The sequence below is a fragment of the Microbacterium sp. p3-SID336 genome (genome assembly GCF_025143365.1).
Taxonomy (GTDB): Bacteria; Actinomycetota; Actinomycetes; order Actinomycetales; family Microbacteriaceae; genus Microbacterium.
The window spans coordinates 1-56888 of the sequence record NZ_JALXPE010000001.1; the positions used below are offsets into that span (position 1 = coordinate 1).

The following is a 56888-nucleotide window of genomic DNA, read 5'->3' on the forward strand; positions in this document are numbered from 1 at the left end:
GTCCGCGGAGAGCGCGTCGGCGGAGCGCGCGTCGGCGAGCGGTGCCGATGCCGTCACGGATGCGGGCCGGTCACCCAGCACCGCCACCGTGCGCCTCGACCCCGAGCGCATGCCCGCCGTGCGAGTCGGCTACGCGCCCCAGCGGGACGGCGCGCCGGACGCGGGTGAGATCGTCTGGACCTGGGTGCCGTACGAGGAGAACGACGGCCGCGGCAAGGATCGCCCTGTGCTCGTGATCGGCCGGCAGTCCTCCGACCGCGTCTATGCCGTGCGGTTGACGAGCAAGGCGCACGATGGAGAGCGCGACTACCTGTCGATCGGCAGCGGCCCCTGGGACGGGCAGGGGCGCGAGTCCTGGGTCGACATCGAGCAGCTCTACAGCGTGCACGAGCGGGGACTGCGGCGGGAGGCCGCCGCGCTCGACCGTGCGCGCTACGACAGGGTCGCCGCTGCGCTGCAGCGCCGCTACGGCTGGGCCCAGGGCTGAGCTACGGCGTCGCGATCCGCGCGGCGCCAATCCGATGGGGCGCGGGCGCCGAACCTCTTGTGAGTCGCCGTCGGCGGCACCCAAGGAGGAATCATGCGTTTCATCCCCACCAAGGTCCACGGAGTGCTCGACTACGTCGTCGGCGTCGCCCTGATCGCGGCACCCTGGCTGTTCGGCTTCGCAGGCATGGGCGGAGCGGCCGTCATCATCCCGATCGTGCTGGGCGTCGGGCTCATCGTCTACAGCCTCTTCACGAAGTACGAGTGGGGCCCGTTCGGCGTCATCCCGATGCCCGTGCACCTCGTCTTCGACATCGTCGCCAGCCTGTTCCTCGCGCTCTCGCCGTGGATCTTCGGTTTCGCGAACCAGGCACCCAACGTATGGCTTCCGCACGTGATCGTCGGGGCGGCGGTCATCGTGGTCGTGCTGTTCTCCCAGCCGCAGCCGCAGGAGAGCCGTTCGAGCGTCCGCGCGGCCTGATCCGGACGCGACCACGGGCGGCCGGCTCTCGAAGCACGGCCGCCCGTCGTCGTCTGTGACGGAGACCTGCTAGTCCGCGTCGTCCGTGTCCGCGTCCTCGGTCGCCTCGGCGGTGTCGCCGACCTGCGCCGGCGGAAGGTCCTGCAGGAACTCGCGGTCCTTGTTCGGGTCGCCGCTCCCGTCGCCCGCGAGCGGGTCCTGGGCGCTGAGGTCGTCCGCGGGGATGTTCTCTCTGGCGTTCATGTGCACTCCTCTCCGACGGACGCGAGGTGGTCCGTCGACGGCCATGCTCCCGCGGTCCTCCGTCGCCGGGACAGGCCCTGGTGCGAGTCCCCCCGCGGTGGTACGCCTCAGTCCCCGCGCAACGCGTCGCTGAGCCACCGGGCGTACAGCGCCCACGGGTCGCCGGCCCGGCGCAGTGCGGCGACGTGGGCACGAACCTCGCCGGTCAGGGTGAACCATTCGCCGCCCTCCCTGACGCTCGCGAACTCCCGGTGCCGTTGCTGCTCCACCGCCCGCCCGCCGCGCTCGAACGCGAGCAGCTCGTGATGGCGGATGCTGGCGAGCCTCTGGCGCGGACGCCTGCTGGTCCCGATCTTCACGCGCTGGTCGTAGCGGATGTAGTAGACGACGTCGATACGGGGAAGCGGCAGCTCGGGATCGGGGGAGTCGCCGAAGCGCCAGCCGCAGACGGCGCAGTGCCACGCACCCGCCGTGCGCACACCGCGGGTCCCTCCGCAGAGAGCGCAGGGACCAGGTAGGAGAGGGGCGGGGGCCACGGCGTGAATCTACCCCCACCCGCGGACAGAGGAGCACGTACTGTGCCCGTGCAGAAGGCGCGCCCCTGACGGCGGACGGCTGACAGCACGGCGCGCTCGTGTCAACCTCTCCCGTTCGCCCGCGCGGATTGCCAGACTCGGTCGTATGGTCTTCATCGGATTCCACGCCTCCCATGAGCAGATCCCGCCGAGCGCCCTTCTCGATGCCGTCATCGCGGCGGAGCGTGCGGGCTTCGACGGGGCCATGTGCTCCGATCACCTGGCACCGTGGCTCCCCGAGCAGGGCGAGTCGGGGTTCGCCTTCAGCTGGATCGCCGCAGCGCTTGCGCGCACGCGCTTCCCGATCGGCATGGTCAACGCTCCAGGACAGCGCTATCATCCGGCGGTGGTCGCGCAGGCGTTCGCGACCCTGGAGGAGATGTTCCCCGGAAGGTTCTGGGCGGCCCTGGGCAGCGGCGAGGCCATGAACGAGCACGTGACCGGTGACCCCTGGCCGCCGAAGGACGTCCGCACCGCCCGGCTGGGGGAGACCGTCCAGGTCATCCGCCGGCTGCTCGCGGGGGAGGAGGTCAGCCACGACGGGCTCGTGCGCGTGCATCGGGCACGGGTGTGGAGCCGTCCATCGCAGCCGCCGCCGCTGTTCGCCACCGCCGTGAGCCCGGAGACCGCCGCGTGGGCGGCGTCCTGGGCCGAGGGCCTCGCCACGGTCGCGCAGGAGCCTGCAGCGCTGCGTCGTGTCATCGACGCGTACCGGTCGGCGGGCGGGCGGGGGCCGTGCATCCTCCAGGTGCACCTGAGCTGGGCGGTCTCGGACGCTGAGGCGCTCCGTATCGCTCGCGAACAGTGGCGCCAGGGGGTCCTCACGCCGCCCGTCACCTGGGATCTCGAGCAGCCAGAGGAGTTCATCGCGGCGGTGGGCGACGTCGATGACGATGCGCTGCGCGCAGCCGTGCTCGTCGACCACGACGTGCGCTCTCTCGCCGCGCGGATCGCCGACCTCGTGCGGCTTGGCTTCGACCGCGTCTACCTGCACCACGTCGGAAGCGAGCAGTCCGGGTTCCTGGCAGTCGCGTCCGAACTCATCCCGGCCGTGAAGGAGCTCGCATGAAGATCACCGACACCAGCGACCTGTGGTGGAAGACGGCCGTCGTCTACTGCCTCGACGTCGAGACGTTCCTCGACACCGACGGCGACGGGGTGGGCGACCTTCGCGGCCTCGCCCAGCGGATCGACTACCTCTCGCAGCTCGGGGTGACGTGCCTGTGGCTGATGCCGTTCTACCCGACGCCCGACCTCGACGACGGGTACGACGTCAGTGACTTCTATGGGATCGATCCGCGGCTCGGCAACCACGGCGACCTGGTCGAGGTGATCCGCACCGCGCGGGACCGTGGGATCCGCGTGATCGTGGACCTCGTGGTCAATCACACCTCCGACCGGCATCCGTGGTTCCGCGCGGCGCTCCGGAGCGTGGACTCCCCGTATCGCGACTACTACGTCTGGCGGGATGATGCGCCGCCCAAGGGGCAGAAGAACGCGGTGTTCCCCGGTCAGGCCGACGGCATCTGGACCAAGGACGAGAAGTCGGGGCAGTGGTACCAGCACAGCTTCTACGAGCACCAGCCCGACCTGAACGTCGCTAATCCTGCCGTGCGCGACGAGATCGCCAAGGTGATCGGGTTCTGGCTTCAGCTCGGCATCTCCGGGTTCCGCGTCGACGCGGTGCCGTTCTTCCTGGAGATCCCGAAGACCGCGGACGTGCCCGAGCCGCACGAGCTGCTCAGAGACATCCGCCGATTCCTGCAGCGGCGCTCCAGCGAGGCCGTGCTGCTCGGCGAGGTGAACCTGCCGTACGCCGACCAGGTCGCGTACTTCGGCGGCACGGACGGCGACGAGCTGACGATGCAGTTCGACTTCATCGCGATGCAGGCGTTCTACCTCTCGCTCGCCCGGCGTGACCCGGCTCCGCTCGTGACCGCGTTGCGGGCGCGGCCGTCCCTCGGCCCTGAGGTGCAGTGGGCGAACTTCCTCCGCAACCATGACGAGCTCACGCTGGACAAGCTCACCGACGCGGAGCGCCAGGAGGTGTTCGACGCGTTCGCGCCCGACGAGCGGCAGCGCGTGTTCGGACGAGGGATCACCCGACGGCTGCCGCCGATGCTGGAGGGCGACCCCCGCCGCATCCGCATGGCCTACAGCCTGCTCTTCACGCTGCCGGGGACGCCCGTGCTGTTCTACGGCGAGGAGATCGGAATGGGGGAGAACATCGACATCGAGGGCAGGGAGTCGGTGCGCACGCCCATGCAGTGGTCCGCCGACCGCAACGGCGGCTTCTCCGACGCCGCGCCGTCACGGCTCGTGTCGAAGCCGCCGTCGGACGGGTATGCGCCTGCGCACGTCAATGCGGCGGATCAGCTGGAGGACCGCGGCTCGCTGCTGCACTTCGTCCGCGAGCTGACGGCGCGCTACCGCGTGTCGCCCGAGCTCGGCTGGGGCGAGTTCCGCGTGATCGACCAGCCGGTCGCCGCGCTGCTCGTGCATTCGCTGCAATCCGACCTCGGCAGGACGATCGCCGTGCACAACTTCGCGGAGTCCCCGGCGACCACCGCGTTCCGGCTGGAGGACGAGCCGGCGGGGACGGCGCTGGTCGACCTCCTCGCCGCGCAGCGACTGCCGCTCGGCGACGACGGGCGGGTGGAGCTGGAGGTTCCGGGCTACGGATACCGCTGGCTGCGGGTGTCTCGCCCGGGCGACGGCCGCATCCTCTGACCTCAGGCCGCGGTCAGCGAGTTCATCGGCAGACCCGTCTGCTCGCAAGGCGCATGTGCCGATTGTGCGGCCACCTCGCGAGCCCCTAGCGTGGGCAACGCCGCTTGATCCTTCGTGCTGAAGTGATGAACAGGAGTTCTCCCGTTGACCATTGCCCTCACTCACGTCGCCGGTCGCGTCGGCGATCACAACGACCTCGCCATGCATGCCACGCCACTTCTCGCCGAAGTGCTGTCGCAGCGACTCGGGGTGGCCCCGGAAGTTCTCGGTGAATCCGAGCCCGCGCTCGCGGTGAACTGGGATGAAGAACTCGCGGCGGCGACGCCGCTCCTCCAGCGACTCGCTGCGCGATACGAAGAGCTCTTCGTGAAGCAGGAGACGCCGGTGACCGTTCTGAGTCGGTGTGCGCCGGCACTGGCCACGCTGCCTGTCGTCGCTCGCCATCGACCGGACGCCGTGGTGATCTGGTTCGATGCGCACGCCGACCTCAACACGCCGGAGAACACGGCCACCGGATACCTGGGAGGCCTCGCGCTGTCCGGGCCACTGGGGCTCTGGGAATCCGGATTCGGTGCAGGGCTTGCGATGCAGAACGCGATCCTCGTCGGAACCCGAGATCTCGACGAGCCCGAACAGCGACTGGTGGACGACGGCCTCATTCGCCTTGTGCCCGTCGCCGGGGGGATGGCAGAGGAACTCCGGCTCGCGGTGGCGGGCCTGCCGGTCTACGTCCATCTCGACTGCGACGTCCTCGAACCACGGACAGTGCCTACCGACTATCTGGTCCCGGGCGGCATGACCCTCGACCAGCTGCGAGCGTGCGCTGAGGTCCTCGCGGAAAGCGAAGTGGTCGGCATCGAGATCGGGGAGCTGGAGATCGGGGAGGACGCAGCCGATACGGCTCCGTCGCGAATGCTCGCCTCCGCGTTGGAGCCGCTGCTGCGCGCAGCATGACCGCCGGGAGAAAGGAAGAACCCCCTGGCCGTGCCAGGGGGTGGTGGTGGGCGATACCGGACTCGAACCGATGACCTCTTCCGTGTGAAGGAAGCGCGCTACCAACTGCGCCAATCGCCCATACCCGCGGGGTACGTCAACCGATACTACCCGACGCCTGAGGGCTCTGATGACCACTCGGTGAGACACGCGCGAGATTCCGTGCGGGTTTGGCGGAGCGCCGATCATCGGCTAATGTTTCATGAGTGCCCGGGACAACCGGGAACGAAATGCGGATGTAGCGCAGTTGGTAGCGCACAACCTTGCCAAGGTTGGGGTCGCGAGTTCGAGTCTCGTCATCCGCTCGAGTGCAGTAGATCTTCTCGAAGATCGGCAGCACGTGGGGTCAATCCACACGGTGGCGTGGCCGAGCGGCTAGGCACCGGCCTGCAAAGCCGTTTACACGGGTTCGAATCCCGTCGCCACCTCACGGGAAAACTGAATAGCCCCAACGGGCGCGATTGGCGCAGCGGTAGCGCGCTTCCCTGACACGGAAGAGGTCACTGGTTCGATCCCAGTATCGCGCACCACCTGAAACCCCCGGGATACCCGGGGGTTTTCTGCTGTCTGGGTGGCTTGGCACGTGCGTCGCGGAGCGGTTCGCGCCGGCTCGCGCCGCTCCTGCCACAATGACCGGAGTCGCGCTGCACCGTCAGCGCTTTCCTGAACCACAGAGAGCGCCATGAACAACGTCTATGAATCCCTGGCGGAGTTGGTGACGGCGGGGGCGGCGATCATCGCCGTCGTTCTCAGCATCGCCGCGTTCACCATCGCACGCCGCTCGGAGCGACGGCACCTGTTCGTCCAGATCCACGAGCTGCTGACGAGCCCCGAGTCGCAGGCGGGACGACGCCTTCTTCACGACGCGAAGGACGCGAGGGAGCTCGATCGCCTGCGCAGGAAGAGGGATCCGAGGGAGTACGACCTGATCAACCGCGCGGTGAGCCAGTTCAACACCCTCGCGCTCTATGCGCGGCACGGCTACCTCCCGCTGGAGATGGCGAAGCTGCAGTGGGCGGACACCATTGTCCGGTCCTGGCCGCGGATCGAGGTGTATCTCCTCTGGCGCCGCAAGGCGCACGCGGCGCCGGCACTCTGGGAAGACCTCGTGTGGTTCGCCCAGGAGTGCGGTGCACCCGTGAGGGCCGATCTGCGCGAGCGGCGAGCCTGACCGGGACTCGTTGCCGAGCGTGACCTGTCCGGGCGCGCATTCCTTCTCCGAGCAGCGGATCCGCCATCCCGCGCGCCACGAGACCCCGGAAGACCCGGGGTCTCGTGGCTCGGACGGTCAGGCGCGTGCGCGGTGAGCGCCGTTCTCCGGCACGCGCGGCTCACGGCTCACGAAGATGCCGAGCAGCACCATGCCCACCGCGAGGCCGAGGTGCAGCCAGTTGTCGGCGTTGTTCACCGGCAGGAAGTTCAGCTGGTCGTTGCCGACCGCGATCAGTCCGTAGAGCCACACGACGAGGTAGGCGAGGCCACCGATGATCAGGTACAGGCGCGAGGCGCGGGCGGACGCGGCGAGCGCGATGCCCCCGACGGCGAACAGCAGATGCACGATGTTGTGCAGCACCGACACCTGGAAGACGCCGAGCAGCAGCGCCTCGGAGCCGGCTCCGGCGCCGTGGAGGTGCTCGGCGGAATGGGTGACGCCGGGGATGAACCCGGCGATGCCCACGATCAGGAAGACGATGCCGACGATCAGGGCGGTCTTCTGGATCGGAGTCTGGGCGTAACGGGTCGTGCGGGCGGTGTCGGTCATGGTCCCTCCAGGTGTGAGCGTTTGCCCGACGGTAGAGGTCGCTGTGGAGCGCCTGAGAGCCCATTGACGCCGCGCGCGCCGACGAGTAGCTTCGCGTGCCCGCGTACATCTCGTGTCTCGCGACGGGGCGCTTCTCGCGCCGATTGTCAATCCCATCCCGGCGTCGATACCGGGTTCGTACCCTCGTGCCATGTCCGACACGGCGACCGAGGGTGCCACGCTGCCCGCCTGTGACGCCGGGCGTGACGGCGACACGGGTCTGCGACGCGTGGAGCACCTCGCCCAGCTCGCGGCCGTGGTGCGCGCCTGGCCCGGACTGCACGTCCGCTACTCGGAGGGCCCCGGGGAGGACGGCCGCCGGTCCAGCATCGACACCGAGAGCGGACTCGAGCTGCCGGGCCTGTCCGTCAATCCGCTGGATGCGGAGCGCTGGTGGACGAGGCCGCTCGAAGACTGGCTGGCGCGGCAGCTGTGCCAGTACCAGCACCTCGCCGAGAAGGACCCGCGGCGCATCGCCTGGATCCTGCGCGGCGAGGTGTGCGGTCGGGGACCGGATTGCGAGCCGTTGCTGCGCGATGTCGAGCCGATCGCCGTGCTGAGTGAGCAGGTGCTCGTCGAAGCCAGGGATCGGTACCAGAGGAACTTCGATGCGGGCCGCGGCCCCGCGGACGCTGAGGGGGAACACGATGAGGACGCGTGACGCCTGGACGGAGGTGGTGCCCGGTTTCTTCCAGCTCCGGGTCGCCGACGTGAACTGCTACCTCGTGCGCACCGCCGAGGGCCTGACCCTGTTCGACGCCGGACTGCCGCGCACCGGACCGCTGCTGCGCGACGTGCTGAGGCATCTCGAGGCACGGCTCTCCGACATCGACGCGCTGGTGCTGACGCACGGCCACTTCGACCACGTGGGCACCGCCCGGAAGCTGCACGACGCGGGCGTGGCGGTGTTCGTGCACCCTCGGGACGCCGAGCTGGCGCGCCACCCGTACAGCTACCGCCCCGCGGCACCCCGCGTCACGTACGTGCTCGGGCATCCGCGCGGGATCCCGGTCATCACGCGCATGGCGTTCGCCGGCGCGCTGACCGTGCGCGGCGTCGAGGCGCAGCCACGGGTCGCACACGGTCACGTGATCGATGTGCCCGGCGCTCCGACGGCATTGTGGACCCCGGGGCACACGGACGGGCATTGCGCGTACGTGTTCGAACGCGAAGGCGTGGTGATCACGGGTGACGCTCTCGTCACCCTCGATCCGTACACGGGCGAGTCGGGTCCGCAGATCGTGGCGAACGCCGCGACGAGCGACCCCGCGTCGGCCATGGCGGCACTGGACACGCTCGCGAGCACGGACGCCGGGGTCGCACTGCCCGGACACGGAGAACCGGTGCTCGACGGCGTGCGGTCGGCGGTCTCAGCGGCCAGGCGACGCGGTCCCCACTGAGGCTCCGGGAACATACTGCCCCCGGAGCGCGGCGACGCACCCGTCACGACACCCCGACGGTCCGCTGCCGCAGGGCGCGTGGGACCGAGATCTCAGCGTCGTGCCGTTGTTGCCGCCTGCTTGACCTCGTCGTAGGCGGACAGTGCTGCCTTCCGCGACTCCGCCAGGTCCACGATGGGCGTGGTCGGCGCATCGGCGGCCCACCGTCGCACGTAGGCGCCGTCGCGGTCGAACTTCTTCGCCTGCAGTTCCGGGTTGAAGACGCGGAAGTACGGAGCGGCATCCGCCCCCGAGCCGGCGACCCACTGCCAGTTGAACGGGTTGTTCGCCTCGTCCGCATCGACCAGGGTGTCCCAGAACCACTGCTCGCCGAGCCGCCAGTCGATCAGGAGGTTCTTGACGAGGAACGATGCCACGACCATCCGCACACGGTTGTGCATGTAGCCGGTGTGCCAGAGCTCCCGCATCCCCGCGTCCACCAGCGGCACCCCGGTCTCGCCGTGCTGCCACGCGTCGAGACGCTCCGGGTCCAGTCCTGGCCACGGGAACGCGTCGAACTCGGGCCGCAGGTTCTTCGTGGCGAGGTCGGGGAAGTGGTAGAGCGTGTGCCAGGCGAACTCGCGCCAGCCGAGCTCGGAGAGGAAGCGCCCCGCCCCGGGAGCGTCCGCCGCCTCGTGCCACACCGTGAAGGGGCTGAGCTCGCCCCACCGCAGCCGCGGTGAGAGCAGGGAGGTGGCACCGGCGGCCGGTTCGTCCCTGGCGCGGTCGTACGCGGCGAGGTCGTCGTCCAGGAACTCGCGCAGGCGACGTCGGGCTGCCGGCTCGCCGGGCTCCCACGCGTCGCGCAGGCCCCCCGCCCAGTCCGGGGCGGTCGGCAGCAGCCCCCAGGCGCTCAGGTCGTCCGTGGCCACGGGGTGTCGCAGACCGCGCAGACTCCGCGGGGAGGGGAGAGGTGCACGGGGGGCGGGGAGCGCGAGACAGGCGCGCCAGAACGGCGTGAACACGGAGTAGTGCGTGCCGCTGCCCGTGGTCACGGTCCAGGGCTCGTGCAACAGGGACGCCGCGAACGAGGCGACTTCGACCCCGCTCTCCCGCAGCGCTGACTTGAGCCCGGCGTCGACCTCGCGTTCGGCGCCACCGTACCGGCGGTTCCAGTACACGGCTCCGGCGGACAGCTCCTCCACCAGCTCCCGGATCACGCGGCCGGCGGGACCCCGCCGCAGCACGAGGGTGCTGCCGTGTTCGCGCAGCCGCTCGGCCAGCGAGGCGAGCGAGTGGTGCAGCCACCAGCGAGCGGCTCCGCCGTGCGGGCGGAGGCCCGGCGACTCCTCATCCAGGACGAACACCGCCACGACCGGCTCGTCCCTCTCCACCGCGGCACGCAGAGCCGGGTTGTCGGCCAGGCGCAGATCGTCACGGAACCAGACGAGCGAGGGGGAGGTCATCGCGTGGCCCACAGTGCCCAGCCGATGAGCACGGGCTGAAGGAACAGGCGGCCGAAGCGGCGTGTGTCCGTATCGAGTCCCGGCGTCGAGCGCCCCGTGCGCCACTGGTGCCAGTTGCCGGGGAAGACGGCGGCGAAGAACGCCGCGGTGGCCCAGCCGAGACGTCGCCGCTCGCGGGGGAGCGCGACGAGACCGAGGGCGAGCGCCACCTCCGCGGCACCGGAGGCCAGCACGATCGCATCCTTCTCCATGCCCGTCGCACGCGGCGCCCAGTCGGGCACCACCACGCGGAAGCCGCGCGTGGCGGTGAAGTGCAGCACGCCGATGGCGCCGAGGGCGAGAGCGAGGATCCAGCGGGCGACCGTCCGAGTCATGGGGCAACGCTACCGTCCGCCCGGCGGCTGGCGTCGCGCCGCGGCGCGGGCCGCGCGACGGTCGGGAGGGGGCGCCCGTGCGAGTAACCTGGGTACCGACCCAGATGGAGAGAGTTTCTGTGCCTGAAAACGCCCGGCCGAATGACGGCTTCGCCCTGTTCACTGACCGAAACGTCGTCGCCATGCGCGTCAACGGCGATCTCAAGGATCTCGCCACGACCGTGACCGAGGCCGACGAGGTCGAGCCGGTCACGATCGACAGCGCCGATGGGCTCAACATCCTCCGGCACTCCGCCGCGCACGTGCTGGCTCAGGCCGTCCAGCGCATCAACCCGCAGGCGAACCTCGGGATCGGTCCGCCCATCACCGACGGCTTCTACTACGACTTCGGCGTCGATACCCCGTTCACTCCGGAGGACATCAAGGCCATCACGAAGGAGATGCAGCGCATCGTCCGCGAGGGGCAGCGCTTCGTACGCCGTGTCGTCACGGATGACGAGGCACGTGCCGAGCTCGCCGACGAGCCGTTCAAGCTCGAGCTGATCGGTCTCAAGGGCGGCAAGGAGGCGGCCGAGGGCGCCTCGGTCGAGGTCGGCGAGGGCGAGCTCACGATCTACGACAACACCACGCGCGACGGCGAGGTCGTCTGGAAGGACCTTTGCCGCGGTCCGCACCTGCCCAACACGCGCATGATCGGCAACGGCTGGGACCTCACGCGCATCGCCGCGGCGTACTGGCGGGGGAGCGAGAAGAACCCGCAGCTGCAGCGCATCTACGGCACCGCCTGGCCGACGAAGGACGAGCTGCGCGCCTACCAGCATCGCCTGGAGGAGGCCGCCAAGCGCGACCACCGCCGGCTCGGCAAGGAGCTGGATCTCTTCTCCTTCCCGGAGGAGATCGGCTCCGGCCTGAGCGTATGGCACCCGCGCGGGGGCGTGGTGCGCGGCGAGATGGAGCAGCACGCGCGCAAGCGCCACATCGAGGGCGGCTACACGTACGTGTACACGCCGCACATCTCCAAGGAGGACCTGTTCCTCACCTCGAACCACCTCGTCACCTACAAGGACGGCATGTTCCCGCCGATCGTCATGGACGAGGAGCGCGACGAGAACGGCGAGATCACCAAGCAGGGCCAGGACTACTACCTGAAGCCCATGAACTGCCCGATGCACATCCTCATCTACAAGGAGCGCGCGCGCAGCTACCGTGACCTGCCGCTGCGCTTCGCCGAGAACGGGACGGTGTACCGCAACGAGCTCTCCGGTGCGCTGCACGGCCTCACGCGCGTGCGCGGCTTCACCCAGGACGACTCGCACCTGTTCGTCACGCCCGACCAGCTGGAGGAGGAGGTCGGCAAGGTCCTCGAGTTCATCCTCTCGATGCTGCGCGACTTCGGCCTCACCGACTTCGAGCTCGAGCTGTCCATGAAGGACGACGAGAAGTCGAAGTGGATCGGCTCCGACGAGTTCTGGGAGTCGTCCACCGATGCGCTGCGCCGCGTGGCCGTCGCCTCCGGGCTGAAGCTGACCGAGGTGCCGGGCGAGGCGGCGTTCTACGGGCCGAAGATCGACCTGAAGACGCGCGACGCGATCGGCCGCACCTGGCAGCTCTCCACGGTGCAGGTCGACCCGAACCTGCCGGAGCGCTTCGACCTGGAGTTCATGGACAGGGACGGTCAGAAGAAGCGCCCGATCATGATCCACCGCGCGCTGTTCGGCTCCATCGAGCGGTTCTTCGCGATCCTCCTCGAGCACTACGCCGGCGACTTCCCGGTGTGGCTCTCGCCCGTGCAGGTCGTGGGCATCCCGGTCGCGGACGACTTCGCGGACTACCTCGGCGAGGTGATCGCCACCCTGCGCTCCCAGGGCGTACGGGCCGAGCTCGACACCTCGGACGACCGGATGCAGAAGAAGATCCGCACGCACACGACCGGCAAGGTACCGCTGCTGCTGATCGCGGGCGAGCAGGATCGCGCGGCCGGCACCGTCTCGTTCCGCTACCGCGACGGGTCGCAGGAGAACGGCGTGCCGCTCGCTGCGGCGGTCGCGCGGATCCGCGCCGCGATCGACAGCCACGCGCTCGTGCAGACCGCGGAGGACCTCGCGTGACCGACACGCCGGAGGGGCGGCTGGAAGACGCCGGCCGCCTCGCCGGTGTGCCGGACGAGTTCCAGCGGCTGTGGACCCCGCACCGGATGGCGTACATCCAGGCGGGGCCGGAACCGCTGCGAGAGGAGTGCCCGTTCTGCGAGGCCCCTCAGCATCCCGACGCGGAGCGGCTGATCGTCGCCCGCGGTGCGACGGCGTATGTGCTGCTGAACCTCTTCCCGTACAACTCGGGCCACCTGCTCGTGTGCCCGTATCGTCATATCGCGACCTACGATCAGGCGAACGCGGAAGAGGTCGCCGAGATCGGCGCGCTGACGCAGACGGCCATGCGGGTACTTCGCGAGGTCTCCGGCTGCGACGGTTTCAATCTGGGCATGAACCAGGGCGCCGTCGCAGGGGCGGGCGTGGATGCGCACCTGCACCAGCACGTCGTGCCGCGGTGGCGCTCCGACGCGAACTTCTTCCCGATCATCGCGAAGACGAAGGCACTCCCGCAGCTCCTCGGCGAGGTGCGGGAGGCCGTCGCGAACGCCTGGCCGGTGTGACGGTCAGCGCACCTGACGCGCGGTGAACTGCATGCGCGGGTGGGCGTAGAACTCCTGCGCCTCGATGAGCTGCAGCTCGCGCTCACCGGAGTCGAGCGTGGCCTGCAGCAGGTCGTACACGCTGGACGCGGTGCGCTCGAGAGCGGTCTGCGCGCTCCCCGTCTGCACGTAGTGAGCGGTGAACAGGGCAGCGGTCACATCGCCGGAGCCGTTCGCCTTCATGGGAAGGTGGGGAGTCTGCACGAGCCACGCACCGGCGTCGTCCACGGCGAGCATCTCGATCGTCCCCTCCTCGCGGTCCGGGCGCTCGACGCTCGTGACGAGCACGGTGCGCGGGCCCATGGCGCGGGCGAGGTCGACCGAGGCGAGCGTGGACTCGAGCGTGTCCGGCTCCGTCTCGGTGAGGAAGCCCAGCTCGAACTGGTTCGGCGTGATGATGTCGGCGACCGGCACCACGCGCTCACGGAGCAGGATGGGGATGGCCGGGGCGACGAAGCAGCCGGACTTCGCGTTGCCCATCACCGGGTCGCAGGCGTACACGGCATGGGGGTTCGCCGCCTTGACGCGCGCGACGGCGTCGATGATCACGTCGCCGATGCCCTCGCCGCCCTGATAGCCGCTGAGCACGGCGTCGATGTCGCCGAACACGCCGCGCTCCTCGATGCCGGTGATGACCTCGCGCACGTCGGAGGGATCGATGAGCGGTCCGCGCCACGCGCCGTAGCCGGTGTGGTTGGAGAAGTTCACCGTGTAGACGGGCAGCACCTCGACGCCGAGGCGCTGCAGCGGGAACACCGCGGCGGAGTTGCCGACGTGCCCATAGGCCACGGCGGACTGGATGGAGAGGATCTTCATGCGCGATCCCTTTCGTTGAGGGCGGGGCGACGCCCGCACGGGATGGTCATCGGGAGGCGGCGACGAGATCGGCGACGAGCATGTCCGCGTCGTCGTCGGACAGGTCGTGGACGGTCAGGCGCAGGTGATGCGAGGGATCGGCGCGATCGTCGAGCGCGAACTCGTCGCCGGTGCGCGCCAGCCACCCTCGGCGCATGAGACGCTCGGCGACGCTCCGCGCGGGCCGCGGCAGCTCGACCCACAGGCTCAGTCCGTCCGGATCCGACGTCTCGATGCCCTCCGTCCGCAGGCGCTCCGCGAAGGACGCGTTGCGGGCGGCGTAGTGCCGCCCGGCCTCGGACACGGTGGCGACCGCGGCGGGGTCGGTCAGCTGCGCGAGCGTGAGGCGCTGCAGCAGGTGGCTCACCCAGGTGGTGCCGGGACTGAGTCTCATCGAGAGACGCTCCGCGGTCTCCGGATCGGTCGCGGCGATCGCCAGGCACATGTCGGGCCCGAGGAACTTCGAGACGGAGCGCACCAGGGCGAACCGTCGATGCCCCGGCGCGATGAGCGACTCGTACGGCCGCTGCGACAGCATCGAGAAGTGGTCGTCCTCGATCAGCAGCACATACGGATGGTCGGCGAGCACCGCCCGCAGTGCGGCGGCGCGCTCCGGTGACAGGCTGACGCCGGTGGGGTTCTGCGCCCGCGGCGTGCAGATCACTGCGCGCACTCCGGCGTCGAGCGCGGCGCGCAGTCCCTCCACGGTCATGCCGTGCTGGTCCACGGGTACGGGCACCGCGCGATAGCCGCCGAGCCGGACGGTGTGGATGCTCGCGAGGAAGCACGGGTCCTCCAGCGCCACGGCGTCGTCGCGCATCAGCGCCTGGGCGAGCAGGCGCTCGACCGCGTCGACGGCGCCGCTGGTGACGGTGATGCGGAAGTCGATATCGGGGAGGTCTGCTCCGACCCAGGCGCGAGCCCACCCCTCGAGTCCTCGGTCGATCACGGGTTCCCCGTAGAGCACGGGCCGCCCGGCGATCGTCATCAGCGCCGACGAGGGGTCGGGGATCAACCTGGGGTCGGGGTTGCCCGTCCCGATGTCGCGCAGCACGGTGTCGGCGGCGTAGCCCTCCTGCGGCACCGCCTCGACGCCGGCGACGACGGTGCCGGCACGGCCGCGGGACAGCACGAGGCCCGCCTGCGCGAGCTGACGGTAGGCGGCGACCGCGGTGTTGCGGTTGACGCCGAGGGTCGCCGCGAGCTCGCGGACCGGGGGAAGGAGTGTGCCAGGGGGGAGGGCGCCGCGGTCGCGCAGGGCGCGCACGCTGTCGGCGATCTCCGCCGCGGTGGTTCCAGTGATCCGGTCGCTCATGATCCTCCCCGCCGATTCTAGGTCGAATCGGACAGTGCTACGTTTGATCTAGATCAAACCCGTTTACGGATCATCCGACAGGAGCTCCCCATGACCGAGCAGGCCACCACCGGATCGTCGCGCGTCAAGCGCGGTCTCGCCGAGATGCTCAAGGGCGGCGTCATCATGGACGTCGTCACCGCAGAGCAGGCGAAGATCGCCGAGGACGCGGGCGCCGTCGCCGTGATGGCGCTCGAGCGCGTCCCCGCGGACATCCGCGCCCAGGGCGGCGTCTCGCGCATGAGCGACCCCGACATGATCGACAGCATCATCGACGCGGTCTCCATCCCGGTCATGGCGAAGGCCCGCATCGGGCACTTCGTCGAGGCGCAGGTGCTGCAGGAGCTCGGCGTCGACTACATCGACGAGTCCGAGGTCCTCTCGCCCGCCGACTACGTGAACCACATCGACAAGTTCGGCTTCACGGTGCCGTTCGTGTGCGGTGCGACGAACCTCGGGGAGGCCCTGCGACGCATCAATGAGGGTGCCGCCATGATCCGCTCCAAGGGCGAGGCCGGCACGGGCGACGTCTCCGAGGCGATGAAGCACATCAGAAGGATCCGCGGCGAGATCGCGGCGCTCACGGCGCTGCCCAAGGACGAGCTCTTCGTGGCCGCGAAGGAGCTGCAGGCGCCGTACGAGCTGGTCGCCGAGATCGCCGAGACCGGAAAGCTCCCCGTCGTGCTGTTCGTGGCGGGCGGCGTCGCGACCCCCGCCGACGCGGCCATGATGATGCAGCTCGGCGCGGACGGGGTCTTCGTCGGCTCCGGCATCTTCAAGTCGGGCAACCCGGCGGAGCGCGCCAAGGCGATCGTCAAGGCCACGACCTTCTTCGATGACCCGAAGGTGATCGCCGAGGTCTCTCGCGGGCTGGGCGAGGCGATGGTCGGCATCAACGTCAGCGACCTCCCCGCCCCGCACCGCCTGGCTGAACGTGGCTGGTAGCCCCCGCATCGGCGTGCTCGCGCTGCAGGGCGATGTGCGCGAGCACGCCGCCCTGCTCACCGGGCTCGGGGCGGAGATGATCGCCGTCCGTCGTCCCGAGGAGCTCGATGCCGTCGAGGGCCTGGTGATCCCGGGCGGCGAGTCGACCGTCATCGACAAGCTCTCCCGCGCGTTCGGCGTACAGCTACCGTTGCGCGCGGCCATCGCCGACGGACTCCCGGTGCTCGGAACCTGCGCCGGCCTCATCATGCTCGCGGACACGGTGGTCGACGCGATCGACGGACAGGAGTCGTTCGGGGGGCTCGATGTCGTCGTGCGGCGCAACGCGTTCGGGCGTCAGGTGGAGTCGTTCGAGGCGCGGCTGGAGGTCGAGGGCTTCTCCGGCGAACCCGTGACAGCGGCGTTCATCCGCGGCCCGGTCGTGGAGTCGGTCGGCCCGCGCGCCCGCGCCCTCGCCGCGCTTCCCGACGGTCGCGTGGTCGCGGTGGAGCAGGGCGGCCTCATCGGCCTCAGCTTCCATCCGGAGATCACGGGCGAGACGCGGTTCCACGAGAGACTGCTGGCTCGCGCGGCGGAGCGCACGGCCGCCGCGGCCTGACACGTACCCGCCGCCGTCCGGCGCGCAGCGGCGGAGGCCCGAGCGGACCGCGCTCGACCGTGGGGATCGAGCGACGTGCGTTTAGAATGGACGACGCCCCGGGGCACGCTTCGGGGCGCAGACGACGAGCGGAGACTTATGTCCGGGCATTCCAAGTGGGCCACGACCAAGCACAAGAAGGCCGTCATCGATGCGCGCCGTGCGAAGTCCTGGGCCAAGCTCATCAAGAACATCGAGGTCGCGGCCAAGCTCGGCGGCGCCGACCTCCAGGGCAACCCGACGCTGTTCGACGCGGTGCTGAAGGCGAAGAAGACCTCGGTCCCGAAGGACAACATCGATCGCGCCATCAAGCGCGGCGCCGGCATCGGCGGCGAGGCCGTCGAGTACACCTCGATCATGTATGAGGGCTACGGTCCCAACGGCGTCGCCCTCATGATCGAGTGTCTGACCGACAACAAGAACCGCGCCGCCGCCGAGGTGCGCACGGCGCTGAGCCGCAACGGCGGCACGCTCGCCGACCCGGGGAGCGTCGCGTACAACTTCAGCCGCAAGGGCGTCATCGTGGTCAGCTCCGAGGGCACCACCGAGGATGACGTGATGATGGCGGCGCTCGAGGCGGGTGCCGAGGAGATCGAGCCGCACGCCGAGGGCTTCGAGGTCATCACCGAGGCGAGCGATCTGGTGGCCGTGCGCAGCGCGCTGCAGGAGGCGGGGATCGAGTACGAGTCCGCCGACGTGGAGTTCGTGCCGAACCTCAAGGTCGAGATCGACGCCGACACCGCGCGCAAGGTGTTCCGGCTGATCGACGCGCTGGAGGACAGCGAGGACGTGCAGAACGTCTTCAGCAACTTCGACCTGCCCGCCGACGTCCAGGCCGAGCTCGAGAACGACGACGCCTAGGCGCGGCTCACGGGCCTCGGCCGTCGATCCGCCTAGCGTGGTGGGGTGACCTCCTCGCTTCGCGTGCTCGGCATCGACCCCGGCCTGACTCGCTGCGGCGTCGGCATCGTCGACGTCGATCGCGCCCGTCGCGGCACGCTCGTGCACGTCGGTGTCATCCGCTCGGCGCCGGACGCCGAGATCGGCGAGCGCCTCGCCGTGGTGGCCGCCGGCATCCGGGAGGCCATCGCCGTGCACCGGCCGGATGCGGTGGCGGTGGAGCGCGTGTTCGCGCAGCAGAACAGCCACACCGTGATGGGCACGGCCCAGGCCAGCGGTGTCGCGCTGCTGATCGCCGCCGAATCCGGGCTCCCGGCCGCGACCCACACCCCCAGCGAGGTGAAGGCGGCCGTGACCGGCTACGGCTCGGCGGACAAGCGGCAGGTGCAGGCCATGATCGCCCGGATCCTGCGCCTGGACGCGCCCCCGCAGCCGGCGGACGCCGCCGACGCCCTTGCGATTGCGCTGTGCCACGCGTGGCGCCGCGGCACACCGGGCGTCCAGGCCGGTGCCGGAGGACTCACGCCCGCGCAGCGCGCATGGGCGGACGCCGAGCGTGTCGCTCGAACATATCTACGATCCGGCTCCTAGACTGACGGGATGATCTCCTCTCTGCACGGCACCGTGCTCCACACGACGCCGGACCAGGTCATCATCGACGTGGGCGGCGTCGGTTTCTCCGTCGCCGTGCCGAGCGATGTCGCGCACACCGCGGCGGTGGGGGAGAAGCTGCTCCTGCACACCAGCTTGATCGTGCGCGAAGACGCCCTGTCGCTGTTCGGCTTCGCGGACAGGGGCGAGCTGGAGATCTTCACGCTGCTGCTCAGCGTCACGGGCGTCGGGCCCAAGTCAGCGCTCGGCGTGCTGTCGCACCTCACCGTCGATCAGATCGCCGAGGCGGTCACGGCGGAGGATGACGCCCCGTTCCGCCGCGTCTCCGGGATCGGCCCGAAGACGGCCAAGCTCATCGTGGTGCAGCTCGCTGGGAAGGTGCATGCGGTGGCGCCGGCTCCGACGGCTGTCGCGGCAGGATCGGCCGACATCGTGTCGCAGGTCGCCGCCGCGCTCGTCGGCCTCGGCTGGTCCGAGAAGGTCGCTGCCGAGGCGGCCGCGCAGACCGCCGCCGACGCCACGGAGGCGGAGCGTACCTCGGTGGCCTCGCTGCTCCGGCGCACGCTGGCGCTGCTGGGCCCCGCCCAGGGGGGAGCGGCCCGTGGCTGAGGCCCTCGACCCCACGGAGCCGACGGACGAGTCCGAGCTGGCGATCGAGGGGGCGCTCCGTCCCTCCAGTCTCGGCGAGTTCGTGGGGCAGCAGAAGGTCCGCGGCCAGCTGCAGCTGCTGCTGGAGGCCGCGCGCATCCAGTCCCGCCCTGCCGATCACATCCTGCTCGCGGGGCCTCCCGGTCTCGGCAAGACCACGCTCGCGATGATCGTCGCGCACGAGAGCGAGCGCCCCCTGCGCATGTCGAGCGGTCCGGCCATCCAGCACGCCGGAGACCTCGCAGCGCTGCTGTCGAGCCTGGTGCCGGGCGAGGTGCTGTTCATCGACGAGATCCACCGCATGGCGCGCTCCGCGGAGGAGATGCTCTACCTCGCGATGGAGGACTACCGCATCGACATCATGGTCGGGAAGGGCGCAGGCGCGACGAGCATCCCGCTGGAGCTGTCCCCGTTCACCCTGGTGGGTGCGACAACGCGGTCCGGCCTGCTGCCGAACCCGCTCCGCGACCGCTTCGGCTTCACCGGGCACCTGGAGTTCTACGACGAGTCCGAGCTGGAGCAGGTGATCGGTCGCTCAGCCGCCGTCCTCGGCGTCGAGCTGCCGACTGACTCCCTGGCCGAGATCGCCCGACGCTCCCGTGGCACACCGCGTATCGCCAACCGCCTGCTCCGTCGCGTGCGGGACTACGCCCTGGTGCACGGCGGCGCGGGGGCCGCGACCCTCGACGACGTCCGCGCGGCGCTCGAGCTGTACGACGTGGATGCGATCGGGCTCGACCGCCTCGACCGTGCCGTCCTCGACGCCCTGGTGCGCCGCTTCCGCGGGGGACCGGTGGGGCTCAGTACGCTCGCCGTCGCGGTCGGCGAGGAGGCGGAGACCGTGGAGAGCGTGGTCGAGCCGTACCTCGTGCGCATCGGCTTCCTGGGGCGCACGCCGCGCGGCCGCGTCGCGATGCCGGAGGCCTATGCGCACCTGGGGGTGCCGCATCCCGACGGGATGCTGACCCTGGATGACCTATAATCGCTGGAGACTTCCCCCCGATACCTCTGTGCGCCCAATGGCTGGTGCGTGCACCTGAGAAAGGCGCTTCCCCATGCCCATGGAATTCGTGCTCTTCGGCCTCCTGGCCGTGCTCCTGGTCTTCATGATCTTCAACACGCGCAAGCGGACCAAGCAGATGAAGGCGGAGCAGGAGGAGAAGGCGACCAAGACCGTCCCCGGCGCCAAGGTGCTGCTGCAGGGCGGCATCTACGGCACGATCGTGGCCTTCGACCCCGAGGACCTCGACGCTCCCGCGCTCGTGGAGATCGCCCCCGGCACCGTCATCGAGGTGCACAGCCAGGCGATCCTCCGTGTCGTCGAGCCGAAGGACGCTATCGTGGAGACGCCCGTCGACGGCATGGACGACCAGATCGTCGACGAGTCCACCGCCCCCACGGTGGAGACGCCGGAGGAGACCCGCGCCCGCCTCGAGCGGGACGCCGACGACAAGTAAGACAGCGGCCGTCTCGGCCCCTCGGATCACCGTCCTCCCAGAAAGCTGAACACACGTGGCTTCATCCTCACCTGTCCGTCACGCCTGGCGGGTCCTCCTCGGCCTGCTCCTCGTGACGGGCGTGCTCTTCGGCATCAACGCGCTGGGTGTGTACGTCTTCAAGCAGAGCTCGTGGGCACCCGAGCTCGCCCTCGACCTGCAGGGCGGCACGCAGATCGTGCTGAGTGCGGAGACCGAGGACGGAGCCGCACCCTCGCAGGAGCAGCTCGACCAGGCCGCAGCGATCATCCGCCAGCGCGTGGATGCCTCCGGTGTGGCCGAAGCCGACATCACCACCGAGGGCGGCCGCAACATCGTCGTCCAGATCCCCGGCGAGGCGGATGAGGAGACCAGGGAGCGGATCCAGTCCAGCGCGCAGCTGGAGTTCCGCCCGGTGCTCTACACGACGGCGGCGAGCACGGAGTTCGTCGGCGACGACGGCAACTCGACGCCGTTCCCCAGCCCGGACCCCGGACTGAACGCCGAGCCCACGGCCGAGCCGACCGACGCGAGCGACCTCTCCTGGGTGACCGACAAGCTCGCCGCGGAGTTCCAGGCGTACGACTGCGCCAACCCGGACAACGATCCGTCCAAGGCCCCGAAGGACGAGCCCGTCATCGCGTGCTCGCCGGACGACACTCAGAAGTTCCTGCTCGGCCCGGCCGAGCTCGACGGCAGGGCGATCACCGACGCCTCGGCCGGCCGCGACCCGAAGTCCGGCGCCTGGATCGTGCAGCTCACCATGAACGGCGAGGGCGCTGACGCGTTCGGCCAGGTCAGCACGCGCCTCAACCAGAACCGCATCGACGGGCTGTCGCCGCGCGACCAGTTCGCCTTCGTGCTCGACGGCGACGTGATCAGCGCCCCGCGCATGAACGGAGTGATCCTCGACGGACGCCCGAGCATCTCGGGCAGCTTCACCCAGGAGAGCGCCACCACGCTCGCCGACCAGCTCAAGTTCGGCGCGCTGCCGCTCAGCTTCGAGGTGCAGAGCTCGGACACGATCTCGGCGACCCTCGGCACGCAGCAGCTCCAGATCGGTCTGATCGCCGGTCTCATCGGTCTCGCTCTTGTCGCGATCTACTCGCTGCTGTCGTATCGCGCGCTGGGAATGGTGATCATCGCGTCCATCGCGGTGATGGCGGTGCTCACCTACATCGTGATCTGCATCCTGGCCTGGCGGATCGGCTTCCGGCTCTCGCTCGCCGGCGTCGCCGGTCTGATCGTCTCGATCGGCTTCACGGCCGACTCGTTCATCGTGTACTTCGAGCGCATCAGGGACGAGCTGCGCGACGGCAAGTCGATCACCGCAGCGGTGGAGGACGGCTGGGGTCGAGCCAAGCGCACGATCTACATCTCGAAGTCGATCAACATCCTCGCCGCCGTCGTGCTGTACATCCTGGCCGACTCGACCGTGAAGGGGTTCGCCTTCACCCTCGGCCTGACCACGGTGATCGACGTGCTGATCTTCGTCATCTTCACTCACCCGGTCATGCAGCTGCTGGCGCGCACGCGGTTCTTCGGCGGCGGACACAAGCTGTCGGGCCTCGACCCCGCGGCGCTGGGAGCCGTGTACCGCAGTCGCTCCGCGTTCCGTGAGGTGGCGACCGCCTCCTCCGGCCGCGGCGCGAAGAACGCCCGCGCACGCGGGGAGGCAGATCGCCGCCAGACCATCGCCGAGCGCAAACGCGCGGAGGCCCTCGCCGCAGACCGACAGACCACCGCTGGAAGCGAGGGAGACGCCTAATGTTCTCCATGAATGAGTTCGGCAACAACCTCTACACGGGCAAGACGTCCTTCCCGTTCGTCGGCCGTCGCCGTCTGTGGTTCATCATCGCGATCGTGCTCGTCGTCGGCTCGGCGCTCGTGCCGCTGTTCCGTCCCATCCAGTTCTCGATCGAGTTCACCGGCGGTTCGCAGTTCACGGTCGCCGCTCCCGAGACCCTCGACCAGGACACCGCGAAGGAAGCCCTGCAATCGGTCGTGCCGGATGCCACCACCAAGGTCGTCACCGTCAACGACCAGGACATCCGGGTGCAGACCGACCAGATGACCGCAGCCGAGACGCAGCAGGTCGCCGGGGCCCTGGCCGACGCGTACGAAGTGGAGCCCGACGCGGTGACCTCCTCGTTCATCGGCCCCGCGTGGGGCGAGAGCGTCACGCGGCAGTCGCTGTGGGGCCTGGCGATCTTCCTCGCCCTCACCTTCCTGATCCTCGCGATCTACTTCCGCACGTGGAAGATGTCGGCGGCGGCGATCATCGGCCTGCTGGACGTGCTCATCATCACGGTCGGCGTATACGCCCTGGCCGGCTTCGAGATCTCCCCGGCGGCGGTGATCGGCTTCCTGACGATCCTCGCCTACTCGCTCTACGACACGACCGTGGTCTTCGACAAGATCAGAGAGAACACCACGGAGGACGGGGAGAAGACCGCCCGGCTGTTCGGGGAGTCGGTCAACCTGGCCGTGAACCAGACGCTGATCCGCTCGATCAACACGTCGGTCGTCGCCGCCCTCCCGGTCGGTGCGATCCTCTTCATCGGTGCGTTCTGGCTGGGAGCGGAGACCCTCACGGACATCTCGCTGTCGATCTTCGTCGGCATCCTCGTGGCCACGTACTCGACGCTCTTCGTCGCTGCGCCCCTGTACTCGCTGTTCCGCGAGAACGAGCCGCAGATCAAGGAGCGCGACGCGCGTATCCGTGCCGCACGCAGCAAGGCTGCCGTCGAGGCCTGAGGCACCGCCGAGCGGGCCTGACCCCGTCTCCGCGCGCGTAGGATTGTCTGATTCGGAGGTGAGTGGATGGCGGAGCCGCAGACGGCATCGCAGGGCTCGAGTCTGCGACGGCTGGTGCCCCGCATCTTCTCTCGCGCGTCCCGGATCAACGATCTCGACAACCTGATCCGCACGGTCAGGGCGAATCACCCCAAGGGCGACTTCTCGGTCATCTCGCGCGCGTACGCGGTGGCCAAGGAGAAGCACGAAGGCCAGAAGCGGCAGAGCGGCGAGCCGTACATCACCCACCCCCTGGCGGTCGCCCAGATCCTCGCCGAACTGGGGCTGGGGCCGCGGGCCATCGCGGCGGCGCTGCTGCACGACACGGTGGAGGACACGGGCTACGCCCTCACCGATCTGACCGCCGAGTTCGGCGATGAGGTCGCGATGCTGGTCGACGGCGTCACGAAGCTCGACAAGGTCAAGTACGGCGAGAGTGCGCAGGCCGAGACCGTCCGCAAGATGATCGTCGCGATGTCGAAGGACATCCGGGTGCTGCTGATCAAGCTCGCCGACCGACTGCACAATGCGCGCACGTGGGGCTTCGTCCCGCCGGAGAAGGCGGCGAAGAAGGCGAAGGAGACGCTGGAGATCTATGCGCCTCTCGCGAACCGCCTCGGTATCCAGGCGATCAAATCCGAGCTGGAGGATCTGTCCTTCGCGGTGCTGCACCCGAAGATCTACAACGAGATCCACAGCCTGATCGCGCAGCGCACCCCGCAGCGCGAGAAGTACCTGGGCCAGGTCGTCGAGGAGATCAACGAGGACCTGCGCGATCTGCGAATCCGCGGCAAGGTCGTCGGCCGTCCGAAGCAGCTGTACTCCGTCTATCAGAAGATGGTGATCCGCGGACGCGAGTTCGACGACATCTACGACCTGATCGGGATCCGCGTGCTCGTCTCGTCCGTGCGCGACTGCTACGCGGTGCTCGGTGCGATCCACGCGCGCTGGACGCCGCTTCCCGGCCGGTTCAAGGACTACATCGCGACACCCAAGTTCAACCTGTACCAGTCGCTGCACACCACGGTGATCGGCCCCGCCGGCCGCACCGTCGAGATCCAGATCCGCACGCACGAGATGCACCAGCAGGCGGAGTACGGCGTCGCCGCGCACTGGATGTACAAGGAGCGGATGAACGGCGGGGGCAAGACCGAGGTCCGCGCGTCCGACACCGATATGGCGTGGCTCGCTCACATCTCGGACTGGCAGGCCGAGACCGCCGATCCCGGCGAGTTCCTGGATTCGCTCCGCTTCGAGATCGGCGCGAAGGAGGTCTACGTCTTCACACCGAAGGGGCGTGTGATCGGCCTGCCCGCCGGTGCGACCCCGGTCGACTTCGCCTACGCCGTGCACACCGAGATCGGTCACCGCACGATGGGGGCGAAGGTCAACGGCAGGCTCGTCCCGCTCGAGTCCGAGCTGAAGAGCGGCGACGTGGTCGAGGTGTTCACCTCGAAGAACCCGGATGCCGGTCCCAGCCAGGACTGGCTCGGCTTCGTCAAGAGCACCAGGGCGCGGAACAAGATCCGCGGGTGGTTCACGAAGGAGCGCCGCGAGGAGGCGATCGAGCAGGGCAAGGAGGCCATCGCCAGGGCGATGCGTCGGCAGAACCTGCCCCTCCAGCGTCTGATGAGCCAGGACTCGTTCACCGAGGTCGCCCATCAGCTGCATTACGAGGACGTCTCCGGACTCTACGCGGCGGTCGGCGAGGGCCACGTGTCCACGCAGTCGGTGCTCGAGAAGGTCACTGCACTCGTCGCGGCCAACGACACCACCACGGGCGCGATCGACCTTCCGGGAAGCGTCCAGACGCGGGAACCGCGCGGGGGCGACTCGGGTGTGCTGGTGCGTGGTGCCAACGACATCCTCGTCAAGCTGGCGAAGTGCTGCACGCCGGTTCCCGGCGATCCCATCGTGGGCTTCGTGACGCGGGGAAGTGGCGTGTCGGTGCATCGGGCGGACTGCGTGAACGTGAAGGCGCTGAGCGGCGAGCAGGACCGGTTCGTCGAGGTGTCGTGGGCGCCGACCACGAAGAGCGTGTTCCGGGTGCAGATCCAGGTCGAGGCGCTCGACCGTTCCGGGCTCCTGTCCGACGTGACCCGCGTGTTGAGCGAGCACCACGTCAACATCCTGTCGGCGACGGTCTCGACCACGGACGACCGCCTGGCGCTGAGCCGGTTCGTGTTCGAGATGGGCGATGCGGTGCACCTCGACCGCGTGCTCAACGCCGTACGTCGCATCGATGCGGTCTACGACGTGTACCGCGTCACCTCATCCTGAGCGCCAGCCGCGCGAGAGCGGCCTGCCCGGCCCGGCTCCCGGGGACGCGGTTCAGGCTGCGCAGAGTCACGAGCGCGCCGTCGGTGACAGCCGGCTGGGCGACTGCCAGTGCCTCCATCCACGGCAGCATCCGGGGATCGCGATGCAGAGTGGTCGCGAGGTCCACCATGGTGCGGACCGGGGTCGACACCGGCACACCGCCGATCTGCACCACGTCGTACTCCGGGAGCACCGTGTCGTGGAACACGAGCCGGGCGCTGGCGTGACCGCGGATCCGTCGCTGGACGCAGCGTTTCACATGGTGGACGGGGGGAGGCGCGTCGCCGGCGCCGTGGATCCAGGCGGCGGTCGGTCCGCACGCGGCTGCTCCGTCCTGCACGAGCGCCGACACGGATGCCGCACGGACGTCGGCGGCCTCCAGCAGATCCGCGGGGATGTAGGCGTCGCCGATGTCGACGACGTGACCGTCGAGGCGCGCAGCACTGAGCTCGGGAAGGCTCAGGCGCGCACCGGGCAGATACAGCAGAGCGGGGTGCATCACGCCAGTGTGGCGCAGCGCACCCCGCTCACGCGGTGGTCGTCGTGACCTGTGGAGAACCGCTCAGCCGCCGAGGGCGTTGAGCCAGGCACGGCGAGCCTCGAGGGCGTCCGCCGCCTCCTTCGCCGCCTTCGTGTCGCCCGACTTCTCGGCTGCCGCCAGCTCGGCTTCGAGCTTCTCGATCGCCTCGTGCAGCTGGGAGCTCATGTCGTTGGCGCGGGCCTTCGTCTCCGGGTTGTTCTTCTTCCAGTCGACGTCCTCCCGAGCCTTGAGGGCCTGTTCGATGACACGGAGCTTGTCGTCGAGAGCGCGCTCCTTGTCGCGCGGGAAGATGCGTCCGACCTCGTCCCACTCGCGCTGGATGCGGGTGAGCAGAGCCCGGGCGCGCTTGATGTTCGACTCGTCCGCGACGGCCTTCGCCTGCTCGAGCAGCGCCTGGCGTGCCTCGATCCGGGGCGCCGAATCGGCTTCCTCGGCTGCGGCCTGCTCGGCCCTCGCCGCGTACAGCGCATCGCCGGCGGCCTTGAAGCGCGCCCACAGTGCGTCATCGGCCTTGCGACCGGCTCGCCCCGCGGTCTTCCATTCGTCGAGCAGCGTGCGGTAGGCGGGGATGCCGTCCACACCGCGAGGCGCCAGAGCCTCGGCGCGCTCCACCAGTCGGGACTTCGCGTCGCGAGCCGCCTTGTGGGACTCGTCCAGCTCCGAGTAGAACGCCCGGCGGTGCTTGTCGACCACGGCGCGGGCATCCCGGAACCGCTTCCAGAGCTGCTGGGAGACGCCCTTCGAGAGACGGGGGCCGTTCTGCTGCTGCGCCTGCCACGCCTCGAAGAGCTCGTTGAGCTCGGCGGTGACCTGCTTCCACTGCACCTTGCTGAGGTCGCGCGCGGCGATGGCCTCGGCTCGCTCCACCAGCGCCGTCCGCTCGGCGATCGCCTGATCGACCAGCTCCTTCGCCTGCTGTGCCTCCTGCTCGGTGGCCTCGGAGAGCGAGGCGGTCAGGGCGGTCAGACGGTCGCGGAGTCCGGCGAGGTCGCCGACGGCGGCAGCATCGGTCGCCTCGTCGATCAGGTGCGCCGCCTGCTTGGCGAGGTCGCTCGCGGACGCACCGCCCGCCTGATGGCGCTGCTCGAGCGCGTGCACCTTGAAGGCGATGTCGTCGAACTTGCGGGTGAAGTAGGCCAGCGCCTCGTCCGGCGTGCCGTCGGGGTACTGACCGACGACGCGCCAGTCGTCGCCCTCGCGGACCTCGACGGTACCGTCCTCGGACACGCGGCCCCATTCGGCGGCCGACGAGATGGGAGGCGGCGTCACCGGCGCGGCGGGGGCCACCGCGGCGGGCGTCGGGGCCTTCCTGGGCATCGGCACGGCAGGCGGCGTGGGAACGGGCGGGGTCGGCTTCGAGGGCTCGTTGGCAGACACGGTGATTCTCCTTGCGCGGTCACGCCGCGGGAGGCGGAAAGGACAGGCTCAGCCTAGTACGCCCTGCCGCCTGCGGTGAGGTGACGAGACGTTACCCATTCGTGAGCAGAACGTTCGACGCAGGAAACACGAGCCGTCATCTCCGAGTAACACGCGGCTCGTATCGTCCCCAGCACGACGGTCCGCAGGGCGACAGGAGGTTCATGGACGGCAGCGCATCCCCACGCACGGAGGTCCTGGTCGTCGGCGCCGGGCCGGCCGCATACGCCTTCGCGGCTGAGTTGCTGCGGCACCCCGACCGCGCCCTCCGCCTGACCGTCATCGGCGAGGAGGAGCAGGCTGTCCCCGATCGCGCGGTCGTCGCTGAGCTTCTGCGCGATTCACCCCCGACCGCGCGGTCGACGGTGCGCGGAGTCCTCGCGGACGAGCGCGTGCGACTGGTCACCGGCGAGCGCGTGCAGAAGATCGACCGAGCGCTGCGGCGGGTGCGGACGCGGTCGGGGCGCCACTACGGCTACGACGTGCTCGTCCTGGCCACCGGCGCCGCGCCCGTCGTCCGCGCGGATGGGGCGTGGTCTGCGCGAGGCTGCCTCGCGCTGTGGACCCGGGACGACGCGGCGGATCTGCAGGCTCTCCTCCGGGCGCGCGTGCACGAACGAGGAGGAGCCCTGCACGCCACGGTCGTCGGCGGGGGCACGGCGGGGTTGTCCGCATCGCTGGCGCTGCGAGCGTCCGGTGTCGCGGTGACCCTCGCGCTGACGGAGGACCGCCTCCTCGCCGAGACCATGTCGCGGGACGCCGAGCAGGCGCTGCGGCAGCACGTCGAGGCGCTCGGGGTGCGGGTACGGGCAGGGGGGCCGCTGTCCATGATCGATGTGGACGAATCGGGTTCCGTGGCAGCCGTCGAGTTCCGGGACGGCGGGTTCCTCCGCACGGACGCGGTCGTGTTCGCGGGGGAGGCGCGGCCTCGGGACGAGCTCGCCCGCAACGCCGGGCTCGCCGTGCATCCGTCCGGGGGTGTGATCGTCGACACCAGCGGCGTGACCTCCGACCCGAACATCGTCGCCGTCGGCGAGGTCGCGGTGTGCGGCCCCCGTCGTTCGCGGGGGCTCGCGGCCGTGCGGTCGTCAGCGCGGCGTGCCGCGGCCGCCCTGTGCGGAGTCCCCGCTCCGATGGACGATGCGCCCTCCGTGCACGCGGTGCTGGGAGAGGCGGAGGTGCTGCATCTGCCCGGACCGGTGCTGACCGACCCCGAGCTCGTCGTGGTTCCTCTGGCCCGCTCGACCCGACTCGTCCACGGTGAACTGCTGCTCTCGACCGACGGTCGCCGGCTCCACGGCGCGACCGTGCTCGGTGAGCGCGCACTGGTCGCGGCGCTGCAGAGCGCGGCGGGCCCCCACGCCAGAGCGGGTGCGCTGATCGCCCTGCTCGCCGACGGGGCATCAGAGCCCTGTTCCTGCGGGCGGGAACAGGCCGCGCGCACCTCCGTGCGCGCGTTCGGTGGCCGCGGGGCGAGCGGGTCCGCCGACCTCGCCGTCGCAGCGGGGGTTCGCGCGTGCCCGCCCTGCGTGCGCGCTCTCGCGGTCGAGGCGATCACGACGGTCGCCGCCGTCACCGTCGCCGACCACGACGCGGACGACGGGTCCCCGGTGATGGTCCCTGTGCCGGGCGAGCTCACTCCCCAGCAGCTGGGCGCCCTCGCCGGCATCGCCGAGGAGTTCGACCTCCGCGTCCGGATCGGGGGCGAGGCGCACGGGATCGTGCTCCGTGGCGCCACCCCGGCGCAGGTTCCGCTGCTGTTGCAGCGCCTGGGTTCGTCCGGTCTCCTGCCGCGGCAGCTCGACGACGTGAGCGCGTCGGAGCATGAGGAGCGCCGGGGCAGCGTCCACGCTCGCCGCCCATCCGCCTCTCGGGCCGTGAGCCCGGCATGACGCTGTCCATCCGCGCCGTCCCTGCGCTGACGGGCTGCCGCATCGCCGTCGCTCAGCACCCGCGCACGGCCGCCGAGGCTCCCGCGGGCGATGCGGAGGCGGACCGCCTCGATCGGCTGCTGCGGTCTGTCGGCGCCGAGCTCGTGGTGAGCGCTGCCGTCCGCGAGGACCACCCGATACCGGCGGCGGTGCGACGCACGACCCACCGCGTGGCATCGGGCCGGATCGATGCGGTGTATCTCGAGACGGCGCCCGCCGCGCGCTCCTGGATGCGCGTGGTCGAACGGCTCGGGGCGCGCGAGGCCGTCCGCGAGCGTGCGAGGGCGGGCCGGCTGGCCGTGGTGGCTGCAGGAGCCCCGACCGTCGCGCCCCTGGCGGCGGAGGGCCTCCGCACGACCCTCGCAGCGGGACCGGCTCCCGAGGCGGTCGCCGAGGCACTGCTCACGTTCTACGCCGTCGACGCTCCCTCGCTGGACACGGAGGCGGGCCGGGTCGGCCTGCGCAGCGGGGGAGTCCTGGTCGATGGGCGATTCCTCCCGCTCCCACCGGGGGCGGTGGGGCTGCTGGAGGTGCTGATGCGTGCGGAGGGCCGGGTGCTCAGTCGCACCGAGATCGGCCGCACCCTTCCCGGCGGTCGCCGCAGCGCGAGGGCCGTCGAGGTGTCGGTGGCGCGGCTGCGGGAGGCGCTGGGCGAGGCCGACCTCGTGCAGACCGTGGTCAAGCGCGGCTATCGGCTTGCCGTGACGGAACGCTGAGCGGTCGGGGCGCGGGCCGGGGCCCGGCGGGCGGGGGAACTCGGGCCGCGGTCCGGCGGGCGGGTTCAGCGGGCAGGGAGCTCGAGTCGGCCAGTTCGGGGCCGCGGGTGTCGCGGCAGGGCTGGTGTCAGCCCGCGGTCGAGGCGGTGGGAGAGGGTGCGGGACTCTCGGAGGGCGTCTCGGTCGGGCCCCCGGTCGGCGTGTCGGTCGGCGCGTCGGTGGGGGTGTCCGTCGGGGCGTCGGTGGGCTGGACGGTGGGAGACGGCGAGGGTTCCGGCGCGGTCACCTGCGCGTGCACGACCTGGCTGCCGATGGCGGCGACCACGATGAGGCCGCCGACGATCACCGCGATGGTGTTGTCGCGGGTGCGTCGGCGGATCTGGTCCTCGTGCCACCGGGTGCGTGCGGTGTGCAGTCGTGCGCGCTCCGCCTCGGTACGCGCCTGCGCCTTCTTGGAACCGCGTGCGGCCATGCCCTGCTTCTCCGTCCCGACGCCTCTGCACGACGTCGCCTGAGAGCCTACCGTCGCCCGTGCGTCCGTCCGCCTCGCCGAGTGTCGTCGGCCGCCGTTAGCCTGGAGGGATGACCTCCCCTGCCGCGCTGCTCTCCGGGCAGACGCCTCTCGCCGTGCGCATGCGTCCGGTGTCGCTCGACGAGGTCGCGGGACAGCGGCATCTGCTGCGCGCGGGATCGCCCATCGTCGCTCTCGCCGATCCGCAGGCGAGCTCTCCCGGGGCCGTGTCGATCATCCTGTGGGGCCCGCCGGGAACGGGGAAGACCACGCTGGCACAGGCGATCGCCCGCTCCTCGGGGCGCCGGTTCGTCGAGCTCTCGGCCATCACCGCCGGGGTCAAGGACGTACGCGAGGTGATGCAGGAGGCGATCACGCAGCGCGACCTGTACGGCCAGACGACGATCCTCTTCCTCGACGAGATCCACCGCTTCACCAAGGCCCAGCAGGACGCCCTCCTGCCCGGCGTCGAGAACGGCTGGGTCATCCTGATCGCGGCGACCACCGAGAACCCCTCGTTCTCCGTCATCTCGCCGCTGCTCTCGCGCTCCCTGCTGCTCACGCTGCAGCCGCTCACCGATGAGGACATCGGGCTGCTCGTCGACAGGGCCGTGTCCGATGCCCGAGGCCTCGCCGGTGCGGTGGCGCTCGGCGACGAGGCGCGGTCCGCGCTGATCCGCCTGGCCTCCGGCGACGCTCGGCGAGCCCTCACCGGACTGGAGGCCGCTGCCGCGGTGGCGCTCTCGCACGCTGCCGCGGATCACGGGGAAGACGCCGACGGGGCCGACGAGGCCGGTAGCGCCGAGGGCGAGGACGCGGCGCAGGGTGTTCCCGCGGTCACCGCCGACGACGTGGCGCAGGCCGTCGACAAGGCGCTCCTCCGCTACGACCGTCAGGGCGACGAGCACTACGACGTGATCAGCGCCTTCATCAAGTCCATCAGAGGGTCCGACCCCGACGCCGCGCTCCACTATCTCGCCCGCATGATCGAGGCAGGGGAGGACCCGCGCTTCATCGCCCGTCGACTCGTGATCTCGGCGTCGGAGGATGTGGGTCTCGCCGACCCGCAGGCGCTCGGCATCGCCGTCGCCGCGGCGGACGCGGTCGCGTTCATCGGCATGCCCGAAGGGCGGATTCCGCTCGCCGAGGCCACGATCTACCTCGCCACGACGGCCAAGTCGAACGCCGCGTACGTCGGCATCGACGCCGCGATCGCCGACATCAGGGCGGGCGGGTTCGGCCGCGTTCCCCTGCACCTGCGCGATGCGCACTACCCGGGCGCGAAGCGGCTGGGCCATGGCCGCGGCTATCGCTACTCGCACGACAGCGAGTTCGGGATCGTGCCACAGCAGTACCTGCCGGATGAGCTCGACGGTCGCCGCTACTACGAGCCGAAGAACCTCGGCGCGGAGCGCGACATCGGCGCCCGTCTGGAGCGCATCCGCCGGATTCTCGGCGACCGCTGACCGTCGCGATCGGGGGCGGGGCGCGGTCTGTTAGACTTGAGCGGCTCGAAACCGAGTTTTCGGGCATCTCCTCGTTCACACCACACCTCGACGGCGCCCCGGCGTGCGCTCCGAGGAAGAACGCGGGTGATACGTCCGTCGGACGTGAAATCCACGTCCACGTCATCGGAAGGATAACTTCGTGGTCACGAAGTCCCAGGACCGCCGCAAGGTGCGTCTCAGCCGCGCCCTCGGCGTGGCACTCACCCCCAAGGCCGCCCGCTACCTCGAGAAGCGTCCCTACGCTCCGGGCGAGCACGGCCGCACGAAGCGCAAGGCCGACAGCGACTACGCCGTCCGTCTGCGTGAGAAGCAGCGTCTGCGCGAGCAGTACGGCATCCGTGAGAAGCAGCTGCGCATCGCGTTCAACGAGGCGCGTCGTCAGGACGGCCTGACCGGTGAGAACCTGGTCGAGCTCCTCGAGATGCGTCTCGACGCGCTCGTGCTGCGTTCGGGCTTCGCCCGCACCACGGCCCAGGCCCGCCAGCTCGTCGTGCACCGTCACATCCTCGTCGACGGCCAGCTCGTCGACCGCCCGTCGTTCCGCGTGAAGCCGGGCCAGCTCATCCACGTCAAGCCCAAGAGCGAGGGCCTCGAGCCCTTCCAGGTCGCGGCCGCCGGCGGTCACGCCGAGGTCCTGCCCGCGGTTCCGGGCTACCTCGAGGTCGAGCTCGACAAGCTCCAGGCCCGCCTGGTCCGTCGTCCGAAGCGCGCTGAGGTCCCCGTGACCTGTGAAGTGCAGCTCGTCGTCGAGTACTACGCGGCTCGCTGATCCAGCGATCGAGCAATACGCAGGAGGCGTCGGGGGTTCCCGACGCCTCCTGTCGTTTCCGCATACGATGGAGACACCGCGCCTTCGCGGCTCTAGGGCAAGGATGACGACATGAAGAACGTGCTGTGGTTCCTGATCGGCGTGATCGGCGGCTTCGTCGCGGCTCACTTCATGAACAAGGACCCCCGCGGCCACGACATCCTCGCCGACGTCGATGCGCGCATCAACGGCTTCACGGCGGCCCTCGGCGACGCGTATCGCGCGCAGGAGGCGCGGCTGACCGAGCCGGGCGACAACTGAACCACCGCCGTCGCGCCCTCGGCGCGCCACCACACGCAAGGACGATCGGTACCCCATGAAATCTGCGGACATCGCGCAGCGCTATCTCTCCTACTTCGAGAAGAACGACCACCTCATCGTTCCCTCCGCATCTCTGGTCAGCGACGACCCGTCCCTGCTGTTCACGGTGGCCGGCATGGTGCCGATGATCCCGTACCTCACCGGAGTGGTCCCGGCCCCGCACCCGCGCATCGCCGACCTGCAGAAGTGCATCCGGACGAACGACATCGAGGAGGTCGGGCGGACCGCGCGTCACGGCACCTTCTTCCAGATGCTCGGCAACTGGTCGTTCGGCGACTACTTCAAGGAAGGCGCGATCCGCTACGCGTGGGAGCTGCTCACCACGTCGGAGTCCGACGGCGGGCTCGGGTTCGACGAGAAGGACCTCTGGGTCACCGTCTACGAGACCGACGACGAGGCCGAGGCCATCTGGCGCGACATCATCGGACTGAAGCCCGAGCGCATCCAGCGCCTGGGGCGTGCCGACAATTATTGGAACACCGGCCAGCCCGGCCCCGGCGGCCCCGACTCAGAGATCTTCTTCGATCGCGGACCCGCGTACGGCAAGGACGGCGGCCCCGCGGTCGACGACTCGCGATTCCTGGAGCTGTGGAACCTCGTGTTCATGCAGGACTTCCTCGAGAACATCCGCAGCAAGACCGAGTTCGACATCGTCGGCGAGCTGCCGATGAAGAACATCGACACCGGCATGGGCCTGGAGCGCGTGGCGTTCCTCAAGCAGGGTGTCGAGAACATGTACGAGACCGACCAGGTGCGCCCGGTCCTGGATCGTGCGATCGAGCTGTCGGGCCGCCGCTACGGGGCCGTGCACGAAGACGACGTGCGCTTCCGCGTCGTCGCCGACCACGTGCGCTCGTCCCTCATGCTGCTCTCCGACGGCGTGCGCCCGTCCAACGAGGGGCGCGGCTACATCCTGCGCCGCCTGATGCGACGGACCGTCCGCGCGATGCGTCTGCTCGGCGTGGACGAGCCCGCCTTCCCCGAGCTGTTCGCCGCTTCCCGCGACGCCATGAAGGCCTCGTACCCGGAGCTGGAGCGCGATTGGTCGGTGCTGTCCTCCGCGGCCTTCGCCGAGGAGGAGACCTTCCGCCGCACCCTTACGCAGGGGTCGACGATCCTGGATCTCGCCCTCGAGGACACGAAGAAGAGCGGCGGCTCGACGCTCAGCGGCCCTGAGGCCTTCCTGCTGCACGACACCTACGGATTCCCGATCGACCTGACCCTGGAGGTCGCCGAGGAGGCGGGTCTCGCGGTCGACCGCGCGGCCTTCGACGCGCTCATGCAGGAGCAGCGGCAGCGCGCCAAGGAGGATGCCCGCAACCGCAAGCGGCAGCTCGCGGATGTGTCGGTGTACCGCGACCTCCGCGCACTGGGCGAGACCGGGTTCGACGGCTACACGACGCTCGAGGTCGAATCGCGCGTGCTCGGGCTGCTCGTCGACGGTGCGCCGGTGCGCAGCGCCGCCGAGGGCCAGATCGCCGAGGTCGTGCTCGCGGAGACCACGCTCTACGCCGAGTCGGGCGGTCAGGTCGCCGACAAGGGCACCATCGTCGGCCCCGGCTACGAGCTGGAGGTGCTGGACGTCCAGCGCCCCGTCCCCGGTCTGATCAGTCACACCGTCGAGGTCACGCGCGGCAGCGTCGCGGTCGACGACGTCGCCACCACCATCGTGGATGCCGCGAATCGCCGGGCGGCTCGCCAGGCGCACTCGGCGACCCACCTCGTGCACGCAGCACTCCGCGACACGCTCGGGCCGTCCGCCACCCAGGCCGGATCGCTGAACCGCGCCGGCTACATGCGGTTCGACTTCTCCTGGTCGCAGGCGCTCTCCGGCGAGACCCGCTCGGAGATCGAGGAGATCACGAACCGCGCGGTGCAGGACGCTCTCGAGGTCACCACCCGCATCGTCTCCCTGGATGAGGCCAAGGAAGCGGGAGCCATGGCGCTCTTCGGCGAGAAGTACGGCGATGTCGTGCGCATGGTCGACATCGGCGGACCGTGGTCGCGCGAGCTCTGCGCCGGCACCCACGTGTCCTCCAGCGCGGAGATCGGGCTCGTGAGCGTGGTCGGCGAGTCGTCGGTGGGCTCATCCAACCGACGGATCGAGGCACTCGTGGGCGCGGACGCCTTCCGCGAGCTGGCGGCCGAGCGCGCCATCGTGTCGCAGCTGACTGCGGCGCTCAAGACCCCTCGCGACCAGCTCACCGAGCGCATCGCCGATCTCAGTGCCAATCTGAAGGCGGCCGAGAAGCGCATCGCCCAGTTCGAGGCGCAGCAGCGCGCCGGCCAGGTCCCCGCGATCGCGGACGCGGCCGTGCGGATCGGCGGCTACCGGGTGGCAGCGCAGTCCCTCGGCGACGTCGCGTCGGCGGATGACGTGCGTGACCTCGTGAACGGCGTCCGCGAGCGCCTGGGCTCCGAGGCGGCCGTGGTCGCACTCGGCGCCGTCGTCAACGGTCGGCCGGTCGTGGTCGTCGGCACGAACGACGCGGCGCGTGCGGCGGGTGCGAAGGCGGGGGCGCTCGCGAAGCGTGCCGCCGGGGTGCTCGGCGGTGGAGGCGGCGGTCGGGACGACCTGGCGCAGGGCGGCGGCACGGATGCGACGGCACTGTCCGCCGCGCTCGACACCGTGTCCGAGGAGCTCGGCCGCGCGTGACCGGCTTCCGGCGCGGGATCCGGCTCGGCATCGACGTCGGGCGGGCCAGGGTCGGCGTCGCCCGGTGCGACCCCGACGGCATGCTGGCCGTCCCCGTCGAGACGGTGCCACGCGATGAGGCGGCGATCGGGCGCATCGTCGCGATCGCGGCGGAGTACGAGCCGATGGAACTGGTGGTCGGGTTGCCAGTGAACCTGCAGGGTGCTGACACGCCGTCGACCGTGGACGCCCGCGAGTTCGCGGCGGCCCTGCACGCGCAGAGCGGGCTGCCGGTACGGCTCGTCGACGAGCGCCTGAGCACGGTTTCCGCACATGCGGTATTGCGGAGTTCCGGGCGTTCACAGAAGAACTCTCGTAGCATTGTTGATCAGGTCGCCGCCGTGGTGCTGCTGCAGCAGGCGATCGACACGGAGAAGAGCACCGGGAACCCGGCCGGTGCCCCGGTCCCCGTCGACGAGGAGCCCGCCTGATCATGTCCGAACGCGAGAGCGCTTCGCCAGAGCACGACACCGACGCCCGCCTGGGGGATCTGTTCGGCAACCTCCCCGCACCCGCGCCGCAGGTGCCGACCGCGGACAACAGCACCCCCACGCCCGGCTCCCGCCGCGCGGCCCGCGAGGCCGCCGAGCGCGCTGCCAGGCAGTCCGCGTCACGCGAAGAGCCGGCTTCCAGGGCGCCGGCGCCCGTGAGCGCGGCCGATGCGTCCGGGTCGCGTGCCGGCGACACCGACCCTGCAGGATCCTCGGCCGGCACCCCGGTCCCGCGGGAGCCGGGGACGGACGCCCCGCGGGAGCACCTCGACGACGCGACGCGACAGCTTCCCCGGGTCGAGGCCGCCGCGGCTGCTGCATCCCCGAGTCGGGCGGACTCGCCCGCGGTCTCGACCGCGGAGCCGGATCCCCAGCCCCGCGCCGGCGGAGGACTCGACGACCTGTTCGTGCACGGCGAGGACGAACACGACGGTCCTCGCGCGCCCAAGAAGAAGCGCCGCAAGGGGTGTCTCGTCGCGCTCATCGTCGTGCTCGTGATCGTCGGCGGCCTCGCGGCCGGCGGTGTCTGGGCGTGGAACACCTACGGAGACCGCATCAGCGAGGCGATGGGCTGGGGTGACCCGAAGGACTGGGAGCCGGGCCAGGCGACCGGCGAGGTGTTCGTCACCATCAAGAGCGGCGACACCGGTCAGCCGGTGTCCTCCGCGCTGTACGACGCCGGCGTCACCAGGACCGAAGACGTCTTCTACGACTACCTCATCGACGAGGGCATCGCCGTGACGTTCTATCCGGGGGTGTACCGCCTCCAGGAGAAGATGACCGCGGAGGCGGCGCTCGCGGCGCTGCAGGACGACGCGAACAAGCTCGAGAACACCGTCTCGATGTCGGAGGGTGCCACGATCGCGTCGTCGCTGCCGGCTATGGCCGAGACGCTGGGCCTGCCGATCGAGGACTTCCAGGCGGCGGTGGCCGACCCATCGGTCTACGGCGTGCAGGCGCAGAGCCTGGAGGGGTGGCTGTTCCCTGCGGTGTACACCTTCGATCCCGGCGTCACGGCGACGCAGGTCATCCAGCGGATGGTCGATCGCACGAGGGAGTCGCTGGAAGCGGCGGGCGTCCCCGCGGAGGACGCGCAGCGCGTGCTCACGATCGCGTCGATCATCCAGCGCGAGGGCCGCACGGACGACTTCCCGAAAGTCTCCCGCGTCATCGAGAACCGCCTGGCGATCGACATGATGCTGCAGATGGACTCGACGGCGCAGTACGGCTACGGCTCGCTGCACGAGGGCGTGGTCTCCAGCTCTGCCGAGGCGCTCGAGGATCCGAACGAGTGGAACACCTACGTGCACACCGGGCTGCCGATCACTCCGATCGCGAGCCCGAGCGACGCCGCGATCGACGCCGCGATGCATCCGGCGGACGGCCCCTGGCTGTACTTCGTCACGGTGAACCTCTCGACCGGCGAGACGCAGTTCTCGGAGACCCTCGCCGAGCACGAGCAGGGCGTGGAGAAGTGGCGGGAGTGGTGCAAGGCCAACCCCGACGCCGGTTGCTGAACCCGTGAGTTCGACGCGCCTCGCCGTGTGGGGTGACCCGATCGCGCACTCGCTCTCGCCCGCCCTGCACGCAGCCGCGTACCGAGAGCTCGGGCTCGACTGGCAGTACGAGCGCCGGCAGGTGACGGCGGCGGACTTCGCCGCGACCGTGCAGTCGCTCGACTCGACCTGGCGGGGCCTGTCCCTCACGATGCCGCTGAAGGAGGAGGGTTTCCGTCTCGCCGTGCACCACGACTCACCCGCGCAGCTCACCGGCGCAGTGAACACCCTCGTGCTCGGCGACGAGCCGGCCGGCTTCAACACCGACGTCGGCGGCATCGTGGACGCGCTGGCCGAGGCGGGCATTACCGCGGCGAGCTCCGCGCGGATCCTCGGCGCCGGTGCCACCGCGGCCTCCGCACTCGTCGCCCTCGCAGACCTGGGAGCGACGAGGGTCGAGGTCCGGGCACGGCGCCCTGATCCCGCGCGGGCCCTCACGGAGCTGGCGCAGCGACTGGGTGTCGACGTCATCGCGCTGCCGTTCGATGCGCCGACCACGCCGGTGGATCTGACGATCGCGACGCTGCCCTCCGGCACTGTGCTGCCCCGCGAGGTCGCCGAACCGCTGGCGGCCGCCGGCGGAGCGCTGTTCGACGCCGCCTACGCGCCGTGGCCGTCCGCGCTGGCGAGGGCGTGGGGCGAGGCCACGGTCGTGTCCGGGCTCGGGATGCTGCTGCACCAGGCCGTGCGTCAGATCAGGATCTTCACGCAGGGGGACCCGGCGGCGCCCCTGCCGCAGGAGCGCGCCGTGATCTCCGCCATGCGCGCCGCCCTCTGACCGCGCATGAAACGCGGCGCGCCGCCGCGGAAACGCATGGGAGACTGGAGCAATGCTCCGCGTGCTCACGGCCGGCGAATCGCACGGCCCAGAACTCATCGCCGTCATGGAGGGTCTGCCCTCCGGCGTCCCTGTCTCCTCTGAGGCCATCCAGGCCGATCTCGCCCGCCGCAAGCTGGGCTACGGTCGCGGGTCCCGTATGAAGTTCGAGCAGGATGAACTCACGATCTCGGGCGGCGTGCGCCACGGGAAGACGCTCGGCAGTCCCATCGCGCTGCGCATCGGCAACACCGAATGGCCGAAGTGGATCGAGGTCATGAACCCGGAGCCGGTGGAGCTCACCGACCGCTCACGAGGGCGCGGCGCACCGCTGACGCGTCCCCGGCCGGGTCACGCGGACTTGGTGGGCATGCAGAAGTACGACTTCGACGAGGCCCGGCCCATCCTCGAGCGCGCGAGCGCCAGGGAGACGGCGGCGCGCGTCGCCCTCGGCGCCATCGCGCGTTCGTTCCTCGCGGAGCTCGACATGCGTCTGGTCAGTCACACGCTCTCGATCGGTCCGGTTCGGGTTCCGGACGGCGCTGCCGTGCCCACCCCGGACGACGTGGAGACGCTCGACGCCGATCCACTGCGCTGCTTCGATCCGGCGACGTCCGCGCTGATGGTCGCGGAGGTGGACGACGCGAAGAAGGACGGCGACACGCTCGGGGGCATCGTCGAGGTGCTCGCGTACGGGCTCCCGCCGGGGCTCGGTTCGCACGTGCACTGGGACCGTCGGCTCGACGCCCGCCTCGCGCAGGCGCTGATGAGCATCCAGGCCATCAAGGGCGTGGAGGTCGGCGACGGCTTCGAGACAACCCGCCGTCGCGGTTCCGCGGCGCATGACGAGCTGTTCGCGAGCACCCAGGGCATCACGCGCGGCTCCGACCGTGCCGGCGGGACCGAGGGCGGCATGTCCACGGGCACGGTGCTGCGCGTCCGTGCGGGGATGAAGCCCATCGCGACGGTGCCGCACGCGCTGCGCACCATCGACATCGCCACCGGTACCGATGCGACCGCGCACCACCAGCGCTCCGACGTGTGCGCCGTGCCCGCCGCCGGCGTCGTCGCCGAGGCGATGGTCGCCATCGAGCTCGCCCGGGCCGTGCTGGAGAAGTTCGGCGGCGACAGCATCCGCGAGACCCGGCGCAACCTCGCAGGGTACCTGGAGGGCATCCCCTCCGAGCTGCGGTCCGCGCCCGCGTCCGAAGCCGCGCTCATCGCGCATGACGAGCGAGGCTGAGCACCTGACGCTGGTGCTGGTGGGCCCGATGGCCGCCGGCAAGACCAGCGTCGGTCGGCGCGCGGCCCGGCGGCTGGGTGTCCCGTTCATCGACACGGACAAGCGGATCGTCGCCGAGCACGGCCCGATCCCGGAGATCTTCGCGACGCGCGGCGAGGACTCGTTCCGCGAGCTCGAGCGCGACGCCGTGGTGAAGGCGCTGGAGGACGGCGGTGTCATCTCCCTGGGCGGTGGCGCCGTCACGGACGAGAAGACGCGCCGGCTGCTGCACACGCAGCCCGTGGTGTTCCTCACCGTCAGCGAGGACGCGGTGGGCGACCGGCTCCGCGGAGGGAACCGGCCGCTGCTGGCCGGGGACGATCCGGTGGAGAAGTGGAAGAGGATCTACGCGGAGAGGCGCGGCTGGTACGAGGAGGTCGCGTCGATCACGTTCGACACCTCGCGCCGACCGATGCAGCGCATCGCCGACGAGATCGTGGCATGGAGGAGAGAGCAGGCATGAGCACGACGACCATCAGCGTCACGGGGACCGACGCGTACGACATCACGATCGGACGCGGGATCCTGGACCGGGTCTCGGCGGCTCTCGCGCCGGGCGTGCGGAAGGTGCTCGTCGTGCACCCGCCGACCCTGGCGAGCCGCGCGGCTGAGCTCCGCGACCGTCTGCTCGCCGACACCGCGGACGGCCCGCGCGAGGTGCTGCTGGCCGAGATCCCGGACGCCGAGCAGGGCAAGCGCATCGAGGTCGCCGCCTTCTGCTGGCAGGTCATGGGACAGGCGGACTTCACACGCAGCGATGCCGTCGTCGGCTACGGCGGGGGAGCGGTGACGGACCTGGCCGGCTTCGTCGCGGCCACGTGGCTCCGCGGGGTGCAGGTGGTGCAGGTGCCGACGACCGTGCTCGGCCTCGTCGATGCCGCGGTCGGCGGCAAGACGGGCGTGAACACCGCCGAGGGCAAGAATCTCGTCGGCGCGTTCTGGGCCCCCCGCGCGGTGATCGGCGACCTCGACGAGCTGAGCAGCCTCAGCGCGAACGAGGCGACCGCCGGGTATGCCGAGGTCGTGAAGGCCGGCTTCATCTGGGCGCCCGAGATCCTCGACATCGTGGAGGCCGATCCGGCGAGGGCCGTCGACACGTCGACCGACGAGTTCCGCCGCGCCGTCGAGCTCGCGATCGACATGAAGGCGCGGGTGGTCTCGGACGACTTCCGTGAGTCCGGGCTCCGCGAGATCCTCAACTACGGCCATACGCTGGGCCACGCGATCGAGCATGCCGAGCGGTACCGCTGGCGGCACGGCGCGGCGATCTCGGTCGGCATGCTCTACGCCGCGGAGCTCTCGCGGTTGGCGGGCCGGCTGTCCGACGCGGCAGCCGAAAGGCACCGCACGATCCTGGAATCCCTCGGGCTGCCGACGACGTACCGCGCCGGCGCCTGGCCGCAGCTGCTGGCCACGATGCAGCGCGACAAGAAGAGCCGCGGCGGCATGCTCCGGTTCATCCTGCTCGACGACATCGCGAAGCCGACGGTCCTCCAGGCGCCGGACGAGTCGCTGCTGTTCGCCGCCTACCAGGAGGTCGGCGCGTGACGGTCGCCGTCCGCCGGATCGAGCCGCAGGACTGGGCCGAGGTGAAGGCGCTGCGGCTGCGGGCCCTCGCCGACCCCGTTGCTCCCATCGCGTTCCTGGACACCGTGGAGCACGCCCGCACGCAGCCGGACCGCTTCTGGCAGGACCGCGCGGCCAATGCGGCCGGAGATGCCGCCGCTGCGCAGTTCGTCGCGATCACGGACGAGGGCGCATGGGTCGGCACGGCCACCGTGCTCCCGCACCGCGAGGAGGCGGCGGCGGGACTCGTCGTCGGCGTGTACGTGGTGCCGGAGCAGCGCGGGGGCGGGGTGATCGACGCCCTGCTCGAGGCGGCGGCGCAGTGGTCGCGCACCCGCGGCTTCTCCGCCTTGTTCCTCGAGGTGCACGTCGACAATGCCAGGGCGCAGGCCGTGTACGCGCGCTGCGGCTTCGAGCGCACCGGCGAGATCGAGACGTCGGGCTTCGGTCGCGAATGGGTGATGCGTCGCCGCCTGGACGCAGCCGGTAGCGTGCCGTCATGACCCCTACGCGTCGGCTGCTGCTCCTCAACGGCCCCAACCTGAACCTCCTCGGCACGCGGGAGCCCGCTGTGTACGGCACCGCCACGCTCGCCGACGTCGAGCAGTCGACGCGCGAGGCGGCGGCGCAGGCCGGCTTCGAGCTCCGGGCGCTGCAGAGCAATCACGAGGGGGTGCTGATCGACGCGATCCACGCGGCACGGGAGGACTGCGCGGGCATCGTGATCAACCCGGGAGGGCTCACGCACACCTCGGTGTCGCTGCGGGACGCCCTGACCGGGGTGGCTCTGCCCTTCGCCGAGGTGCACATCTCGGACATCTCTGCGCGCGAGGCCTTCCGTCAGCACTCGTTCCTGGAGGACGTGGCGGCGGTCAGGATCGCCGGTCACGGCGTGGCCGGCTATGCGGAGGCCCTGCGCGCCCTCACCGCCCTGCTCTGACGCCGCCGCCTGCGGCTCAGCCGGTGCGCGGTGCGTCCGGCCGCGCATCCCGTAGAATCGACTGTCGGCCGACTCCGGCCCCCACGGACTCACGAACGGAACTCCCAGCGCATGGCATCCACCGCAGACATCAAGAACGGCGTCGTCCTCAGTATCGACGGGCAGCTCTGGAGCGTCATCGAGTTCCAGCACGTGAAGCCGGGCAAGGGCGGCGCATTCGTGCGCACCAAGCTGAAGAACGTCGTGTCGGGCAAGACCGTCGACCGCACGTACAACGCCGGCGCGAAGATCGAGATCGAGAACGTCGACCGTCGCGACTACACCTACCTGTACACCGACGGTGACGGCTTCGTGTTCATGGACCAGACGGACTTCGACCAGATCACGCTGGGAGCGGCCACGGTCGGCGACGCGAAGAACTTCCTGCTCGAGAACCAGCAGGTCACGATCGCGCTCAACAACGGCAACCCCCTCTACATCGATCTGCCCGCGTCCGTGATCCTGGAGGTCACGTACACCGAGCCGGGTCTGCAGGGCGACCGCTCGTCGGCCGGCACGAAGCCCGCGACGGTCGAGACGGGCTACGAACTGCAGGTCCCGCTCTTCCTCGAGGCCGGCACGAAGATCAAGGTCGACACCCGCACGGGTGAGTACCTCGGTCGCGAGAAGTAAGGCGTGAGCGCCCGCACGAAGGCGCGCAAGCGCGCTCTCGACATCCTGTTCTCCGCCGACGTCCGCGGCGATGACGTGGCGGTCGCCCTGGCCGCCGAGGCCAAGCGCGCCGCCAGCGAGCCCGCGCGCGAGGCTTCCTGGCTGTACGCCAGGGAGATCGTGGACGGCATCATCGACCAGCACGACGAGATCGACGAGCAGATCACCACGCACAGCAGGGACTGGAAGCTCGAGCGCATGCCCGCGGTCGACCGTGCGCTGCTGCGCATCGGCGTGTGGGAGATCCTCTACAACGACGAGGTGCCGACGGCCGTGGCCATCGACGAAGCCGTCGAGCTCGCGAAGGAGTTCTCGACCGACGACTCCGGTGCCTTCGTGCACGGCGTGCTCGCCAGGGTGGCGCGCGCCGCCTGAGGCAGCCGGAACCCGCCGTGTCGGCGGTAGCGGAGAGGATCGCTCCATGGCCCTTCCGTCCGAGCCCGCCGACTCCGCTGCGCGACCACCGTCCGGGTGGCGTTCGCTCCTCGGCGTGCCCGCGCCCGAGGGTGCGCGCACACCGCTGGCGCTGGGGGTCGAGCTGCGCATCCGCGACTCGCGGAGCGCGAACCCGTGGGCATCGCGACCTCAGCGCACTGCGACACCGCGCGACATCGCGAGAGGCACGGGCGAGGTCCAGCTCGGGATCCGTCCGCTGGAGCGCAGCGCGGCGACGGGCGCCTGGGTGCTGGGGGCCGCCACCTGGGACGCTGTGCGCCGTTCGCCCGAACAGTACGGCCGCGACCGCTCGCGGTGGTTCGCCGACCTGCTGAGCATCGCACGGGACACGCTGCTCTCGGGGACCGCGGGGGACTGGCTCGTCGCCGACCTCATCGAGTCCGGCCTGCTCTGGGGGCACCTGCGCGCGGCGACCGACCTCGGCATTCCCGTCGTGGCGGCGCAGAAGTCGACCACGGTGACCCTCGCCGACCGCGCGGCGGTCGAGGCCACGATCATGCGCCGGGAAGACGGGTCGCTCCTCGTCCGGCCCGCCGTCACGATCGACGGCAGGGCATCGACGGAGGCGTCCGTGCGCGCCATCGGACGCAGCGGCGTGTACGAGATCGTGCAGACCGGCGCCCGACTGCACGTGACGCTCGCAGAGGTGCCGCTCGCCGACCCTGTCCGCGCGCTGCTCAGGGCCGCAGACGGCGTGCCCGTCGCTGCCGCGGAGGAGAGGGCGTTCCTGCAGGACGCGTATCCGCTGCTCGCTCGACAGATCCCGATGCACGCGCAAGGGCGCGTGACCCTGCCGCCGCTTCCCGCCCCGCGCCCGGTGCTGAATCTCTCCTTCCGGCGCGGGGACACGGTCGAGTACGCGTTCGAGTGGGAGTACCGCGGCTTCGGCCGCGTCCCGTTCGCGCCCGGTGCACAGGCGGTGCGCGATCACGACGCCGAGGCCACGCTCCGCGCGCAGCTCGATGCGGTGTGGCTCCCGCTCGCGGGGCGTCCGCTGGATACGGCGGGCGCGTTCCACGACGTGGACGCAGCCGAGTTCATGACGAGGGTCGTCCCTGCACTCGAACGCGAGGGCGTCACGGTCGCGGTGGCCGGACGGCGGAAGTCGTACCGCGAGCTCACCGGAGACCCGGAGATCACGGTGAGCACGGTCGAGAGCACGGACCCGGACTGGTTCGACCTCGGAGTGCTCGTGCGCATCGACGGTCGGATCATCCCGTTCGAGCCGCTGTTCACGGCGCTGAGCACCGGGCGACGCAAGCTGCTGCTCGTGGACGGGAGCTACCTCTCCCTGAGCCATCCGGCGTTGGACCGGCTGCGCGAGCTGCTCGACGAGGTGGCCGACCTCGACGAGTGGGAGACGGGCCCGCGGATCAGCCGCCATCAGACGGACCTGTGGGAGGAGTTCGAGGATCTCGCGGATGAGGCGCTGCCCGCGGTCAGCTGGCGCGCCACCGCGGAGGGTCTGCGGCGCGCCTCCCGGGTGCCGGAGGTCGCGGTGCCCCGCGGAGTGCACGCGGAGCTCCGGCCCTACCAGAAGGACGGCTTGGACTGGCTGGCGTTCCTGTGGGATCACCGGCTGGGCGGCATCCTAGCCGACGACATGGGTCTCGGGAAGACGCTGCAGCTGCTGGCGCTCGTCGTGCATGCGCGCGAGGCGGGGGAGCGGAGACCGTTCCTGGTGGTCGTCCCCACTTCGGTGCTGCCGACGTGGCGCGCGGAGGCGGCCCGTTTCACGCCGGGGCTGCGCGTCGTCGCCAGACCCGCGACGTCCGGGTTCCCGCTCGCGGCTGTCGCCGCGGATGCGGACATCGTCGTGACGACCTACGCCGTCGCGCGCCTGGACGCGGAGGCGTTCGCCGCGATCGAGTGGTCGGGGCTGATCCTCGACGAGGCGCAGTTCGTGAAGAACCCGGCGACCAAGCTGCACCGGGCGGTCGCGACGTTCCGCGCCGATGCCGTGTTCGCGGTGACGGGCACACCGCTGGAGAACAGCCTGTCGGAGCTGTGGGCGCTGCTGAAGCTCACGGCCCCGGGGCTCTTCGCATCGGCCCGCGCATTCCGGGAGCGCTACATCCAGCCGATCGAGCAGGGCAAGGTGCCGGAGAACGAGGAGGGCGCCCCGTACCGGCAGCGTCGCCTCGCCGAGCTCCGTCGCCGCATCAGGCCGCTGCTGCTCCGGCGCACCAAGGAGCTCGTGGCCGCCGATCTGCCGCCCACCCAGGAGCAGGTGCTGGAGGTGGAGCTCAGCGCGTCGCACCGCGCCCTGTACGAGACCGTGCTGCAGCGCGAGCGGCAGAAGGTGCTCGGACTGATCGAGGACCTCGACCGCAACCGGTTCATCGTGTTCCGCTCGCTCACGCTGCTGCGGATGCTGAGTCTGGCCCCGGGACTGATCGACCCCGCCGATGCGCGGATCGGCTCCCGCAAGCTCGACGTGCTGCTGGAGCGCGTGGTGGAGCTGCAGGCGGAGGGACATCGGGCGCTGGTGTTCAGCCAGTTCACGTCCTTCCTCGATCTCGCGGCGGAGCGTCTGGATGCGGCAGGCATCCCGTACGCGCATCTGGACGGCTCGACACGACGGCGCCAGGAGATGATCGACGGCTTCAGGGAGGGGGAGCAGCCGGTCTTCCTGATCAGTCTGAAGGCGGGCGGGTTCGGACTCACGCTCACGCAGGCCGACTACGTGTTCCTGCTCGATCCCTGGTGGAACCCTGCCGCGGAGGCGCAGGCTGTGGACCGCACGCATCGCATCGGGCAGGAGCGCCAGGTGTTCGTGTACCGGATGATCGCCGCGGGCACCATCGAGGAGAAGGTGCTGGAGCTGCAGCAGCGCAAGGCGAGGCTCTTCACGGCGGTGCTCGACGACGACGCGCTGTTCGCACAGTCCCTCACGGCCGACGACATCCGCGGGCTGTTCGAGCGGTGACCGTTTCTCCCGGCGCCGCCGACCGGTCGTCCAGGGAGCGCTCGGTACAATCGAACGGTTCATCTTCGAGAGGAATGCAATGCGGATCACGGGACTCGGCCACGCCGGGATGTTCATCGAGACCGTCGGCGGCAACATCATCTGCGACCCCGTCCTCGGCCCGTCCTTCTTCGGCTCCTGGTTCCCGTTCCCGGACAACAGAGGCCTCGACTGGGAGCGCTACGGCCGCGAGGCCGACTTCCTCTACATCTCGCACCGGCACCGCGACCACTTCGATCCGGCTCTGCTGGAGCGGTACATCCGCAAGGACATCGAGGTGCTGCTCCCGGAGTACCCGATCGACGACCTCGAGCAGGACATCCGGGCGCTCGGCTACACGAACATCACCTACGCCCCCGCCGGGGAGATCATCCAGCGCGGCGACCTCAAGCTCATGATCACGCCGCTGCGCGCGCCGAGCGACGGCCCCATCGGCGACTCGTCGCTGAGCGTCGACGACGGCACCGGCTCGATGCTGAACCAGAACGATTCGCACCCGCTCGACCTCGAGAAGCTGCTGCACTTCGGCAAGCCAGACGCGTACTTCACCCAGGTCTCCGGCGCGATCTGGTGGCCGATGGTCTACGACCTGCCGCTCGACGCCAAGCAGAACTTCGCGCGCCTCAAGCGCGAGGCGCAGAACAAGCGGGCGATGTACTACATCGACAAGGTCGACGCGCCGCACGTGTTCCCGATGGCGGGTCCGCCCATGTTCCTGCGCGACGACCTGTTCGACTTCAACGGCATGGGTCGCAACGGCGAGTCGATCTTCACCGACCAGAAGCAGTTCCTCGCCCACATGAAGGAGCTGTCGCCGCAGTACGACGGCCAGCTCTTCATCCCCGGCACCCTGGTGACGATCGACGGCGGGACGGTGACGACCGAGCAGACGCTGTACACCGACGCGGAGATCGCGCACATCTTCGACGAGAAGTGGGACTACCTGGAGGAGCAGCGCGCGAGCCGTCAGCAGGAGATCCGCGACGAGGAGGCCACCCGCGCCGAGATCATCCCGCCGGCCGAGATGCTGGCGGCGATCAAGGAGTGGTGGGAGCCGCTGCTGAAGAAGTCGCGCACCATCCGCCTCGGCGTCGGGGGCCACGTCCGCTTCCGCATCGGGGAGCTGGACATGGTGGTCGACTTCCCGCGAGCGAAGGTGCGCGAGTATGCGGGGGAGGAGTGCGTGTACTGGTACACGATCCCCGCCGACCTCGTCTCGACGAACATCCGCGACCACGAGATCGACTGGTCCAACTCGATCTTCCTGTCGATGCAGTTCTCGGTGGGACGCAGCGGCAAGTTCAACGAGTTCCTGACCACGTTCCTCAAGTGCCTGTCGGTGGACCGCATCGAGTACGTCGAGAACTGGTACCAGGAGCAGACCGACCAGACCGAGGACGCCGAGATCGGCGAATGGGTCGTGCAGCGCCGATGCCCGCACCTGCGCGCCGACCTGACCCGCACGGGCTCGGTGGACGAAGACGGCATCCTCACGTGCAGCATGCACGACTGGAAGTGGGACCTGAACACCGGGCGCTGCCTCTCGACGAGCGGGCACCCGATCCGCTCCTCGAAGGTCGACGACGTCACCGACCCGGTGCTGCGCGAGGCGAGCTGACCCGGAGCGCCCCGCGCGCTCCGATACACTGGCATCACAAGCAACCTTTAACACCGTCCTGTGAGGCGGAGAAGGGAGCGGCTGATGGGCATGCGCACCGTGCTGCACCAGGCCGACATCTCACGAGCGCTGACACGCATCGCGCACGAGATCCTCGAGTCGAATCGGGGGGCGGAGAACCTCGTCCTCCTCGGCATCCCGACCCGCGGCGTCACGCTGGGTCACCGGCTGGCCGCCCTGATCAGCGACATCGCGCAGGTCTCGGTGCCCGTGGGCTCGCTCGACGTCACGCTGTTCCGGGACGACCTCGCGAAGCACCCCACACGCTCGCCGCAGCCGACCGAGATCCCGCCCGGCGGCATCGACGGCAAGACCGTCGTCCTGGTCGACGACGTGCTCTTCTCGGGACGCAGCATCCGCGCGGCGCTCGACGCGATCCAGTCGATCGGTCGGCCCGCCGTCGTCCGCCTGGCGATCCTCGTCGATCGCGGCCACCGCGAGCTCCCGATCCGCCCTGACTTCGTCGGCAAGAACATCCCCTCCGCCCGCAGCGAGCGGGTCAACGTGCGCCTCTTCGAGAACGACGGCGCCGAGGAGGTGACGATCGGCGAATGAGGCACCTCCTCGACACCCGCACGCTCGACAGGGCCACCGCCCTCCGCATCCTCGACGTGGCGGAGGACATGGCCGACACGCAGTCGCGCGAGGTCAAGAAGCTCCCCACCCTCCGCGGCAAGACGGTCGTGAACCTCTTCTTCGAGGACTCGACCCGCACCCGCATCTCCTTCGAGGCCGCCGCCAAACGGCTCTCCGCCGACGTGATCAACTTCGCCGCCAAGGGCTCCAGCGTCTCCAAGGGCGAGAGCCTCAAGGACACCGCGCAGACGCTGGAGGCGATCGGCGCCGACGCCGTGGTGGTGCGGCACCCGGGCTCCGGTGCTCCGCAGACCCTCGCCACGAGCGGCTGGATCTCGGCCGGCGTGGTGAACGCCGGGGACGGCACGCACGAGCACCCCACGCAGGCGCTGCTCGACGCGTTCACGATCCGCAAGCGCCGTTTCGGGGCCGACAGCCGGGGGCGCGACCTGTCCGGGCTGCGGGTGACGATCGTGGGCGACGTGCTGCACTCCCGGGTCGCCCGCTCCAACGTCTGGCTGCTGGCGACTCTCGGGGCGGAGGTCACCCTGGTGGCCCCGCCGACCCTAGTCCCGCAGAACGTGTCGCTCTGGCCGGCACGCGTCCTGTTCGATCTCGACGAGGCGCTGGCGGACGGCCCGGACGCCGTGATGATGCTGCGCATCCAGCTGGAGCGCATGAACGCGGCGTATTTCCCGACTGAGCGGGAGTATTCGCGGCGCTGGGGCCTGGACGCCCTGCGAGTGGCCGCCCTTCCGAGCGGTAGCATTGTGATGCACCCCGGACCCATGAACCGGGGACTGGAGATTTCCTCCGAAGCAGCCGATTCCCCCCGTTCGACGGTGCTGGAACAGGTGTCGAACGGGGTCTCCGTGCGCATGGCCGTGCTCTACCTGCTGCTGGCAGGGGAGCGAGACGACGAACGAGGGGGAGACCTGTGAGCGAGACCCTCGTCATCACCGGCGCCACGCTGCTCGGCGCCGAGAGCGCCGACATCATCATCGAGGACGGCAGGATCTCCGAGATCGGAACCGGGTTGAGCCGCGCCGGCGCCCGCACGCTCGACGCGGCCGGCCTGGTCGCGCTGCCCGGACTCGTCGACCTGCACACGCACCTCCGCGAGCCCGGGTACGAGGCGTCCGAGACCATCCTGACCGGGACCAGGGCCGCCGCGGCCGGCGGGTTCACCGCCGTGTTCGCCATGCCCAACACGTCTCCCGTCGCCGACACCGCCGGTGTCGTGGAGCAGGAGCTCGCGCTCGGCGAGGCCGCGGGGTACGCCACGGTGCAGCCGATCGGCGCCGTCACCGTGGGGCAGAAGGGCGAGCGCCTCGCCGAACTGGGCGCCATGGCGACCTCCCGCGCGCAGGTGCGCGTGTTCAGCGACGACGGCTTCTGCGTATGGGATCCGCTGATCATGCGGCGTGCTCTCGAGTACGTGAAGTCCTTCGACGGCGTGATCGCGCAGCATGCGCAGGACCCCCGGCTGACCGAGGGCGCCCAGATGAACGAGGGCACCGTGTCCGCCGAGCTCGGGCTCGCCGGCTGGCCCGCGGTCGCGGAGGAGTCGATCATCGCCCGCGACGTCCTGCTGGCCGAGCACGTCGGCTCGCGTCTGCACGTGTGCCACCTGTCGACCGCCGGGTCCGTGGACATCATCCGCTGGGCCAAGAAGCGCGGTGTGCAGGTCACCGCAGAGGTGACCCCGCACCACCTGCTCCTCACCGACGAGCTGGTGCGCGGCTATGACGCGCGGTACAAGGTGAATCCGCCGCTGCGCCGTGAGGAGGACGTCCTGGCCGTGCGCGAGGGACTCGCCGACGGCACCATCGACATCGTCGCCACGGACCACGCCCCGCACCCGAGCGAGCACAAAGCGTGCGAGTGGCAGGCCGCCGCGAACGGCATGGTCGGTCTGGAGAGCGCCCTGCGGGTCGTGCACCAGGCGATGGTGCAGACCGGGATGCTGTCCTGGGCCGACGTCGCGAGGGTCATGAGCGCAGCGCCGGCACGCATCGGGCGGCTCGCCGGCCACGGCACACCGCTCGAGGTGGGCGCCCCCGCGCATCTCGCGCTGTACGACGCCTCCGTCGACGGCGTCTTCACGGAAGCCGACCTCCACGGCCGCAGCGCGAATTCGCCGTACCTCGGTCGCGAGCTGCCGGGCCGCGTGCAGTTCACCGTGCACGGCGGCGTGCTGACCGTCGACGGCGGTGCCGTCGTACCGGAGCTCGGCGCATGAGCGCACGGGACCTCGCGGTCGCGATCATCATCGCCGTCGCGGTACTGATCCTGCTCGCGATGCTGTTCGCCTGGCGACGACGAAGCCGGCGCGACTCCGTGTACACGGCGCCGCTCGGCGTGCCGGAGCACGCGGAGGTGTCGCGGCGCGAGGAGGTGCTGTACGTGTCGACCACCCGGCACGACGAGCCCCTCGAACGCCTCGCGATCCGCCCGCTCGGCTTCCGCGCCCGCGGCGAACTGGCCGTGACCGACCGCGGTGTCGCGCTCGCGCTGGATGGCGCACCCACGGTGTTCCTCGCCAGCGCCCGGCTCGTCGCGGTGGATCGCGCCACCGTGACCATCGACCGCGTGGTCGAGCCGGGCGGACTGCTGCGCATCGCCTGGCACGCCGACGACGTCACCGTGGTCGACAGCTACCTGCGCCTCACCGGAGGCGACATCCAGACCCTCATCTCCGACCTGCAGCGGCTCGTCCCCGCCGCCCCCGACACTGGAGCAACGTCATGACCCTCTCGACATCCTCCGCGCCGACCTCCCCGGTCGGCCTTCCCGATCCCGCCGTCCTGGTCCTGGAGGACGGCACGCGCCACACCGGACGCGCCTACGGCGCCCGCGGCCGCACCCTCGGCGAGGTCGTCTTCGCCACCGCCATGTCCGGCTACCAGGAGACCATCACCGACCCGTCCTACGCCGGACAGATCGTCCTGCAGACCGCTCCGCACATCGGCAACACCGGCATGAACGACGAGGACCCCGAGTCCCGCCGCATCTGGGTGGCCGGCTACATCGTGCGCGACCCCTCGCGCGTGGTCTCGAACTGGCGCGCGAACGCCTCGCTCGACGAGGTGCTCGTCGAGGACGGCATCGTCGGCATCAGCGGCATCGACACGCGAGCGGTGACCAGGCACATCCGCTCGGCGGGCTCGATGCGCGGCGGCATCTTCTCGGGTGCGGACGCCGACCTCGACCCCGAGGAGCAGCTGCGCATCGTCCGCGAGGCCCCCGAGATGACGGGACTCAACCTCTCGGCGCAGGTCTCGGTCGAGAGCGCCACCGTGACCCCGGCCGTGGGTGAGCGCGTCGGCAATCTCGCCGTGCTGGACCTAGGCGTCAAGAAGGCCACGATCGACAACCTGGCCGCCCGCGGCTTCGAGGTCCACGTGCTCCCGCAGGACGTCAGCATCGACGACATCCGCGCGATCGACCCGGTCGCGGTGTTCTACTCCAACGGCCCTGGCGACCCCGCGGCTTCGGGGGACCATGTGGAGCTGCTGCGCGCGGTGCTCGACGACGGCCTGCCGTTCTTCGGGATCTGCTTCGGCAACCAGCTGCTCGGCCGCGCCCTGGGTCTCGGCACGTACAAGCTGCCGTTCGGCCACCGCGGGATCAACCAGCCGGTGCTCGACAAGGAGACGGGTCGCGTCGAGATCACGGCCCACAACCACGGCTTCGCGGTCGAGGCGCCCCTGGAGGGCTCGTTCGACAGCCCGCACGGCTACGGCAAGGTCGAGGTCAGCCACGTCGGCCTCAACGACAACGTCGTGGAGGGTCTGCGCGCCCTCGACATTCCGGCATTCTCGGTGCAGTACCACCCCGAGGCCGCTGCCGGACCCCACGACGCCAACTACCTCTTCGACCGGTTCCGCGACATGGTCATCGCGAGCAAGAAGGACACCAAGTAATGCCCAAGCGCGACGACATCACCTCCGTCCTCGTCATCGGCTCCGGCCCGATCGTGATCGGCCAGGCCTGCGAGTTCGACTACTCCGGCACCCAGGCGTGCCGCGTGCTCCGCGAGGAGGGCGTCCGGGTCATCCTGGTCAACTCCAACCCGGCGACGATCATGACCGACCCCGACTTCGCCGACGCGACGTACATCGAGCCGATCACGCCCGCCGTGATCGAGACGATCATCGCCAAGGAGAAGCCGGACGCGATCCTCCCGACGCTGGGCGGCCAGACTGCGCTGAACGCCGCGATGGCGCTGCACGAGCAGGGCATCCTCGACACCTACGGCGTCGAGCTCATCGGTGCGAAGGTCGACGCCATCAAGAAGGGCGAGGACCGGCAGATCTTCAAGGAGCTCGTGATCGAGGCGGGCGCAGACGTCGCCCGCAGCGTGATCGCGCACACCATGGACGACCTGCTCGCCGGTGCCGCCGAGCTCGGCTACCCGCTCGTGGTGCGACCGTCCTTCACGATGGGCGGCCTGGGTTCCGGCTTCGCCTACGACGAGGAGGACCTGCGCCGCATCGGCGGTGCCGGGCTGCGCGACTCGCCGACGACCGAGGTGCTCCTGGAGGAGTCCATCCTCGGCTGGAAGGAGTACGAGCTCGAGCTCATGCGCGACACAGCCGACAACACGGTCGTGGTCTGCTCGATCGAGAACGTCGACCCCGTCGGCGTGCACACCGGCGACTCGATCACGGTGGCGCCCGCGCTCACGCTCACGGATCGCGAGTATCAGAAGCTCCGCGACATCGGCATCGACATCATCCGCGCGGTCGGCGTGGACACCGGCGGCTGCAACATCCAGTTCGCCGTGAACCCGGAGAACGGGCGCATCATCGTCATCGAGATGAACCCGCGCGTCTCCCGCTCCAGCGCCCTCGCGTCGAAGGCCACCGGCTTCCCGATCGCGAAGCTCGCCGCGAAGCTCGCGCTCGGCTACCGCCTCGACGAGATCCCGAACGACATCACCGGCGTTACGCCGGCGAGCTTCGAGCCCACGCTCGACTACGTCGTGGTCAAGGTGCCGCGCTTCGCGTTCGAGAAGTTCCCGGCGGCGGACGCCACCCTCACGACCACCATGAAGTCGGTCGGCGAGGCGATGGCGATCGGCCGCAACTACGCGACCGCCCTGCAGAAGGCACTGCGCTCGCTCGAGATGCGCGGCTCCAGCTTCCACTGGGGCGAGGAGAGCCGCACCGTCGAGGAGCTGCTGGAGATCGCGAAGACCCCGACCGACGGCCGCATCGTGACGCTGCAGCAGGCGCTGCGCAAGGGGGCGACGATCGAGCAGGCCTTCGAGGCCACGGCGATCGATCCCTGGTTCCTCGACCAGATCGTGCTGATCAACGAGGTCGCCGACGTCGTCCGCACGGCTCCCGAACTCGACGCCGCCACTCTGCGCTACGCCAAGGAGCACGGCTTCTCCGACGCCCAGCTCGCACAGCTGCGCGGGGAGACCGAGACCGAGATCCGCGGCGTCCGTCACGGCCTCGGCATCCGTCCCGTGTACAAGACGGTCGACACGTGTGCCGGGGAGTTCCCCGCCCTCACGCCGTACCACTACTCGAGCTACGACGCCGAGACCGAGGTCGCGCCGTCCGAGCGCACCAAGGTCGTCATCATCGGCTCCGGCCCGAACCGCATCGGGCAGGGCGTGGAGTTCGACTACTCCTGCGTGCACGCGTCCTTCGCGCTGTCCGACGCGGGCTTCGAGACCGTGATGGTGAACTGCAACCCGGAGACGGTGTCCACGGACTACGACACCTCCGACCGCCTGTACTTCGAGCCCCTCACACTGGAGGACGTGCTGGAGGTGCTGGACGCGGAGGCCGCGAGCGGCACCATCCTCGGTGTCGTGTGCCAGCTCGGCGGTCAGACTCCGCTCGGGCTCGCGAAGGGCATCGAGGCTGCCGGCTACACCGTGCTGGGCACGAGCCCGGAGGCGATCGACCTCGCCGAGGAGCGCGAGCTCTTCTCCCGGCTGCTCGACACCGCGGGCCTCCTCGCGCCGCGCAACGGCACCGCGATCGACGTGGAGGGTGCGGTCCGCATCGCCGAGGAGATCGGCTACCCCGTGCTCGTGCGCCCCAGCTTCGTGCTCGGCGGACGCGGCATGGAGATCGTCTACGGCACCGAGGCGCTGCGCGAGTACTTCGTGCGGACCGCGGGCGAGGTCGTGATCGAGGAGGGCAAGCCGCTGCTGGTCGACCGCTTCCTCGACGACGCGATCGAGCTCGACGTGGACGCGCTGTACGACGGCACGGACCTCTTCATCGGCGGCGTGATGGAGCACCTGGAGGAAGCGGGCATCCACTCCGGCGACTCCAGCTGCACGCTGCCTCCGGTCTCGCTCGGCCGCAGCGATGTCGACCGCGTGCGTGAGGCCACGCTCGCGATCGCCGAGGGCGTCGGCGTGCGCGGACTGCTGAACGTGCAGTTCGCCATCAGCGCGGGCGTGCTCTACGTGATCGAGGCGAACCCGCGCGCGAGCCGCACGGTGCCCTTCGTGTCGAAGGCGCTGGGCATCCCGATGGCCAAGGCCGCCAGCCGCATCATGACGGGCTCGACCATCGCCGAGCTGCGTGCCGAGGGCATGCTGCCAGCGCAGGACGGCTCCCGCGTGCCGCTCGACGCCCCCGTCTCGGTCAAGGAGGCGGTGCTTCCGTTCAAGCGGTTCCGCACCGCCGACGGCAAGACGGTCGACTCGGTCCTCGGCCCGGAGATGCGCTCCACCGGCGAGGTCATGGGCATCGACCGCGACTTCCCGACCGCCTTCGCCAAGAGCCAGGCCGCGGCGTACGGCGGCATGCCGACCTCGGGCACCGTGTTCATCTCGGTCGCCGACTCCGACAAGCGCGCGGTGATCCTCCCGGCGCACCGCCTCCAGCAGCTCGGCTTCACGATCGTGGCGACCGAGGGCACCGCAGAGATCCTGTCGCGCAACGGCATCGCCGTGACCGTCGTGGAGAAGTACAGCGCCACGCAGGAGTCCGGGGCGAGGAACATCGTCGACCTCATCAACGACGGTGAGATCGACATCGTCGTCAACACCCCGTCGGGCGGTGCGACGCGTGCCGACGGCTACGAGATCCGCGCGGCTGCGGTCGCAGCGGACAAGGCGCTGTTCACGACCATGGCCGTGTTGGGCGCCGCGGTCAGCGGCATGGACGCGGCGCACGAGGGCTTCCAGGTGAAGAGCCTGCAGGAGTACGCGCTGGACCGGAAGGCGGCGGTATGACCGGATCCTTCGGGGAGCGGGTCCGTGTCGCCCTCGACGAGCGCGGACCCCTCTGCGTCGGCATCGACCCGCACGCCGCTCTCCTCACCGCCTGGGGGCTGCCGGACGACGCCTCCGGTCTGCGCGAGTTCGGTCTGCGCACGGTGGCCGCCGCAGCCGACCGCGTGGGCATCGTGAAGCCGCAGGTGTCGTTCTTCGAGCGCCACGGCTCCCGCGGACTCGCGGCGCTGGAGGAGGTCATCGCGGCCGCGCGGGCCGCCGGGCTGCTCGTGATCGCGGATGCCAAGCGCGGTGACATCGGCTCCACGATGAACGACTACGCGCGCGCCTGGCTCGAGCCGGGCGGGGCGCTGGAAGCCGACGCGCTGACCGTGAACCCGTTCCTCGGCGTCGGCGCCCTCGATGGCGCGTTCGACCTGGCGCACG

General features: G+C 70.3%; 55 protein-coding genes and 4 tRNA genes (1 of these 59 running past the window's edge). 48 read left to right on the forward strand and 11 right to left on the reverse strand.

The genetic code is table 11. From position 1 onward, the window contains the following. Both M3C17_RS00005 and M3C17_RS00010 read left to right on the forward strand, forming a co-directional pair. On the forward strand, positions 1-487 hold a 487-nt coding region (locus M3C17_RS00005), incomplete at its 5' end, for a type II toxin-antitoxin system PemK/MazF family toxin (RefSeq protein WP_259975550.1). 93 nt (positions 488-580) lie between these two features. Next, positions 581-967 (forward strand): SPW repeat protein, encoded by a 387-nt coding sequence (locus M3C17_RS00010; RefSeq protein ID WP_259975551.1) that lies wholly within the window; start codon positions 581-583, stop codon positions 965-967. A gap of 69 nt (positions 968-1036) precedes the next feature. On the opposite strand, the gene M3C17_RS00015 is transcribed toward M3C17_RS00010, so the two are convergent. Beyond that, complete coding sequence (locus M3C17_RS00015; protein ID WP_259975552.1) at positions 1037-1210, reverse strand: hypothetical protein; 174 nt, start codon at positions 1208-1210, stop codon at positions 1037-1039. 107 nt (positions 1211-1317) lie between these two features. Continuing rightward, positions 1318-1689, reverse strand: a complete 372-nt coding sequence (locus M3C17_RS00020; protein WP_259975553.1) for a GIY-YIG nuclease family protein — start codon at positions 1687-1689, stop codon at positions 1318-1320. Positions 1690-1891: 202 nt separating this feature from the next. On the opposite strand from M3C17_RS00020, the gene M3C17_RS00025 reads away from it, so the two are divergent. The 3 genes from M3C17_RS00025 (at position 1892) to M3C17_RS00035 (ending at position 5469) form a co-directional block, all read left to right on the forward strand. Further along, on the forward strand, positions 1892-2854 hold the full coding sequence (locus M3C17_RS00025; RefSeq protein WP_259975554.1) for a TIGR03885 family FMN-dependent LLM class oxidoreductase: 963 nt from the start codon (positions 1892-1894) through the stop codon (positions 2852-2854). Further along, a complete protein-coding gene (locus M3C17_RS00030) occupies positions 2851-4515 on the forward strand; it encodes an alpha-amylase family protein (protein ID WP_259975555.1) in 1665 nt (554 codons plus the stop codon). Before M3C17_RS00025 ends, M3C17_RS00030 begins: the two co-directional genes overlap by 4 nt. A 144-nt stretch (positions 4516-4659) precedes the next feature. After that, positions 4660-5469 (forward strand): arginase family protein, encoded by an 810-nt coding sequence (locus M3C17_RS00035; protein WP_259975556.1) that lies wholly within the window; start codon positions 4660-4662, stop codon positions 5467-5469. 44 nt (positions 5470-5513) lie between these two features. Here the strand turns inward: M3C17_RS00035 and M3C17_RS00040 are convergent. Beyond that, positions 5514-5589, reverse strand: a tRNA-Val gene (locus M3C17_RS00040). 151 nt (positions 5590-5740) lie between these two features. Between M3C17_RS00040 and M3C17_RS00045 the strand changes: the two genes are divergently transcribed. From M3C17_RS00045 to M3C17_RS00060, 4 genes are all read left to right on the forward strand, one after another. After that, positions 5741-5813, forward strand: a tRNA-Gly gene (locus M3C17_RS00045). Between the two features lie 52 nt (positions 5814-5865). Continuing rightward, positions 5866-5936, forward strand: a tRNA-Cys gene (locus M3C17_RS00050). Positions 5937-5963: 27 nt separating this feature from the next. Further along, positions 5964-6038 (forward strand) — tRNA-Val (locus tag M3C17_RS00055). A gap of 152 nt (positions 6039-6190) precedes the next feature. Further along, positions 6191-6679 (forward strand): hypothetical protein, encoded by a 489-nt coding sequence (locus M3C17_RS00060; RefSeq protein WP_259975557.1) that lies wholly within the window; start codon positions 6191-6193, stop codon positions 6677-6679. Between the two features lie 117 nt (positions 6680-6796). Here the strand turns inward: M3C17_RS00060 and M3C17_RS00065 are convergent, their stop codons facing one another. Next, positions 6797-7270 carry a DUF4383 domain-containing protein gene (locus M3C17_RS00065; RefSeq protein WP_259975558.1) on the reverse strand — a complete coding sequence of 158 codons (474 nt, stop codon included), beginning with the start codon at positions 7268-7270 and terminating at the stop codon, positions 6797-6799. A 190-nt stretch (positions 7271-7460) separates the two neighbouring features. On the opposite strand from M3C17_RS00065, the gene M3C17_RS00070 reads away from it, so the two are divergent. After that, positions 7461-7970: a DUF6098 family protein gene (locus M3C17_RS00070; protein WP_259975559.1), complete on the forward strand. Its 510-nt coding sequence runs from the start codon at positions 7461-7463 to the stop codon at positions 7968-7970. Beyond that, on the forward strand, positions 7957-8709 hold the full coding sequence (locus M3C17_RS00075; protein ID WP_259975560.1) for an MBL fold metallo-hydrolase: 753 nt from the start codon (positions 7957-7959) through the stop codon (positions 8707-8709). The genes M3C17_RS00070 and M3C17_RS00075 overlap by 14 nt, the downstream gene beginning before the upstream one ends. A gap of 92 nt (positions 8710-8801) precedes the next feature. On the opposite strand, the gene M3C17_RS00080 is transcribed toward M3C17_RS00075, so the two are convergent. After that, complete coding sequence (locus M3C17_RS00080) at positions 8802-10154, reverse strand: deoxyribodipyrimidine photo-lyase (protein ID WP_259975561.1); 1353 nt, start codon at positions 10152-10154, stop codon at positions 8802-8804. Further along, a complete protein-coding gene (locus M3C17_RS00085; RefSeq protein ID WP_259975562.1) occupies positions 10151-10528 on the reverse strand; it encodes a hypothetical protein in 378 nt (125 codons plus the stop codon). Before M3C17_RS00085 ends, M3C17_RS00080 begins: the two co-directional genes overlap by 4 nt. A 104-nt stretch (positions 10529-10632) precedes the next feature. Here M3C17_RS00085 and thrS point away from each other — a divergent pair, with 104 nt between their 5' ends. Both thrS and M3C17_RS00095 read left to right on the forward strand, forming a co-directional pair. Beyond that, positions 10633-12636 (forward strand): threonine--tRNA ligase, encoded by a 2004-nt coding sequence (thrS, locus tag M3C17_RS00090; RefSeq protein WP_259975563.1) that lies wholly within the window; start codon positions 10633-10635, stop codon positions 12634-12636. After that, positions 12633-13181 carry an HIT domain-containing protein gene (locus tag M3C17_RS00095; protein ID WP_259975564.1) on the forward strand — a complete coding sequence of 183 codons (549 nt, stop codon included), beginning with the start codon at positions 12633-12635 and terminating at the stop codon, positions 13179-13181. Before thrS ends, M3C17_RS00095 begins: the two co-directional genes overlap by 4 nt. A gap of 3 nt (positions 13182-13184) precedes the next feature. Here M3C17_RS00095 and pdxY read toward each other — a convergent pair whose 3' ends face one another. Together pdxY and M3C17_RS00105 are read right to left on the reverse strand one after the other, a co-directional pair. Beyond that, the gene (gene pdxY, locus M3C17_RS00100) at positions 13185-14036 is read right to left on the reverse strand and encodes a pyridoxal kinase PdxY (protein ID WP_259975565.1); all 852 of its coding nucleotides are present in this window, start codon (positions 14034-14036) and stop codon (positions 13185-13187) included. A gap of 46 nt (positions 14037-14082) precedes the next feature. Next, positions 14083-15390: an aminotransferase class I/II-fold pyridoxal phosphate-dependent enzyme gene (locus M3C17_RS00105; RefSeq protein WP_259975566.1), complete on the reverse strand. Its 1308-nt coding sequence runs from the start codon at positions 15388-15390 to the stop codon at positions 14083-14085. A 90-nt stretch (positions 15391-15480) separates the two neighbouring features. Between M3C17_RS00105 and pdxS the strand changes: the two genes are divergently transcribed. From pdxS to M3C17_RS00155, 10 genes are all read left to right on the forward strand, one after another. Beyond that, positions 15481-16374: a pyridoxal 5'-phosphate synthase lyase subunit PdxS gene (gene pdxS / locus M3C17_RS00110; protein ID WP_259975567.1), complete on the forward strand. Its 894-nt coding sequence runs from the start codon at positions 15481-15483 to the stop codon at positions 16372-16374. After that, on the forward strand, positions 16364-16972 hold the full coding sequence (pdxT, locus tag M3C17_RS00115; RefSeq protein WP_259975568.1) for a pyridoxal 5'-phosphate synthase glutaminase subunit PdxT: 609 nt from the start codon (positions 16364-16366) through the stop codon (positions 16970-16972). The genes pdxS and pdxT overlap by 11 nt, the downstream gene beginning before the upstream one ends. Positions 16973-17110: 138 nt before the next feature. Then, positions 17111-17872 (forward strand): YebC/PmpR family DNA-binding transcriptional regulator, encoded by a 762-nt coding sequence (locus M3C17_RS00120; RefSeq protein ID WP_259975569.1) that lies wholly within the window; start codon positions 17111-17113, stop codon positions 17870-17872. 45 nt (positions 17873-17917) lie between these two features. Next, positions 17918-18502 (forward strand): crossover junction endodeoxyribonuclease RuvC, encoded by a 585-nt coding sequence (gene ruvC, locus M3C17_RS00125; protein ID WP_259975570.1) that lies wholly within the window; start codon positions 17918-17920, stop codon positions 18500-18502. 9 nt (positions 18503-18511) lie between these two features. Further along, the gene (ruvA, locus tag M3C17_RS00130) at positions 18512-19132 is read left to right on the forward strand and encodes a Holliday junction branch migration protein RuvA (RefSeq protein ID WP_259975571.1); all 621 of its coding nucleotides are present in this window, start codon (positions 18512-18514) and stop codon (positions 19130-19132) included. Further along, the gene (gene ruvB, locus M3C17_RS00135) at positions 19125-20153 is read left to right on the forward strand and encodes a Holliday junction branch migration DNA helicase RuvB (RefSeq protein ID WP_259975572.1); all 1029 of its coding nucleotides are present in this window, start codon (positions 19125-19127) and stop codon (positions 20151-20153) included. The genes ruvA and ruvB overlap by 8 nt, the downstream gene beginning before the upstream one ends. A gap of 73 nt (positions 20154-20226) precedes the next feature. Next, positions 20227-20628, forward strand: a complete 402-nt coding sequence (gene yajC / locus M3C17_RS00140; protein WP_311198411.1) for a preprotein translocase subunit YajC — start codon at positions 20227-20229, stop codon at positions 20626-20628. 55 nt (positions 20629-20683) lie between these two features. Then, entirely contained in the window at positions 20684-22414 is a 1731-nt protein-coding gene (gene secD / locus M3C17_RS00145) for a protein translocase subunit SecD (protein ID WP_259975573.1), read from the forward strand. Further along, complete coding sequence (gene secF, locus M3C17_RS00150) at positions 22414-23403, forward strand: protein translocase subunit SecF (protein ID WP_259975574.1); 990 nt, start codon at positions 22414-22416, stop codon at positions 23401-23403. The genes secD and secF overlap by 1 nt, the downstream gene beginning before the upstream one ends. A 66-nt stretch (positions 23404-23469) precedes the next feature. After that, complete coding sequence (locus tag M3C17_RS00155; RefSeq protein ID WP_259975575.1) at positions 23470-25722, forward strand: bifunctional (p)ppGpp synthetase/guanosine-3',5'-bis(diphosphate) 3'-pyrophosphohydrolase; 2253 nt, start codon at positions 23470-23472, stop codon at positions 25720-25722. On the opposite strand, the gene M3C17_RS00160 is transcribed toward M3C17_RS00155, so the two are convergent. Beyond that, complete coding sequence (locus M3C17_RS00160) at positions 25709-26260, reverse strand: type IV toxin-antitoxin system AbiEi family antitoxin (RefSeq protein WP_259975576.1); 552 nt, start codon at positions 26258-26260, stop codon at positions 25709-25711. The two genes, M3C17_RS00155 and M3C17_RS00160, sit on opposite strands and share 14 nt — an antisense overlap. Before the next feature lie 63 nt (positions 26261-26323). Beyond that, positions 26324-27679: a DUF349 domain-containing protein gene (locus M3C17_RS00165; RefSeq protein ID WP_259975577.1), complete on the reverse strand. Its 1356-nt coding sequence runs from the start codon at positions 27677-27679 to the stop codon at positions 26324-26326. A gap of 203 nt (positions 27680-27882) precedes the next feature. Here M3C17_RS00165 and M3C17_RS00170 point away from each other — a divergent pair, with 203 nt between their 5' ends. Both M3C17_RS00170 and M3C17_RS00175 read left to right on the forward strand, forming a co-directional pair. Beyond that, a complete protein-coding gene (locus M3C17_RS00170) occupies positions 27883-29610 on the forward strand; it encodes an FAD-dependent oxidoreductase (protein ID WP_259975578.1) in 1728 nt (575 codons plus the stop codon). After that, complete coding sequence (locus tag M3C17_RS00175; RefSeq protein WP_259975579.1) at positions 29607-30365, forward strand: winged helix-turn-helix domain-containing protein; 759 nt, start codon at positions 29607-29609, stop codon at positions 30363-30365. The genes M3C17_RS00170 and M3C17_RS00175 overlap by 4 nt, the downstream gene beginning before the upstream one ends. Positions 30366-30492: 127 nt before the next feature. On the opposite strand, the gene M3C17_RS00180 is transcribed toward M3C17_RS00175, so the two are convergent. Continuing rightward, positions 30493-30837, reverse strand: coding sequence for a hypothetical protein (locus tag M3C17_RS00180; protein WP_259975580.1), 345 nt, complete (start codon positions 30835-30837; stop codon positions 30493-30495). A gap of 110 nt (positions 30838-30947) precedes the next feature. On the opposite strand from M3C17_RS00180, the gene M3C17_RS00185 reads away from it, so the two are divergent. The 23 genes from M3C17_RS00185 to pyrF form a co-directional block, all read left to right on the forward strand. Beyond that, a complete protein-coding gene (locus M3C17_RS00185) occupies positions 30948-32342 on the forward strand; it encodes a replication-associated recombination protein A (RefSeq protein ID WP_259975581.1) in 1395 nt (464 codons plus the stop codon). 181 nt (positions 32343-32523) lie between these two features. Continuing rightward, the gene (gene rpsD, locus M3C17_RS00190) at positions 32524-33153 is read left to right on the forward strand and encodes a 30S ribosomal protein S4 (protein ID WP_025103514.1); all 630 of its coding nucleotides are present in this window, start codon (positions 32524-32526) and stop codon (positions 33151-33153) included. Positions 33154-33264: 111 nt separating this feature from the next. Further along, positions 33265-33453, forward strand: a complete 189-nt coding sequence (locus tag M3C17_RS00195; protein WP_259975582.1) for a hypothetical protein — start codon at positions 33265-33267, stop codon at positions 33451-33453. Between the two features lie 55 nt (positions 33454-33508). Then, the gene (alaS, locus tag M3C17_RS00200) at positions 33509-36169 is read left to right on the forward strand and encodes an alanine--tRNA ligase (protein ID WP_259975583.1); all 2661 of its coding nucleotides are present in this window, start codon (positions 33509-33511) and stop codon (positions 36167-36169) included. Then, positions 36166-36639, forward strand: coding sequence for a Holliday junction resolvase RuvX (gene ruvX / locus M3C17_RS00205; protein WP_259975584.1), 474 nt, complete (start codon positions 36166-36168; stop codon positions 36637-36639). The genes alaS and ruvX overlap by 4 nt, the downstream gene beginning before the upstream one ends. A 2-nt stretch (positions 36640-36641) precedes the next feature. Continuing rightward, entirely contained in the window at positions 36642-38216 is a 1575-nt protein-coding gene (gene mltG / locus M3C17_RS00210; protein WP_259975585.1) for an endolytic transglycosylase MltG, read from the forward strand. Positions 38217-38220: 4 nt separating this feature from the next. Continuing rightward, the gene (locus M3C17_RS00215; RefSeq protein ID WP_259975586.1) at positions 38221-39033 is read left to right on the forward strand and encodes a shikimate dehydrogenase; all 813 of its coding nucleotides are present in this window, start codon (positions 38221-38223) and stop codon (positions 39031-39033) included. A gap of 52 nt (positions 39034-39085) precedes the next feature. Next, on the forward strand, positions 39086-40315 hold the full coding sequence (gene aroC, locus M3C17_RS00220; protein WP_259975587.1) for a chorismate synthase: 1230 nt from the start codon (positions 39086-39088) through the stop codon (positions 40313-40315). Continuing rightward, the gene (locus tag M3C17_RS00225) at positions 40299-40817 is read left to right on the forward strand and encodes a shikimate kinase (protein ID WP_259975588.1); all 519 of its coding nucleotides are present in this window, start codon (positions 40299-40301) and stop codon (positions 40815-40817) included. The genes aroC and M3C17_RS00225 overlap by 17 nt, the downstream gene beginning before the upstream one ends. Further along, the gene (gene aroB, locus M3C17_RS00230; RefSeq protein ID WP_259975589.1) at positions 40814-41902 is read left to right on the forward strand and encodes a 3-dehydroquinate synthase; all 1089 of its coding nucleotides are present in this window, start codon (positions 40814-40816) and stop codon (positions 41900-41902) included. Before M3C17_RS00225 ends, aroB begins: the two co-directional genes overlap by 4 nt. Continuing rightward, a complete protein-coding gene (locus tag M3C17_RS00235; protein WP_259975590.1) occupies positions 41899-42423 on the forward strand; it encodes a GNAT family N-acetyltransferase in 525 nt (174 codons plus the stop codon). The genes aroB and M3C17_RS00235 overlap by 4 nt, the downstream gene beginning before the upstream one ends. Beyond that, the gene (gene aroQ / locus M3C17_RS00240; RefSeq protein ID WP_259975591.1) at positions 42420-42860 is read left to right on the forward strand and encodes a type II 3-dehydroquinate dehydratase; all 441 of its coding nucleotides are present in this window, start codon (positions 42420-42422) and stop codon (positions 42858-42860) included. Before M3C17_RS00235 ends, aroQ begins: the two co-directional genes overlap by 4 nt. A 111-nt stretch (positions 42861-42971) precedes the next feature. Continuing rightward, on the forward strand, positions 42972-43532 hold the full coding sequence (gene efp, locus M3C17_RS00245; protein WP_259975592.1) for an elongation factor P: 561 nt from the start codon (positions 42972-42974) through the stop codon (positions 43530-43532). 3 nt (positions 43533-43535) lie between these two features. Beyond that, positions 43536-43946 (forward strand): transcription antitermination factor NusB, encoded by a 411-nt coding sequence (gene nusB / locus M3C17_RS00250; protein WP_259975593.1) that lies wholly within the window; start codon positions 43536-43538, stop codon positions 43944-43946. A 46-nt stretch (positions 43947-43992) separates the two neighbouring features. Next, positions 43993-46956, forward strand: a complete 2964-nt coding sequence (locus M3C17_RS00255; RefSeq protein ID WP_259975594.1) for a DEAD/DEAH box helicase — start codon at positions 43993-43995, stop codon at positions 46954-46956. A gap of 79 nt (positions 46957-47035) precedes the next feature. Next, complete coding sequence (locus tag M3C17_RS00260) at positions 47036-48613, forward strand: Rieske 2Fe-2S domain-containing protein (RefSeq protein ID WP_259975595.1); 1578 nt, start codon at positions 47036-47038, stop codon at positions 48611-48613. A gap of 84 nt (positions 48614-48697) precedes the next feature. Then, positions 48698-49228 (forward strand): bifunctional pyr operon transcriptional regulator/uracil phosphoribosyltransferase PyrR, encoded by a 531-nt coding sequence (gene pyrR / locus M3C17_RS00265; protein WP_259975596.1) that lies wholly within the window; start codon positions 48698-48700, stop codon positions 49226-49228. Then, entirely contained in the window at positions 49225-50190 is a 966-nt protein-coding gene (locus tag M3C17_RS00270) for an aspartate carbamoyltransferase catalytic subunit (RefSeq protein WP_259975597.1), read from the forward strand. Before pyrR ends, M3C17_RS00270 begins: the two co-directional genes overlap by 4 nt. Next, positions 50187-51491: a dihydroorotase gene (locus M3C17_RS00275; protein WP_259975598.1), complete on the forward strand. Its 1305-nt coding sequence runs from the start codon at positions 50187-50189 to the stop codon at positions 51489-51491. The genes M3C17_RS00270 and M3C17_RS00275 overlap by 4 nt, the downstream gene beginning before the upstream one ends. Next, on the forward strand, positions 51488-52000 hold the full coding sequence (locus M3C17_RS00280; protein WP_259975599.1) for a hypothetical protein: 513 nt from the start codon (positions 51488-51490) through the stop codon (positions 51998-52000). Before M3C17_RS00275 ends, M3C17_RS00280 begins: the two co-directional genes overlap by 4 nt. Then, a complete protein-coding gene (gene carA / locus M3C17_RS00285; RefSeq protein ID WP_259975600.1) occupies positions 51997-53175 on the forward strand; it encodes a glutamine-hydrolyzing carbamoyl-phosphate synthase small subunit in 1179 nt (392 codons plus the stop codon). Before M3C17_RS00280 ends, carA begins: the two co-directional genes overlap by 4 nt. Continuing rightward, complete coding sequence (carB, locus tag M3C17_RS00290) at positions 53175-56462, forward strand: carbamoyl-phosphate synthase large subunit (protein ID WP_259975601.1); 3288 nt, start codon at positions 53175-53177, stop codon at positions 56460-56462. Before carA ends, carB begins: the two co-directional genes overlap by 1 nt. Further along, positions 56459-56888 carry the 5' portion of an orotidine-5'-phosphate decarboxylase gene (pyrF, locus tag M3C17_RS00295; protein WP_259975602.1) on the forward strand. 416 nt of this gene lie beyond the right edge of the window, so 430 of the gene's 846 nt are visible here — the first part of the coding sequence; it begins with the start codon at positions 56459-56461; its stop codon lies off the right edge, out of view. Before carB ends, pyrF begins: the two co-directional genes overlap by 4 nt.

Coding starts and splice junctions, on each gene's coding strand:
- M3C17_RS00010 (WP_259975551.1), top strand. CDS start 581: ATGCGTTTCATCCCCACCAAGGTCCACGGAGTGCTCGACTACGTCGTC.
- M3C17_RS00015 (WP_259975552.1), bottom strand. CDS start 1,210: ATGAACGCCAGAGAGAACATCCCCGCGGACGACCTCAGCGCCCAGGAC.
- M3C17_RS00025 (WP_259975554.1), top strand. CDS start 1,892: ATGGTCTTCATCGGATTCCACGCCTCCCATGAGCAGATCCCGCCGAGC.
- M3C17_RS00030 (WP_259975555.1), top strand. CDS start 2,851: ATGAAGATCACCGACACCAGCGACCTGTGGTGGAAGACGGCCGTCGTC.
- M3C17_RS00060 (WP_259975557.1), top strand. CDS start 6,191: ATGAACAACGTCTATGAATCCCTGGCGGAGTTGGTGACGGCGGGGGCG.
- M3C17_RS00065 (WP_259975558.1), bottom strand. CDS start 7,270: ATGACCGACACCGCCCGCACGACCCGTTACGCCCAGACTCCGATCCAG.
- M3C17_RS00070 (WP_259975559.1), top strand. CDS start 7,461: ATGTCCGACACGGCGACCGAGGGTGCCACGCTGCCCGCCTGTGACGCC.
- M3C17_RS00075 (WP_259975560.1), top strand. CDS start 7,957: ATGAGGACGCGTGACGCCTGGACGGAGGTGGTGCCCGGTTTCTTCCAG.
- M3C17_RS00080 (WP_259975561.1), bottom strand. CDS start 10,154: ATGACCTCCCCCTCGCTCGTCTGGTTCCGTGACGATCTGCGCCTGGCC.
- M3C17_RS00085 (WP_259975562.1), bottom strand. CDS start 10,528: ATGACTCGGACGGTCGCCCGCTGGATCCTCGCTCTCGCCCTCGGCGCC.
- thrS (WP_259975563.1), top strand. CDS start 10,633: ATGGAGAGAGTTTCTGTGCCTGAAAACGCCCGGCCGAATGACGGCTTC.
- pdxY (WP_259975565.1), bottom strand. CDS start 14,036: ATGAAGATCCTCTCCATCCAGTCCGCCGTGGCCTATGGGCACGTCGGC.
- M3C17_RS00105 (WP_259975566.1), bottom strand. CDS start 15,390: ATGAGCGACCGGATCACTGGAACCACCGCGGCGGAGATCGCCGACAGC.
- pdxS (WP_259975567.1), top strand. CDS start 15,481: ATGACCGAGCAGGCCACCACCGGATCGTCGCGCGTCAAGCGCGGTCTC.
- M3C17_RS00120 (WP_259975569.1), top strand. CDS start 17,111: ATGTCCGGGCATTCCAAGTGGGCCACGACCAAGCACAAGAAGGCCGTC.
- ruvA (WP_259975571.1), top strand. CDS start 18,512: ATGATCTCCTCTCTGCACGGCACCGTGCTCCACACGACGCCGGACCAG.
- yajC (WP_311198411.1), top strand. CDS start 20,227: ATGCCCATGGAATTCGTGCTCTTCGGCCTCCTGGCCGTGCTCCTGGTC.
- secF (WP_259975574.1), top strand. CDS start 22,414: ATGTTCTCCATGAATGAGTTCGGCAACAACCTCTACACGGGCAAGACG.
- M3C17_RS00155 (WP_259975575.1), top strand. CDS start 23,470: ATGGCGGAGCCGCAGACGGCATCGCAGGGCTCGAGTCTGCGACGGCTG.
- M3C17_RS00160 (WP_259975576.1), bottom strand. CDS start 26,260: ATGCACCCCGCTCTGCTGTATCTGCCCGGTGCGCGCCTGAGCCTTCCC.
- M3C17_RS00170 (WP_259975578.1), top strand. CDS start 27,883: ATGGACGGCAGCGCATCCCCACGCACGGAGGTCCTGGTCGTCGGCGCC.
- M3C17_RS00175 (WP_259975579.1), top strand. CDS start 29,607: ATGACGCTGTCCATCCGCGCCGTCCCTGCGCTGACGGGCTGCCGCATC.
- M3C17_RS00180 (WP_259975580.1), bottom strand. CDS start 30,837: ATGGCCGCACGCGGTTCCAAGAAGGCGCAGGCGCGTACCGAGGCGGAG.
- M3C17_RS00185 (WP_259975581.1), top strand. CDS start 30,948: ATGACCTCCCCTGCCGCGCTGCTCTCCGGGCAGACGCCTCTCGCCGTG.
- M3C17_RS00195 (WP_259975582.1), top strand. CDS start 33,265: ATGAAGAACGTGCTGTGGTTCCTGATCGGCGTGATCGGCGGCTTCGTC.
- alaS (WP_259975583.1), top strand. CDS start 33,509: ATGAAATCTGCGGACATCGCGCAGCGCTATCTCTCCTACTTCGAGAAG.
- mltG (WP_259975585.1), top strand. CDS start 36,642: ATGTCCGAACGCGAGAGCGCTTCGCCAGAGCACGACACCGACGCCCGC.
- aroC (WP_259975587.1), top strand. CDS start 39,086: ATGCTCCGCGTGCTCACGGCCGGCGAATCGCACGGCCCAGAACTCATC.
- M3C17_RS00225 (WP_259975588.1), top strand. CDS start 40,299: ATGACGAGCGAGGCTGAGCACCTGACGCTGGTGCTGGTGGGCCCGATG.
- aroB (WP_259975589.1), top strand. CDS start 40,814: ATGAGCACGACGACCATCAGCGTCACGGGGACCGACGCGTACGACATC.
- aroQ (WP_259975591.1), top strand. CDS start 42,420: ATGACCCCTACGCGTCGGCTGCTGCTCCTCAACGGCCCCAACCTGAAC.
- efp (WP_259975592.1), top strand. CDS start 42,972: ATGGCATCCACCGCAGACATCAAGAACGGCGTCGTCCTCAGTATCGAC.
- M3C17_RS00255 (WP_259975594.1), top strand. CDS start 43,993: ATGGCCCTTCCGTCCGAGCCCGCCGACTCCGCTGCGCGACCACCGTCC.
- M3C17_RS00260 (WP_259975595.1), top strand. CDS start 47,036: ATGCGGATCACGGGACTCGGCCACGCCGGGATGTTCATCGAGACCGTC.
- pyrR (WP_259975596.1), top strand. CDS start 48,698: ATGGGCATGCGCACCGTGCTGCACCAGGCCGACATCTCACGAGCGCTG.
- M3C17_RS00270 (WP_259975597.1), top strand. CDS start 49,225: ATGAGGCACCTCCTCGACACCCGCACGCTCGACAGGGCCACCGCCCTC.
- M3C17_RS00280 (WP_259975599.1), top strand. CDS start 51,488: ATGAGCGCACGGGACCTCGCGGTCGCGATCATCATCGCCGTCGCGGTA.
- carA (WP_259975600.1), top strand. CDS start 51,997: ATGACCCTCTCGACATCCTCCGCGCCGACCTCCCCGGTCGGCCTTCCC.
- carB (WP_259975601.1), top strand. CDS start 53,175: ATGCCCAAGCGCGACGACATCACCTCCGTCCTCGTCATCGGCTCCGGC.